Annotated in this window: 41 protein-coding genes (2 of these 41 only partly in view); 17 read left to right on the forward strand and 24 right to left on the reverse strand. The window is 70.2% G+C overall.

The window, feature by feature from the left end; all coding sequences use genetic code 11:
* Both CMC5_RS30465 and CMC5_RS30470 read right to left on the reverse strand, forming a co-directional pair.
* A protein-coding gene (locus tag CMC5_RS30465; RefSeq protein ID WP_063796375.1) for a sigma-54-dependent transcriptional regulator crosses the window boundary here: on the reverse strand, positions 1–468 show its start. It extends 1152 nt beyond the left edge of the window; 468 of the gene's 1620 nt are visible here — the first part of the coding sequence; its start codon is at positions 466–468; its stop codon lies beyond the left edge, outside the window.
* Positions 469–535: 67 nt separating this feature from the next.
* The gene (locus tag CMC5_RS30470; protein WP_245677844.1) at positions 536–1642 is read right to left on the reverse strand and encodes a GGDEF domain-containing protein; all 1107 of its coding nucleotides are present in this window, start codon (positions 1640–1642) and stop codon (positions 536–538) included.
* A 278-nt stretch (positions 1643–1920) separates the two neighbouring features.
* Here CMC5_RS30470 and CMC5_RS30475 point away from each other — a divergent pair, with 278 nt between their 5' ends.
* Positions 1921–2889 carry a COX15/CtaA family protein gene (locus CMC5_RS30475; RefSeq protein ID WP_050433688.1) on the forward strand — a complete coding sequence of 323 codons (969 nt, stop codon included), beginning with the start codon at positions 1921–1923 and terminating at the stop codon, positions 2887–2889.
* Between the two features lie 27 nt (positions 2890–2916).
* On the opposite strand, the gene CMC5_RS30480 is transcribed toward CMC5_RS30475, so the two are convergent.
* Entirely contained in the window at positions 2917–3624 is a 708-nt protein-coding gene (locus tag CMC5_RS30480) for a hypothetical protein (RefSeq protein WP_156338971.1), read from the reverse strand.
* 66 nt (positions 3625–3690) lie between these two features.
* Between CMC5_RS30480 and CMC5_RS30485 the strand changes: the two genes are divergently transcribed.
* On the forward strand, positions 3691–4257 hold the full coding sequence (locus CMC5_RS30485; RefSeq protein ID WP_050433690.1) for an endonuclease dU: 567 nt from the start codon (positions 3691–3693) through the stop codon (positions 4255–4257).
* A 38-nt stretch (positions 4258–4295) separates the two neighbouring features.
* On the opposite strand, the gene thpR is transcribed toward CMC5_RS30485, so the two are convergent.
* Positions 4296–4871, reverse strand: a complete 576-nt coding sequence (gene thpR / locus CMC5_RS30490; protein WP_050433691.1) for an RNA 2',3'-cyclic phosphodiesterase — start codon at positions 4869–4871, stop codon at positions 4296–4298.
* Positions 4872–4889: 18 nt separating this feature from the next.
* Positions 4890–6776 (reverse strand): M2 family metallopeptidase, encoded by a 1887-nt coding sequence (locus CMC5_RS30495; protein WP_050436221.1) that lies wholly within the window; start codon positions 6774–6776, stop codon positions 4890–4892.
* A gap of 188 nt (positions 6777–6964) precedes the next feature.
* On the opposite strand from CMC5_RS30495, the gene CMC5_RS30500 reads away from it, so the two are divergent.
* The gene (locus CMC5_RS30500; protein ID WP_156338972.1) at positions 6965–8002 is read left to right on the forward strand and encodes an EB domain-containing protein; all 1038 of its coding nucleotides are present in this window, start codon (positions 6965–6967) and stop codon (positions 8000–8002) included.
* A complete protein-coding gene (locus tag CMC5_RS30505; protein WP_050433693.1) occupies positions 7995–8957 on the forward strand; it encodes a phosphatase domain-containing protein in 963 nt (320 codons plus the stop codon). Before CMC5_RS30500 ends, CMC5_RS30505 begins: the two co-directional genes overlap by 8 nt.
* Positions 8958–8995: 38 nt before the next feature.
* Here the strand turns inward: CMC5_RS30505 and CMC5_RS30510 are convergent, their stop codons facing one another.
* The 9 genes from CMC5_RS30510 to CMC5_RS30550 all read right to left on the reverse strand — a co-directional run bounded on the left by CMC5_RS30510 (position 8996) and on the right by CMC5_RS30550 (position 25102).
* Positions 8996–10591: a carotenoid oxygenase family protein gene (locus tag CMC5_RS30510; protein ID WP_050433694.1), complete on the reverse strand. Its 1596-nt coding sequence runs from the start codon at positions 10589–10591 to the stop codon at positions 8996–8998.
* 14 nt (positions 10592–10605) lie between these two features.
* Positions 10606–11556, reverse strand: a complete 951-nt coding sequence (locus tag CMC5_RS30515; RefSeq protein ID WP_245677846.1) for an MDR/zinc-dependent alcohol dehydrogenase-like family protein — start codon at positions 11554–11556, stop codon at positions 10606–10608.
* Complete coding sequence (locus CMC5_RS30520; protein ID WP_050433695.1) at positions 11553–13013, reverse strand: alpha-amylase family glycosyl hydrolase; 1461 nt, start codon at positions 13011–13013, stop codon at positions 11553–11555. Before CMC5_RS30520 ends, CMC5_RS30515 begins: the two co-directional genes overlap by 4 nt.
* A gap of 80 nt (positions 13014–13093) precedes the next feature.
* A complete protein-coding gene (locus tag CMC5_RS30525; protein ID WP_050433696.1) occupies positions 13094–13912 on the reverse strand; it encodes an MYXO-CTERM sorting domain-containing protein in 819 nt (272 codons plus the stop codon).
* A 154-nt stretch (positions 13913–14066) separates the two neighbouring features.
* On the reverse strand, positions 14067–14684 hold the full coding sequence (locus CMC5_RS30530) for a hypothetical protein (RefSeq protein ID WP_050433697.1): 618 nt from the start codon (positions 14682–14684) through the stop codon (positions 14067–14069).
* Between the two features lie 136 nt (positions 14685–14820).
* Positions 14821–15237 (reverse strand): hypothetical protein, encoded by a 417-nt coding sequence (locus CMC5_RS30535; RefSeq protein ID WP_050433698.1) that lies wholly within the window; start codon positions 15235–15237, stop codon positions 14821–14823.
* A 255-nt stretch (positions 15238–15492) separates the two neighbouring features.
* Positions 15493–18507, reverse strand: coding sequence for a hypothetical protein (locus CMC5_RS30540; protein WP_156338973.1), 3015 nt, complete (start codon positions 18505–18507; stop codon positions 15493–15495).
* 191 nt (positions 18508–18698) lie between these two features.
* On the reverse strand, positions 18699–21599 hold the full coding sequence (locus CMC5_RS30545; RefSeq protein ID WP_156338974.1) for a hypothetical protein: 2901 nt from the start codon (positions 21597–21599) through the stop codon (positions 18699–18701).
* Between the two features lie 209 nt (positions 21600–21808).
* A complete protein-coding gene (locus tag CMC5_RS30550; RefSeq protein WP_156338975.1) occupies positions 21809–25102 on the reverse strand; it encodes a hypothetical protein in 3294 nt (1097 codons plus the stop codon).
* 117 nt (positions 25103–25219) lie between these two features.
* Between CMC5_RS30550 and CMC5_RS30555 the strand changes: the two genes are divergently transcribed.
* A complete protein-coding gene (locus CMC5_RS30555) occupies positions 25220–26176 on the forward strand; it encodes a nitrilase-related carbon-nitrogen hydrolase (protein WP_050433702.1) in 957 nt (318 codons plus the stop codon).
* 122 nt (positions 26177–26298) lie between these two features.
* Here the strand turns inward: CMC5_RS30555 and CMC5_RS30560 are convergent, their stop codons facing one another.
* Positions 26299–26715, reverse strand: coding sequence for a hypothetical protein (locus CMC5_RS30560; RefSeq protein ID WP_156338976.1), 417 nt, complete (start codon positions 26713–26715; stop codon positions 26299–26301).
* A gap of 955 nt (positions 26716–27670) precedes the next feature.
* On the opposite strand from CMC5_RS30560, the gene CMC5_RS30565 reads away from it, so the two are divergent.
* The gene (locus tag CMC5_RS30565) at positions 27671–28774 is read left to right on the forward strand and encodes a M20/M25/M40 family metallo-hydrolase (protein ID WP_050433704.1); all 1104 of its coding nucleotides are present in this window, start codon (positions 27671–27673) and stop codon (positions 28772–28774) included.
* 464 nt (positions 28775–29238) lie between these two features.
* Here the strand turns inward: CMC5_RS30565 and CMC5_RS30570 are convergent, their stop codons facing one another.
* Both CMC5_RS30570 and CMC5_RS30575 read right to left on the reverse strand, forming a co-directional pair.
* Complete coding sequence (locus CMC5_RS30570; RefSeq protein WP_342673903.1) at positions 29239–29772, reverse strand: Uma2 family endonuclease; 534 nt, start codon at positions 29770–29772, stop codon at positions 29239–29241.
* 444 nt (positions 29773–30216) lie between these two features.
* Positions 30217–31896 (reverse strand): hypothetical protein, encoded by a 1680-nt coding sequence (locus tag CMC5_RS30575; RefSeq protein WP_050433706.1) that lies wholly within the window; start codon positions 31894–31896, stop codon positions 30217–30219.
* A gap of 259 nt (positions 31897–32155) precedes the next feature.
* Between CMC5_RS30575 and CMC5_RS45160 the strand changes: the two genes are divergently transcribed.
* From CMC5_RS45160 to CMC5_RS30605, 7 genes are all read left to right on the forward strand, one after another.
* A complete protein-coding gene (locus CMC5_RS45160; protein ID WP_050433707.1) occupies positions 32156–32668 on the forward strand; it encodes a hypothetical protein in 513 nt (170 codons plus the stop codon).
* Positions 32593–35037 (forward strand): OPT family oligopeptide transporter, encoded by a 2445-nt coding sequence (locus CMC5_RS30585; protein ID WP_082362942.1) that lies wholly within the window; start codon positions 32593–32595, stop codon positions 35035–35037. Before CMC5_RS45160 ends, CMC5_RS30585 begins: the two co-directional genes overlap by 76 nt.
* A gap of 84 nt (positions 35038–35121) precedes the next feature.
* Positions 35122–36420, forward strand: coding sequence for a hypothetical protein (locus CMC5_RS30590; protein ID WP_050433709.1), 1299 nt, complete (start codon positions 35122–35124; stop codon positions 36418–36420).
* A gap of 180 nt (positions 36421–36600) precedes the next feature.
* On the forward strand, positions 36601–37848 hold the full coding sequence (locus CMC5_RS30595) for a hypothetical protein (protein ID WP_050433710.1): 1248 nt from the start codon (positions 36601–36603) through the stop codon (positions 37846–37848).
* 406 nt (positions 37849–38254) lie between these two features.
* On the forward strand, positions 38255–40426 hold the full coding sequence (locus tag CMC5_RS30600; RefSeq protein WP_245677848.1) for a TonB-dependent receptor plug domain-containing protein: 2172 nt from the start codon (positions 38255–38257) through the stop codon (positions 40424–40426).
* Between the two features lie 16 nt (positions 40427–40442).
* The gene (locus tag CMC5_RS45165; RefSeq protein WP_156338977.1) at positions 40443–40601 is read left to right on the forward strand and encodes a hypothetical protein; all 159 of its coding nucleotides are present in this window, start codon (positions 40443–40445) and stop codon (positions 40599–40601) included.
* A gap of 39 nt (positions 40602–40640) precedes the next feature.
* Positions 40641–41018, forward strand: a complete 378-nt coding sequence (locus CMC5_RS30605; protein WP_050433711.1) for a hypothetical protein — start codon at positions 40641–40643, stop codon at positions 41016–41018.
* 27 nt (positions 41019–41045) lie between these two features.
* On the opposite strand, the gene CMC5_RS46675 is transcribed toward CMC5_RS30605, so the two are convergent.
* The 7 genes from CMC5_RS46675 to CMC5_RS30640 all read right to left on the reverse strand — a co-directional run bounded on the left by CMC5_RS46675 (position 41046) and on the right by CMC5_RS30640 (position 52497).
* On the reverse strand, positions 41046–42221 hold the full coding sequence (locus CMC5_RS46675) for a WD40/YVTN/BNR-like repeat-containing protein (RefSeq protein WP_179955487.1): 1176 nt from the start codon (positions 42219–42221) through the stop codon (positions 41046–41048).
* Positions 42222–42377: 156 nt separating this feature from the next.
* Entirely contained in the window at positions 42378–43208 is an 831-nt protein-coding gene (locus CMC5_RS30615; protein ID WP_050433713.1) for an endonuclease/exonuclease/phosphatase family protein, read from the reverse strand.
* Positions 43205–44431: a phospholipase D-like domain-containing protein gene (locus CMC5_RS30620; protein WP_050433714.1), complete on the reverse strand. Its 1227-nt coding sequence runs from the start codon at positions 44429–44431 to the stop codon at positions 43205–43207. Before CMC5_RS30620 ends, CMC5_RS30615 begins: the two co-directional genes overlap by 4 nt.
* Entirely contained in the window at positions 44428–46269 is a 1842-nt protein-coding gene (treZ, locus tag CMC5_RS30625) for a malto-oligosyltrehalose trehalohydrolase (RefSeq protein WP_050433715.1), read from the reverse strand. The genes CMC5_RS30620 and treZ overlap by 4 nt, the downstream gene beginning before the upstream one ends.
* A complete protein-coding gene (treY, locus tag CMC5_RS30630) occupies positions 46266–49358 on the reverse strand; it encodes a malto-oligosyltrehalose synthase (protein ID WP_050436224.1) in 3093 nt (1030 codons plus the stop codon). The genes treZ and treY overlap by 4 nt, the downstream gene beginning before the upstream one ends.
* A 91-nt stretch (positions 49359–49449) precedes the next feature.
* Positions 49450–51618, reverse strand: coding sequence for a glycogen debranching protein GlgX (glgX, locus tag CMC5_RS30635; RefSeq protein ID WP_050433716.1), 2169 nt, complete (start codon positions 51616–51618; stop codon positions 49450–49452).
* Between the two features lie 75 nt (positions 51619–51693).
* Complete coding sequence (locus tag CMC5_RS30640; protein ID WP_063796376.1) at positions 51694–52497, reverse strand: DUF5995 family protein; 804 nt, start codon at positions 52495–52497, stop codon at positions 51694–51696.
* A gap of 404 nt (positions 52498–52901) precedes the next feature.
* Here CMC5_RS30640 and pepN point away from each other — a divergent pair, with 404 nt between their 5' ends.
* From pepN to CMC5_RS30660, 4 genes are all read left to right on the forward strand, one after another.
* Positions 52902–55508 (forward strand): aminopeptidase N, encoded by a 2607-nt coding sequence (gene pepN / locus CMC5_RS30645; protein ID WP_050433717.1) that lies wholly within the window; start codon positions 52902–52904, stop codon positions 55506–55508.
* A 101-nt stretch (positions 55509–55609) separates the two neighbouring features.
* Positions 55610–56503, forward strand: a complete 894-nt coding sequence (locus CMC5_RS30650; RefSeq protein ID WP_156338978.1) for a CheR family methyltransferase — start codon at positions 55610–55612, stop codon at positions 56501–56503.
* A gap of 14 nt (positions 56504–56517) precedes the next feature.
* On the forward strand, positions 56518–57222 hold the full coding sequence (locus CMC5_RS30655) for a class I SAM-dependent methyltransferase (protein WP_050433719.1): 705 nt from the start codon (positions 56518–56520) through the stop codon (positions 57220–57222).
* Positions 57223–57416: 194 nt separating this feature from the next.
* Positions 57417–57671, forward strand: the 5' portion of a protein-coding gene (locus CMC5_RS30660) for a GNAT family N-acetyltransferase (protein ID WP_245677849.1). Its footprint extends 249 nt past the window's final position; 255 of the gene's 504 nt are visible here — the first part of the coding sequence; it begins with the start codon at positions 57417–57419; its stop codon lies beyond the right edge, outside the window.

Genomic DNA, 57671 nt, shown 5'->3' on the forward strand with positions numbered 1-57671 from the left:
GCCATCACGACGCTCCATGGCGCGCAAGCGCGCGATCAGCCGGCGACGCTCCACGGCGCGCTCCACGGCAAGCGTGACGGCGTCTTCCAGGTCGGCCAGCTTCATGACGAGCGCGAAGGCGCCGCCGGTCACGGCGCCTCGGGGAGCGCCGGATTGATCGGGGTCGGCCATCGCCACCACCTCGACCTCCGGGTGCTCGACGCGCAACCGCGCCAGGAGATCGGCGCCTCCCAGCCCGGGCGGCGGCTCGGAACGACGCGGCAGCGGAGCCGCCGGGGGAGGCAGGGCCGGGAGGCCCAGATCGAGCAGCACCACGTCGACCCGGGTGGTGGCCAGCAAGCCGAGCGCCGACGCCCCATCCTCGGCCGTGAGCACATCGAAGCCGCGGAGCAGCACGCGGGCGAGGCTGCGGCGGAGGAGAGGTTCGTCGTCGACGACGAGGACACGCGCGCGAGGAGGAGGACTCACGAGGAATGGCTCACGGGCAAGCGGAGGATTGGCTCACGGGCAAGCGATCGAACGATCGGTCGGCGCCTCAGGTCGCCTTGCGGCCTGGAAAAACGGGCCAGGGCTCCCCACGCCGGGTCGAGGGGGGTGGACCGCCGTCGTCGTCCATCACCAGCCGAGGATCATACGCGCGCCGGAGCGCCCCCGTGCTCGATGGTGGCGGCATCGTGGTGCTGGCCCAGGCGCCAGACTGCTGGAAGACACAGAGCCGGTTGCCCCCATCGCGCTTGGCCTCGTTGAGCGCCGACTCGACGGCCCGCAGCAGCGCGTCCTTGGTTCTCACCTCGCGCGAGGGATAGAGCGCCACGCCGATCGACACCGAGAAGCGGTGGAACTGACCCTCGTACTCGAGCACGCGCTCGCTCACCTCGCGCCAGATGCGCTCGGCCACGATCACCGCGCCAGCGAAGTGAGTACTCGGGAGGACCACGAGGAACTCGTCGCCCCCGTAACGCGCAACCACGTCCACCTCGCGCACCGAGCGCTTGATCCCATCGGCCACCCGCAGGATCGCCGTATCGCCGAGCCCGCGCCCACCGACCTCGTTGAGCGCGTGGAGCTGGTCGATGTCGGCCACGATGCACGCGAACGGATCGTGGTAGCGCTCCGCGCGCTTGAACTCGTCGGTGAGGCGAGTGTGGAGGTAACGGTAGTTGTAGAGCCCGGTCCGCTCATCGTGAGAGCTGAGCCGCTCGAGGTGCGCGCGCTGCGCCGCGACCTGATCGTGGAGCGACTTGATGCGCAGCATCGCGTTGACCCGGGCGAGCAGCTCGTGTTCCTCGAAGGGCTTGCACACGTACTCGTCGGCGCCGACCTTCAGCCCCTCGATGCGGCTGTGGGTGTCGGTCTTGACCGTGATCAACACGACCGGGATGAAGTTCTCCGGGCCCAGGTTCTTGAGCAATCTGCACGCCTCCAGCCCCGAGAGCCGGGGCATGGCGACGTCGAGCATGACCAGGTCCACCCCGCCCCGCGCGACCCGCTCCACCGCCTCCTGCCCATCCTCGACCGCTTCGACGAGGTAACCGGCGCGCCGAAGGAACTCGGAGAGCATGTCGCGAGCGACCCGATCATCGTCGGCCACCACGATCCGCGGCGGGCGGGGGGCCTCCTGCTGCACCGTCCAGCCAGACACGGGCGACCCCTTGCTGGAATCGGTGCCCCCGAACGGTCCGCGGGTGCTGTCGCTGGGCGTCACAGACAGCATCCTCCCTTCTGCCGCCACGTGGCGCAACGGCCTTGAGGGGGCGCTCGGCCTCGTTTTCTCCGTGGTCGCTCGACGTCCCGCGGTGAGCGTCCCGGGGCAGAATGCCCTGCCCCGCGGCCCCCCTCCTCGGCTCCTCCCACCATGGGCCTGGCTGCACGTGGCAACCCCTGGATTCACGGCGCGCGGGGCAGTGGTAAAGGGCTTCCATGACGCAAGAGCGGTTCCGGAAACTGGCGGCTGCGACGCTCGTGATCACGCTGGGCGTCATCCTCTGGGGCGCCTTCGTGCGCGCCACCGGCTCGGGGGCCGGCTGCGGGGCTCACTGGCCCATGTGCAACGGCGAGGTGCTCCCACGCGCGCCCGGCACCGCCACCCTCATCGAGTTCACTCACCGTCTCACGTCCGGGATCGCTTTCCTCCTGGTCCTCCTGCAGTTCGTGTGGGCACGCCGCGCCTTCCCCTCACGTCACCCGGCCCGCGCCGGCGCCGCGGCTTCACTGTTCTTCATGATCACCGAGGCCGCCGTCGGCGCCTTGCTGGTGGTGTTCGAGTATGTCGCCGACAACGCCTCCGCGGGCCGGGCGGTGTGGATGGCGGTGCATCTCATCAACACCTTCCTCCTGCTCGGGGCGATGACCTGCACCTTCTGGTGGGCTCGCGGCGGCGCGCCGGTGCGCTTCCGGGGCCAGGGCAGCACCGCGGTGATGCTGGTGGCCGCGCTCGTCGCCACCCTGCTCGTCGGGGTGACGGGCGCGATCGCCGCGCTCGGCGATACGCTTTTCACGGCGAACAGCCTGGCGGAGGGCATCGCTCAGGACTTCTCCCCCACCGCGCATTTCCTCGTACAGCTTCGCACGCTGCACCCCGTGAACGCGGCGCTCACGGCGGCGTACCTGCTCATGCTGCGCTCGGTGATCCCCGCGCGACGTCCCTCCCCCGCCGTGCGACGGCTCGCCAACGCGACCGGCGCGATCGTGGTGCTCCAGATCGGCGTCGGCATCGTGAACCTCGTTCTGCTCGCGCCGGTGTCGCTCCAGCTCGTGCATCTCCTGCTCGCCGACGCGCTCTGGATGAGCCTCGTCCTCCTGACCGCCGCCGCGCTCGCGTCCCCCGAGACCGCTCAGACGCCGCCCGCTGGCGAGCCCATGGCGGCCTTCGGGCGTGAAGCCGGCTGAGCGCCCCGCGACCGGAAGTCGCCTGCCTCAGTACGACTCGTCCTCCACCCCCTTCGAAGCCTTTTTCCCGGCGCGCTGAAGGGTGGGTGGCGCCGGCGTCACCGGCGGTGCGGGCAGCTTGCCGGGATCGACGGCGGGAAAGTCGACTTGCAACACCATCCCTTGATCGGTCTCCAGCACACGGTGCTGTGCCTCGCTCGGAACACGCAGCTCGACGACCAGATCCAGATCGGTCCCCTGCGGTGTGAGCAAAACGCGGCCGACCGGCGTCGGGAAGAACGAGGTCACCAGCGGATACTGGTTCGTCTGGATCGTATGCGTCCCTTTGAGACGGTAGGTGATCCGCCCCGCCGCCTTGGACTCGACCACATCGACCTTGCGGTTCACCTGCAAGAAGACCCGTGAACTCCCTCCCGACAGCATGCGAAAGCCGGGGTAGGTCGCCACCGGCCCGAGCAGGTTGGGGATCACCTTCGTCGTCTTCTTGCGCTTGCCCGTCGCCCGCATCGGGGAAGGCGGTTGCGTGGAGGCGACGGGCCGGAGCGGGGGCGTGGTGGTCGCGGGCTCCGGCTGGGAAGGCGCTTGCGCAGGCGACGGCGTGGCCGCCGGAGCGGGCGTGTCACCCGCTGGTTGCGTCGGTTGCGCCGGAGGCGCAGGAGCCGGTGGCGTCTGCGCGAGGGCAGGCGGAGCGAGCAGGAGCGCCAGGACGACGGGGACCGGCCGAGAACACCACATGACGGAAGTACAGCACGCCGGGACGGGATGGGAAAACCCAAGGCATGGCGTACGCTCCGTTCCGCCATGGGTACACGGCTCTCTCACGTGATCGGGGTCGATGACGCGCCGTTCTCACGTGACCATCGGGGAGACGTCGCCATCGTCGGTACGGTCTTCGCTGGATCCAGGCTGGAGGGTGTGCTGAGCGCCCGTGTCCGCCGCGATGGACGCAATGCGACCCAGGCCATCGCCGCCATGATCTCGAGCTCGCGGTTCGCGACCCACGCCCAGCTGGTGATGCTCCAAGGGATCGCGCTGGCGGGGTTCAACGTCGTGGATCTCCAGGGCCTGCATGCAGCGCTCGCGCTCCCCGTACTGGTGGTGGCGCGCCGCGCGCCGGACCTCGAAGCCATCCGCGAGGCGCTGCTCACCCGCGTCCCGGGAGGCGCGCGCAAGTGGACGCTCATCGAGCAAGCCGGCCCGATGGAACCGACCGCTGGCGTGTTCGTTCAGCGGGCGGGGCTGAGCCTCACGGACGCGGAGCACGTGGTGAAGCGACTCGCCGTCCACGGCAAGCTCCCCGAGCCGCTGCGCATGGCGCACCTCATCGCAGGCGGCGTCACGCTGGGCGAGAGCACACGGAGAGCGTGAAGAACCGACAGGCTACCGCCGAGCGTCAGAGCGCCAGACTACACCTGCAAGAGCGCCGTCAACGGAGCCCGCGCCATCACCGTGTACCGCGCGCCCTTCGGCGTCAGCTCGCTCTGGTAGACCACCAGCTCCGCGACACGCACCTCGCCGAAGTCCTCGTCGGCGAGCATCTGCGCACACGTCTCCAGCGCGGTATCTCCCCGTGGATCCCGAGATCGTGCCAGGGTCAGGTGTGGCTCGAAGCGCTCCATCTCCGGCACGTAGCCCGTCGACATCGCCAGTGCCTGCTCGAGATCCCTCCGCACGGCCCCCAGCTCGTCCACATCACCCGTCACCTCGAGCCAGAGCACCCGCGGCCTGCGGCCTGCCCCGAACACGCCCCCCTTACCGAGGCGCAAGGTCAGCGGTCGATGCAGCGCCGACGCGCTTTCCGCGGCCGCGATCACCAGCGGCAGGCGCTCCTCGGCGATGTCACCGAGGAAGGCCAGCGACACGTGCAGCCCCGCAGGATCGACCCACTTCGCCGAAGGCGCCTTCGGCGTCAGCTTCTCCACGAACGAGTTGATCTTCCGGAGCTGGTCGGCACCTGGCTCTACAGCGACGAATACCCGCACGACCTCACCTAAGCCTGGCTACCAGCCACACGTCTCGTTCTTGTTCTGCTCTCGCAGCCACCGCTGGAGCGGCTCGAAGTACTCGAGCAGCGCCCCGGGATCGGCAGCAGACTGCCCGGTGAGCGCCTGCATGGCCTCCTGCCAGGGACGGCTCGCGCCCATCGCCAGCATGGCCTTCATCTTGTCACCAGCCGCCTTGCTCCCGTGGATGGAGCACGTATGCAGCGGCCCCTTGTGCCCCGACGCGGCGCAGAGCGCTCGGTGGAACTGGAACTGGTAGATGTGCGCCAGGAAGTAGCGCGTGTACGGCACACCAGCCGGCACGTGGTACTTCGCACCGGGATCGAAGTCGGCCTCGCTCCGCGCCACCGGCGACGCGACGCCCTGGTACTTCTGACGGAGCGCCCACCAGGCCGCGTTGTAGTCGGCGGGCTTCGTCTTCCCCGAGAACACATCCCAGCGCCACTGATCGATGAGCTTCCCGAAGGGCAGGAAGGCGACCTTGCTCAGCGCCTGCTTGAACAGGAAGTTCACCTGGCCCTTCTCGTCGCCGGGGACCTTGTCGATCAGGCCCAGAGACTTCAGGTATTCCGGCGTCACCGACAGCGCCAGCGTGTCGCCGATGCCCTCGTGGAAGCCGTCGTTGGCCCCCGACTGGAACAGGATCGGGAGCTTGTAATAGTAGTGGTAGTAGTAGTTGTGCCCCAGCTCGTGGTGGATCGTGATCAGATCCTCCTCCGTCGGCTGGATGCACATCTTGATGCGGAGATCGTCGCGGTAGCCCACGTCCCACGCGCTCGCGTGGCACACGACCTCACGGTCTTCCGGCTTGGCGAAGAGCGAGCGCTCCCAGAAGGTGGCAGGCAAAGGATCGATGCCGAGCGAGGTGAAGAACCGCTCACCGATCCGCACCATCTCCTTCTCGTCGATCTTCTTGTCCTTGAGCTTCTTCGTCACGTCGAGCGACGGCTGCCCGGGGAACGGCACCATCGCGTCGTAGACGCCTTGCCAGTCCTGCGCCCACATGTTCCCCAGCGCGTGCGCGGGGAGCGGCGCCTTCTCACCGACCTTGTCCTTGCCGTAGCGCTTGCGGAGCTGCGCGCGCACGTAGCAGTGCAGCTCGTCGTACAGCGGCTTCACCTGACCCCAGAGCCGATCCGTCTCCGCCTCGAACTCTGCGGGGGTCATGTCGTAGCCAGCACGCCACAGCGCTCCGAGATCGGAGAACCCGATCTCGCGCGCCCCCTCGTTGCCCAGCTCGACGTAGCGCTCGTACTTCTTCTTCAGCGGAGGAGCGATTGCGTGCCAGCCCGTCCACGCCTCGAGTTGCTCGTTCCAGTCACGGCTCTCGCGCAGGATGTCGCTCAGGTCCGGCAGCGTCAGGCACTTCTTCTTCTCCGTGCCCTTCTTGCCCTTGACGACCAGGTACTTCCCGAGCGCCGTCTTCCCCTCGGCCGGACAGTACTTCCCCTTGCCGTAGTCGCTGCCCATCGTCACCAGCAGCTCGGCCAGCTCGGCGCGCTTGGTCGCGTCGCTCGGTGCCGGCAGCGTGGTGGCGACCTTGAGCAGCGTCCGCTGGCGCGCGAGTTCGGCAGGCAGCTTCATCCCATCGAAGCGCGTGGCTGCCTTGGTCACCCGGTTGAGAAACTCCATCGAGGCGCTCTCTGCCGCGGCCGACAGGGCGTCGGTGTCCTCGATGATGTACGTCTGGTTGATCCAGGCTGCGCGGCTCGAGTCGGTCCAGAGGCGACGGAGCTCCTGGTCGACCTCGGCGAAGAACGCCCGCGCTTCCTCCACGGTCGGCGCGGCCGGCGTCGCCGACGCCGCGGCCACGGCCTGCGGCGAGGCGGCCCCGGACGGAGCCTCGGCGGCGCCTTGAGCCCCACCTCCACACCCGCTCGTCATGCCGATGGCCGTCAACCCCAGGGCAGCGAGGCAGGCGCGCACGGCGCCACGCAGGACGCGGCTCCCGGCATGGGCAGAAGGCGTTGGATTCTTCACGTTTCGGGACACAGAGGACCTCTCGAAGCGGTGGTGCGCCCTTCATACACGCCGGACCCGGCCAAGGGAACCGGGTACAATCCGCGCACAGCATGAACAGAGCCCCCGCTTTGCCCAAACCATCTTTCTTCGGCAGCGCCGCCACGACGATCACGCTCGCGCTCGGGATCGCGCTCCCCTCCTGTGGCGGAGACGATCCAGCGCCCGCAGGCCCCGGACCGATTCCGCTGGAAGCGTTCGCAGAGGAGTACACCGCCGCGGCCTGCACGCTCGCGGTGCGCTGCGGCGCGATGCCCGACCAGGACACGTGCTTGAGCCTCGACCGAGCGAGCTACGAACTCTTGCAGCTCATGACGACGGCGGTCTTTGGTGACGTCACGTACAGCCCCGACGCGGCGCGCTCCTGCATCAACGCGCTCCGCGCGCAGTCGTGCGACGTCTTGCTCTCGGCGCAGAGAAACCTGGAGACCACGTGCAAAGGCGTGTTCCAGGGCGCAGCCCAGGAGGGAGATTCGTGCCTCGTGGCCGGCGAGTGCGCGGGAGACAGCATCTGCAACCGCGGCGCGTGCGAGGGCACCGGAGATCCATGCTGCCTGGGGCAGTGTGCCCCGGCCGTCAAGCCCGTCCCGATGGGGGGCGTCTGTGGTGAGAACCGCTGCGAAGACCCTGCCTACTGCGATCTCAGCAACGCCGACCCCGAAGCCGAGATCCCTGAAGGCGTGTGCCGCGAACGACAGGACAACGGTCAGGCCTGCACCGCGTCGAACGCCTGCAAGGACGGGCAGCGCTGCGATCTGAGCACGAACCCTGGCAAGTGCTACATCCTCTCCAAGGAGGGAGGCCAGTGCAACGCCACCCTCGACGTCGCCTGTCTCGCCGTCGACAACTGGTGCGATCCTGCCGAGGGCAAGTGCGTCAAGCTTCCTGGACCTGGCCAGCCTTGTACACCGAACAACCGATGTCTCGGTCACGCCTACTGCAACGAAGGAACCTGCCGGATGCGGCCCGTGGAGAGCGAAGCATGCGGCGGCGATGGCCCCCAGTGCCTCGGAGCCCTGCGCTGCGAGGGAGAGATCTGCACGGCACCCCCGACCTCCCGGGTGTGCGTGCCTGACATCAACGATGGATGAACTAGAACGATTCTCCTACCTGATCCCTGACGAACTCGCGGGGATGGGCTACCCGGAAGGGCCAGAAGCCCTCGCTCATCTCCGCGCCATCGGTGTCCGGAGCCTCGTCTCGCTGTCGCGCCGTGCGCCGGACGTGGGCGGGCTCGGGCACCTCGTCCACCTGCGCTGCCCCATGACCGACTACGACCGCATCCCGGTGCAGGACCTGCACCGCGCCGTCGTGTTCATCGATCGCGCGCCACGCCCCGTGGCCGTGCATGGGGAGACAGGGCTCGGACGCACCGGCGTCGTCCTCGCTTGCCGCCTGGTGTCTCTGGGCCACACCGCCGAAGCAGCCATCGACGCCGTGCGCCGCGCTCGCCCTGGCTCGATCGACGACCCCGAGCTCTCCGCCTCCGTCGTCGCCTACCAGGACTTCCTCACCCGCGCCCCGTGGCGAACGCCGTACAACTTCGCGTCCGCCTCACCCCTCGACGCCATCGTGCATGGCGCGGAGCGACCTGGCCACGGCGACACCACGCTGTCCAGGAGCGAGGTCGACGCATGGCTCGGCTTCATGAGCCGCCAGGGCATGCGCGAGGTGCTGTGCCTTCTGGACCAGGCGTACCTCGGCTCGCACCACGAGGTGCTCGGCCTCTACCGGCGCGAGTTCTTGCGCGCGACCGAGATCCCGCTCGAAGACGGTGCCTCGCCGACACCACGCGAACTCGATGCGGCCCTCGAGGTCCTGCGCAGGGCCGAGGCCTCCGGCTCCCCCATCGTCGTCCACTGCGGCGACGGCGCGGGTCGGACGGGCCTCGTGCTCGCCGCGTGGCTGCGCTACCGCCACGGCTTGCGACCCGATCAGGCCATCGACGCGGTACAGCGGCATGCACGGCACCTTGGCGCTTTCCGCAATCCGCTCGAATTCGGCCCCCAGGCGCTCACGCTGCTCGCCGGGCTCAGAACGAGCTGATCCAACCGCGCGGAGCGATGGCAGCTCCACCTCGACGACTACAGCGCCGTCGCCTCGACGAAGCTGCCGTGGAAGCCGTAAGGGATGCGGTGGGGGCAGCGCAGCACGGCCACGGGTGCGCCCTCCACATCGAGCGCATCGAGGACGACCAGCTCGCTCCGGTCCTCGTCCGCGTGGTAGACGACCGTGAGCAGCCACCCCTCTCCCTCGGCCGACGTGGCGCTCCGAGGGACGACGATCGGCTCCGAGGGAAAGCTCGCGCGGCCGAACAACCGACGCTGCACCCGCCGCTCCTGCAGATCGTAGCGCGTGATCGCGTTGAACATGCCCCGCTCATCCGCGCACGCACCACGCCGGCTCACCGCCCAGCCGTACCGGTAAGGCCGCATCGCATGGCGCGGATCGACCACCGGGAACTCCATGGCGTCCTCGTCCAGCGCCTCTTCGGTCACCGTCCCGCGCTGGACGTCCACCCGCAGCCGCGTGAGCCTCGCCTCCGGGTTGTCCTGGATGCGTGGGTTCGGCGCCTCGCCGCCGAGATCGAACAGCGGGAGCCGCGGATAGCGCGCGATGTCGAGCACCAGCGTCTCGCCGTCGTCGTAGGCGTTCATCGGATGGAAGACGTAGCAAGGAGGGATGTCGATCCAGCGCACCGGCGCGTCGGCGTCGTCCCGCGCCGTCACCCCGATCCGCGCTCCTCGCGACGGCTCCCAGCGCACGGGCTCGCCGGACTTCATGTTGTCCATCCAGAGGGTCGCCGGCAGGTGATAGAAGACGGCCCGCGTCTCGGTCACGCTGAAGTCGTGCATCATCGACGGGTACGTCGTGTCGATCGGGCGCCGCAGCCGCAGCGCCCCATCCGGACCGAACACGTAATAGACGACGTACGGGGGCACGCTGCCGTAGCCGAACGTGTAGATGACGCCCGTCTTCGGGTCGACCTTCGGGTGGGCGACCATGGGCGCGACGTCCAGGACCCCACCGAACGTGAAGCGACCGCGCGTCTCCAGCGTCCGGGGATCCAGCTCGTACGCCGCCGAGCTCTCTTCCAGGGAGAGGAGCCGCCCCGCCATCTGCAGCACGTTGGTATTGCTGCGGTCCTGCGAGCGCATCACCCGGTGAATCTGGTCATCCCGCAGCGGCACCCCGAACGTCGACCGCGCGTGCAGCTCCAGCAGCTCCATCGGTGAGAACCCCAAAGCGATCCACCCCCCAGGCGGCGTCGAGGTCGCCAGATCGCGCATCCCCCCGAACAGCGCTCGCCCCGCCTCTTCCTCGTGGCGGAACTTGTCCGTGCGCACCCAGCGGCGCCGGTGCGACACCCGCCCTCCATCGAAATGGAAAGCGTCGACCATGCCGTCACCATCGAACCAGTGGTAGCGGAGGGCATCGATCGGCTCGAAGCGTGGAGCGGGACCGATCCGGAACAGCGCCCCCGCGAGACCGCGAGGCACCTCACCCGCGACGACCTCCAGCGCCTCGGTGTGGGTCTCTTCGCGGAGCGGAGCGAAGTTGCCGCGCAGGTAGGCGTTGGAGGACGAGGCCGGCTGCGCTGGCTCCCCCTCCTTCGAGGGGCGACCGAGGACGGCGCGGAGACCTGTGGGAGCGACGGTGAGCAGGCGATCGAGCAGCATGCTTTGTTTCCTTTCTACCGCGTGACCAGCACCTTCAGCACACCAGGCTGCTGCGCGACCCGCAGCGCCTCGTCCGCTCGATCCAGCGGCACCCGCGCCGAGACGAGCGGAAGGACCTCCACGCTCCCGGACGAGAGCGCCCGAAGCGCCGGCTCGAACGAGCCGCAGCGAGACCCCACCACCGTGATCTCGTTGACCACGAGCGGCGCCAGATCCACCTCGGGCCGCGAGGCGACGGTGCTCTTCAGGATCAAGGTCCCTCGCGGCAGGGTCGCGCGCACCGCCGCCGCGAACCCCTCCGCAGAGCCCGTCGCCTCCACCACCAGCTCCGCAGGATCCCCGGCCCAGTCCGACGCGAGCACCGTCTCGATCCCCCGCGCGCGCAAGAGCGCGAGCTTGTCCTCGTGGCGTCCCACGGCGAGCACCGACGCGCCGGCCTGGTGCAGCACCTGCGCGCAGAGCAGGCCCAGCTTGCCGTCCCCCAGCACCAGCGCCCGCGTCCGAGGCCGCACGTGCACCTGCTCCAGGATCTCGAACGCAGCGGCCAGCGGCTCGGCGAACACCGCCGCCTCGTCCGGCACCCCGTCGGGCACGGCGTGCAGGTTCGCCACGGGCACCGCCACCTGCTCCGCCATGGCCCCATCGGCGCCGAGGATCCCCATCACCGTGCGCGTCGCGCAGTGGCGCCCCAGCCCGCGCGCGCACACCGCGCAACGACCGCAGGCGAAGTTGATCTCCGCCACCACCCGCTTCCCCCGCCACGCCGAGGGCCCCTCGCGCACCGTGCCCACCAGCTCGTGACCGATCACCCCGCGGAAGTTCATGTACCCGCGCACGATCTCCACGTCGGTGTTGCACACCCCCGCGACGCCCACCTCGACCACGGCCATCCCCTCCGAGCAGACCGGATCCGGCCGCTCGGCCACCTGCAATCGAACGCCGTCCCACGTCAACGCGCGCATCATCGCCTCACTTCGAACAGGTGCATGCCATAGGCCGGGAGCACGACCCCGAGCCCACGCGCGCCATCCAGCAGCGCGTCCCCGTCACGGGTGTACGCCTCGCCGCTCATGCGATCGACGAGGCGCACCTCCCTCCCCCCGATGCCAGCGAGATCCAGCGGGATCCGACAACCACCACGCGCCGGCGCGAAGTTGACCACCGCCACGACCGGCGCCACCTCCCCCTGGGGCCCCACCACGTCCCACCGGTAGGCCACGAACGACTCCGCCTCGTTCCCTTGCGGCGAGAGCATGGCGAAGCTCCCCGTGCGCAGCGCCGGGTTCTTCAGCGCCTCCAGCAGCGCCGTGTGGAACGCGAGGCTCCGCGGGTCGACCGCCTCGGTCGTCACCCGCGCGAGGTGCAACGCCGCCCGGATCTTCCTCCCTTCGAGCTGACCATGATGGAAGAACCGCATCCCCGGCACCGTCGCCGCGAGGAAGATCGCCGCCTTCCGCCGATCGGGGGGCAGCACCCCGGCCGCCCGCGGCTCGTCGTGGTTCTCCATGAAGCGCACGCTGCGCCGCTGGTAGTCCAGCCCCGCCGAGAGGTGCCCCCGGATCGCGTGCGCCGAAGCGTGGGACAGCCGGTCGTAGAAGCTCTTGTCGTACGTGTAGTCGAACCCCAGCATCTGGAGCCTCCACTCCAGATCCCAGTACGCCTCCGCGATGAACAGGAAGCCCGGGTGCGCGCGCCGCACGGTGTCGATCGCCTCGGCCCACAGCTCCCCCTGCGCCAGCGGCTCTCCTGCCACCGGAGGCCGCGACGCCCACGTCTTCTCGAACACCTCGCGGAGGAGGAGCATGGCCATGTCGCACCGCACCCCGTCGCAGCGCCCCGCGACCCCGAGCAGCGCCTCGATCAGCGCCGCCCGCGTCACCTGGAGCCGCGCGTCGAGTTGCGCCGTGTCACGCCAGGGCGGGAAATAAGGGTCCTTCCCGGCGAGCACCGCGCCTCGCGCGTCCCGCAGGAAACACGCCGGCTGCTCCTCGATCCAGTGATGGTCCCGCGCCACGTGGTTGGGCACGAAATCCAGGATCAGCCCGAGCCCTCGCGCCCGCAGCCGCTCCCGCAGCGCCGCGAGCGCGGGATCCCCCCCGAAACTCGGGCTCACCGCGTAACGCGCCACCGCGAAGGGGGAGCCCACCACATCGGCCGCAGTCCACCCTGGCAGCGCCCGATCATGCTCCTCGCGCAGCCCCTCCATCTCGCGCGAGATCCGGGGCCCCTCGCTCCCCAGCGTCCAGATCCCCATCAGGTACAGGAAATCGAAGCCCAGACCGGCGAGCCGATCCAGCTCCGCATCCGGCACCGAGGCCAGATCGACGCGCACGCCCGCACCGCGGGACAGCTCGTCCAGCCAGACGCGGGTGAAGATCTGGTAGGTGGTCGGGTGCTGGTGGGTCGAGGCGACGGCGCGCATGGATCCTTCTGGAGAGATCCACGGCGAACCGCCGCTCCCCCTCGCGGCGTCAGGATACGCGCGGAGAGGGCACCGTGGAACTAGCGGCCGCGCGCGACGAGCGCGTTGGTCCGACGACGCAGCAAGAGGCCAGCGAAGGCGAGCGCCGCGAGCGCTGCGCCCCCCTCGGGTGCTCCGCCCGCCGTGCGGCACCCACAGCCACCCTGCTTCGGCTCCACGGGCGGCGGCGCCTCGATCGGCGTCTCGCCCGCTGCGTCCGCGTCCGCACCGGCGCCCGGATCCTCGGCTCCCTCCGCGGCGTCACCGGTCTTCTCCAGCTCGGGTTCGGCCTTCTTCTCTTCCTTCTTGTCCTTCTTCTTCTCGCCCGCGAACACGATCGCGCGCCGATCGATCACGGGGTTCTCCCCCTTCAACGTGATCTTCTGCATCGGCCCCATCTGCACGCCATCGCTCACCCGGGTGATCTTCAGCTCGTACTCACCCGACTCGAAGCCGCGATCCCGGCGGAGCACGAAGTCGAACTTCGTCGTCGTGTAGACCTTCCCCGAACCATCGGAGAAGCCGACATCCATGCTCTCGTTGATCGACTGCTGTCCCTTCAGCGGGATCTTGTTGAGGATCGGCTTCTCCGGCGACTGATCCGTCAGCGCCCGCTCGTAGTGAGCGACCGGCGTGAAGGCGAAGATCATCGGGATGTGCGCCATGTGCGGCGTGGACCCGTAGTTGATCGTCATCTTGAGCTTCCACCGGCCGTCGTCCTCCTCGGGGGCACGATCGGCGATGTTCACCGTGCCAGCGGCCACCGCGGGACGCGCGATCAGCAGGATGGCGCTCACCAGGAGGAGCGCGGCGGCCAGGAGCCGCGCAGTGAAATGAGGCAAGGAGCGGACGCTACGCATGCCGCGACCCTACCAGGGTTCCCAGGCTTCCGGGAGGTGGCCGCCACGCCCGGTCTTCCAGCCAGCACGGCGAATTTTCGAGAGCCTCGCCTCCGTGTGCGCTGGAGACGGGCGAGGACCGGGACCACGGTCCGAGCAGACCGCGGGCTCGGTGTCAGTAAGGGAACCAGAGAAGTTTGTCGGTGACCGGCTTGTAACAAGCGTCCCGACCGGCGATCTCGTTGTCGGTGCAGCTCGCCGTGTCGAGGCAGTCGGCGATCTCGTACCGCCCGGCCCCGTTGTACACCGTGGTCAGCAGCACGCGCTGCGAGCCGTCGAGCTTGGTGAACCCCGCCTTGCACTCCGCGGCGGGGACGTTCTCGCAGCGGAACATGCGCGCGCAGCGGGCCTCGATCAGATCCTGCGCTGCGGCCTCGGGCTCGTTGATGCTCCCGATCACCTCATCGTTGCACTCGCTGATGAGCTGAGCGCGATCCGTCTTGTCGTCGCCAGCGGCCTCCAGGCGGCGCGGGAAGCACTTGGCCATCTGGCGCAGGTAGCCCGGCGATGCCGTCGGATAGGCGGCCTTGCAAGCGGCGAGGTGCTCCCACTTGGGGCCGCCCCCCAGCACCTTGGCGAGCGCGTCACACCACACGGCCTGGGCCGCGGTCACGGCGTCGCGATCGGGAAAGTTGCTCGGCCCGCCCCCGCAGGCACCGACCGCGCCCACGGTGGTGGAGAACGCGAGGAGCGCTGCGGCGACCCGAGCTGGAAAGGGACGCGGAGCGTGCATGGGGGGCGACCCTAGCATGTCCGGCGCGGAAGGAAGAACTCTCGGATCGTCTGACGACCTACGGGTTACGCCACCCCAGACCCCCGAGGGCCTCCCAGCACCGGGCGACGCACCGCATGGCGGATCATGCGCATGCTCAGCGCTTCACCCCTGCCCCCCCCCGACGCGACGAGCGAGGCCCCGCCCACGCCTCGTCTCCGCGACACGCGGTCGACTCCACCATCTCGGAGGGCTCACGCGTGGACAGGATCCTGGCGATGCTCACCGGGCTGTGGGGTCGGGGCGGTGGCTCTTGCCTCACCACCTCGATCAAACGTCGCACCTGGGGACGGAGCGCTCGCACAGCCTCGAGGGCCCGCTCGAGCGGAAACTGATCCCAGTTGACCCCCATCGGCTCGTAGAGCGCCTCTCCAGCGGCGCTCGTCACCAGGACCCAGGCGGGCGTCTCCTGACGGAGCCAGCGGAACAGCGCCGCGAGCCAGAGATCACCTTCCAGGGCAGGCGTCCCGGGGCCCAGAAAGACGCTGACGGAATCCCATCGCGGTCGAGCCATTGGAAGGATGAGTCCAAGCAAGCCGCGTGCCCCCGTGGAGTGAGCAACACCGAGGGGACCCCAGACGGAGAGTCGCGCTCTGCCAGCCCAGGCTGAGACCGCTGCCTCCGCCTCGATCGTTTGTGCTCGTAGGGTGCAGCCACCACCCCGAAACGGGCAGCGAAGTCACGTCCCCCGCCTCCGACCGTGCAGGGATGGAGCGCTCTCCAGCCCCCTTCCACCCTCCGCTCACGTCGCTGCGGCCTCCCCTCTCGCTCACGGCTGCGCGGACACGCGGCCTGGATCCAGCGTGCATCGCGCGTACGCCGAGCCCCGCCCGGAGCGCACCTCGCCCGCTGCTCTCGGGCCGAAACGCGCGCGGATGAGGAGATCCTCATCGGCACCCGGCACCCGCGCCTCCACCCCCTCCGCGCAGAGACGCCCTCCGCTGCTCGTCACCAGCATCACGGCGTCGCGCTCCGCTTCGCGCAGCACCGCGCCGTCGGCCGTCGAGATCCGCAGCACCACGGGTGACTCCACGACGAAGCGAAGCGACCCCGGGGTCACCTGGCAAGGCTCGCTCTCCTCGAGAGACCCGAGCTGCCCGATCACCGCCAGGGGCCCCACCTCGGCCCGCCCCACATCGAGCCCTCCGGCGAGGAGCTCGCCCGACGAGGTCGCGTGGCTCACGAGCGCGAGCCCCTGTCCGTCGCGGCGCGCAGCGAGGGTCAGCCGCGCCCCGAGCCGCGCCCCGAGCCACGTGAGACCGAGCGCCACCCGAGCGCCGTCGGGACCGGACAGCAGCAAGCCATCCTTCAGGGTGTCGAGCACCAGCAGCCGCTCCCCCGCGAGCAGCGCAGCCGCTGCCACATGACCCACGCTGCCGAGGAGCGAGAACGACGGGGAACGCTCGCCTGCCCGCGTCGCGTGGCGCTCCACCATCAACAGCATGTCCACGGCCTCGGGGCTGCCCGGGGGCATGAGGATGGGCGCGACCGAACCCCACGAGCGGCTCATTGGAGCGCCACGCACCGTGAGACGACGCGGGCGCCCCCCGGGCGCGAAGGGCTGGAGGATCTCCGCAGACCACCGGGCTCCGGCGCTGCCCGCCTCGAGGGTCCCCATCGGCCGGCTCCCGCTCGATGCCAGCGACACCAGCGACCCCTCGGCCGACGATGGCGCTCGACCTCCGGCCTTGCCTCCCGTGGGCGGCGCGGCTGGCGTGGGCGGCACGAGCCGAGACACCCCGTCCTTCTCCAGCCGGCAGGACAGAACCCCCGGGCGGAGCTGCGCCGGCGCGGCGACCCCTGGCGCCCCCTCCACGGCGTCGTCCTCTCGCGCATCCGGCGGCGTGGGCGCTGCGGGCGCAGCACCTCCCCAGCCCACCCGCACCAGGCCGTCGCTCAGCGAGCAGCCCAGCGTGCTGCATCCGAACGCCCCGCTCGTGTCCGACGGCGCTTCGAGCCGACCCACCGGGGGCCCCTCGATCGGCTGCCACGAAGCGCCACCGTCCGTCGACTCGAAGTAAGCGGCCTTCGCCTCCTCGGTCTCCTCCGTACGCGCGAGCGCGAACCGCCCGCCATGCACGACCGAAGTCACCCCCTTCGGCAGCGACAGCACCGTGACCCGACCCGAAGCGTCGATGCGCACACCAGCCGCGCGCCCGCCACGCGTGGTCGTCTCGGGCAGCCCCTGGACCTCGGCGCTCTCCCTCTCCTCCTCGGCGACGTCGTCCCGCGCCTCGCCGTCGCGTTCCTCCGCGCTGTCCTCGGGCAGCTCGATCCAGCCCCGGATCGACCTGTCCTCGTCCTCCCAGAAGTCGCTCTCCACGAAGCGCTCCGCAAGCTCCGGCTCCCCCAGCGCGAGGAACTGCCCCCCCTTCAGCGCCGGATCTCCCGCACGCACCCGGACCACCCGCACCCCCACCGGCGCGGGCGCGGCGCCCTCGCGCTTCCCCTCCCCGCCCGCCACGAGCGCGGTCACCCCCGACGGCCCGGGAATCCAGCGATACAACCGCCGCGCGTCGTCTCCCACGAGCTGCCGCTCGCTCCATCGCCCCTCCGCATCCCGCACGCACACGCGCGCCTCGTCGGCCGGCGGGGGCACGGGCGGCTCTTCCGGCTCGGGGGTCTCGTCGACGGCGAGCTGCCTCAACGAATGCATCAGGGGCACGGGCGACGGACTCGGAGCCGACGCCGCAAAGAGATCCGCGGCGCTCGGGGACGACGGACTGCACCGCCCCGCGTAGGCGAACGCGCCCTCCTGTCCAGCGAAGAACCGACCGCGCTCGGGAAACGTCGCTTCCAGCGAAGGCTCACCCAGCGCGCGCGTGAGACGCAGGACCATGCCCCCCTTCTCGATGAAACAGGCGACCAGCGGGACCTCGCCCGCGATCACGGCCTGGCATCGACCACCACCGCTCTCGTTCTGCGGCAGCCCCACCTCTTGCAGCGGCCAGGGCCCTGCCGCCGACAGCAAGGAGACCCGCGCCTCGTCCACCGCCGTCGCCAGCGCACCTCCCCAGGGCAGCACCCCGCCCGTTGCCACGGCACGCTGCACCAGCTCGGGCGCGAGCGAGCGGCTCGACACCACGAGCGGCGCCGGGAGCAGGACGGACGCGTCGAGGCGCTGGTCCGGCCTGAAGGAGCGTGACAGCGCGACCTCCTTCCGCTCGTCCACGAGCCCCTCCGCCGTGAGCAACAGCGGGTGCCCTCCCTTCGCCGGGTGGAGCACCACGAGCCCATCGCCCGGCGTGAGCGCGCGGATCATCACCCCCTTCGTCGCCAGGAGATCGCGCCACGTCGCCCCGCCATCGAGCGTCACGGCCGCACGCCCCAGCACGTCGACGCGTGCCGCACGCTGCGTATCGAGCGCAATCCCCTGCGCCGTCCCTGGCCAGCGCAGCGGGCGGAGCGCGGGCTCGGGAGCGCGGAGATCCAGCAAGAACGAGCCGCTCGACGTGGTGAGGAGCATCCCGTCGAGCCAGGGCTGCGCTCCATGCACGGACACCGACGCGATGGGCGACAGCGGCCCCAGGAACGTGGTGGCGCGGTACACCTGCTCCCTCGACCAGAGCAGGTACCCTCCACCCAGCCGCTCCGGCACCGAGCTGAACCCCGACAGCGACACCGACGAGGGCGCCGTGGCGAGGATCATCCCCCCCTTCAACAGGAACCTTTTTCCCTCGTAGAGAGCGGGCTCGGGGCGGCGCAGCGCGGCGCTGCCTCCCCGGGTGTCGAAGATCGCGCCCACCCGCTCCGTGAGCACGTAGTGCGCGACGCCACGCCTCATCGCTGACCCGACGCCTGGCCCAACGCCCGGCCCGACGCCCGACCCGACGCCCCGCGTGCCCGGCTTCCCTCCGCCTGGCTCCTCGACCTGCGCCCGGCCCTTTCCTCCTGGCGCCGCGCCGCCGCACCCGGCCCCCACCGTGACGCCTGCCATCGCAGTGGCGACCGCGAGCGTGAACCAACCTCGCGACCTCACGGCACTGCGCTCCGGCAAGTGAGCGGCTGCCGCACCTCCTGCCCGTTGGAGATCAGCACCAGGGCAGCCGACCCTGCCTTCGGGACAGGCCGCGCCGCCCCCCCTTCCGGACGCCCACCGCGCCCACGGAGATCACTGCCACGCCATGCCGGATCCGGCCCTCCGAACCACGCCACCACCTTCCTCACGTTCCCTGGCCCGTCGTAGAACCCCATCTCCGTCTCGAAACGCTCGTCGCGCACCCCCAGTTCCACGGCGTCAAGGCACGCGGCCGCCTCGGACCAGCGGATCACCGCCACCCCGCCCCTCCCGCTCGGCCGCACCCCGGGCATCCGACCGGGGACCAGCCCGATCGCGGTGTGGAACGGCATCACCACCTGCGCCTCCCCCGCGCGCGGCTTGCATGCCGCGTCCGAACCCACCCGCAGCTCCCGGAGCGGCGCGAGCCGCTCCTCCTGCCCCACGACCCGCCCATCACCCGCGACCCGCACGAGCGCCGCGTCTCCCGTCCCGTCCACGACCACGAACACCGGCGCTCCACCGCGCCGCCCGGCCCCGTACATGAGCTTGCGTTGCCTGCGGCCAGCCACCCAGAGCTGCGGCAGCTCCTGCTGCTCCGCCGCCTTCGCGGCCGACCCTCGCGAAACGGACACCACCCGGTGCCCCGAGTACGACGGCCCCAGAAACAGGATCCGGTCCCCGAGCGCCACACCCACCGCATCCTCCGGGAGACAACCGCCCATCGACGGCACCACGCCGGCCCGCTCCAGCATGGAGGCGTGGCAGCTCGACCCTCCCGTCGCGACCGGCACCACCTTCCCGTCGACGTCGAGAAACACGCCGAGCGTCGCCCCCATCGCCACGTGGTCCACGCCGCCACCATCGTCCGAGCGCAGCGAAAGCCGCGCGCGATGGATGCTCGCGCTCGCGTCCAGCGGCATGACCCAGGACAGCGACACGTCACCTCCGACGACCCAGGACCCCCCTCCGCTGCCGTAGGGCAGCAGCATCGCCCCCAGGTGGCCCAGGCGCACGTACCCTGGCGCGCGCGGGACCGGCGTCGCGGTCACACCGAACCCGTACGAACCGCCGAGCCGTCGCCCCTCGGGTATCCCCGCAAAGTCGCACGCGAAGCTCGCCAGGGGCTCCGGGCTCGGCACCCCTCGGTTGCGCAGGCGGTTGCGCTGCGCTTCCCGCTGCGCCTCTCGCTGCGCCTCCTGCTGCACCTCCCGCTGCGCGTCCGTCATGTCCGACGCGACGGAAGGGACGCCACCGTCGCCGAGCCCGCTCCAGCCGATCCGACCCTCTCGACCGAAGCGGCACCCCACCTGCGAGCAGCCTTCGAGCCGCTGCGAGCTGCCCGGCGGCGGCTCCACCTCCACCCAGCGTCGCCCGTGGTCCACCGACTCGAACAGCCGGTAGTCCTCCGTCTGCGCGAGCGAAAGCGCACCCACCGACGCCACCACCTCGGTGCGCGGCGGCAGCTCGCGCGCCTGCACCCGACCCTCGTCCGAGATCGCCGCCGGCTGCCACTCCAGCGATCCCGACGGCACAGGAAAGAACCCCTCGACCCCACCACGCCACGCCCGCAACGAGCGCGACACCACCCCATCCGTACGGTAGCGGTACCTAGGAAAGGACAGCGGCGGCGCGAACCTGGGCACCCGCAGCACCCGCAGCGGCCCCACCGTCGACGCTCTCGGCTCGTCTCCGAGACGCGTGTCCGGACGCCCCACGACGGCCGTCGCCTCCCCACCGGGGCGCGGCACCCAGGCCAGCAGATCCCGCGCGTCTGCCGCTTCCAGCCGCATCTCTCGCCAGGCCCCCGGCGCCACCCGCGCGCACAGCACGGGCCCTGCCCGCGGCACCCCTTGCTGCACCGAGGCGCCCGCGATCGCGTCGATGTCGAGCCTCGGCTTCGACCGCCCAGTGCAGGGTCCCTGGAACGCCAGCGCCTCACCGTCCACCCCCACGAACGGCTCGCTGTCCTGCGACCACGCCTCCTCCAGATCGAACGCCTTCTCCACCCGTGGCTCCCCCGAGAGCGACACCACCCGCGCCTGCGACGACTCCAGACACAGCGCGAGCACCCCTTCCGGCGCACGGAACGGCACGCACCGCCCGCTCTCCTCGGGCAACATCGCCATGGAACTGGCGAGCCCCGTCCCGAGATCCACCCGCCCCACCTTGTCCCCGTCGACGACCACGGCGCCCCCATCCCGCAGCGCGACCCCCGACTCGAGCGCCGACGTCATCACGCCTTCCCGCGTCCCCGTACCCCACACCGGATCGAACGCCTCCTCCGGCTCCCGCCCGCGCCACATCGACGAGCTGAACCCGGCCTCGATCGTCCCTCCGGCGGAGACCCGCACCCGGGTGCCACTGAGCTGATGGACCAGCAGCGTGTCGCCTTCTCGGCTCACCCGCATCGGCTCCTTCACCTCCGCGCTCCGGTCACGAAACGTCGCCCCCCCGTCCGACGTGAACAGCGAGCGGCCGAAGGCCGTGAACAGCATCGCCTTCTCCGCGCTCATCGCCGCGGCCAGCACCGCGCCGCCCACGCCGAGAGGCCTGATCTGCGCGTCCGACGCGCGCACCACGTAGAGCCCTGCCCCCGCCACGAGCCCTACCCCGTCCAGCCAGTCGAACGCCTCGTCCACCCGCTCGGGCAGCTCCCCCAGCCGCACCAGCGCGCCATCGAACTGCGCCGACGCATAGACCTCGTTGTCCTGCCAGAACACGTACCGTGCCCGCACGCCCGCGCGCTCCGCGTCGCCCCCTCGAACCCACGGAGGCGCAGGAAACCCCGCCTGCACCGTGGGCTCGATCGTCCCCACCGCCACCAGCGCGCCATCGCGCAGCTCCGCGCGTCGCCCGGACGCGATCAGGCGGCGCACCCCGGCAGGCGCATCTTCCACCCACGCCCCGTACGACGAGGGCACGTAGCGCGCGGGACCCGCCACCCCGAGCGGGATGGCGACCTCCGGCGTCGACGTGACCTCTCCCCGAGGTCCCTCCACCGCGCTCGCCCCACAGCCCGGCGCGCCTCCCAGCCCCAGCAGCGAAAGGAACGCCGCCGTCCATCGATCCGGGCTTCCACGATGCGTCACGGCGCCACCTCGACCGGCCTGCGCCGAGCCTGCGCATCGCCCGGACCCGCCCCCTGCGCTGGCGGATGCACCGTGCACGACAGCCCCTGGATGATCCCCGAGGTCAGCAGCGCCCCACCCGCCCCGCTCCCCCAGCGCATCACCATCTGCGCCGCCCCGGCGCTCCCGCCCCGCGTCTCTTCGACCTGCACATCGAGCGCGTCCACGCACACCCGCTCGCGACCCCAGCGAACCCGCGCGATCCCGTACCTCGCGAGCTGGACGTTCGGGAGCGCGCCGTCTTCCATCGCCAGCGCGTGCTCCGGCCGGAGCGCCACGAGCGCGTGCCACCCCCCCTTCGCCTTGCAGGCCGGCTCGCTCCCGGGCGTCAGCGTCGACCAGGGCGCCAGCCGCTCCACGGGCCCGGGCCCCTTCAACGCATCGATGCGCGACACCCCCACGGTCTCCGGCGCATCGCCATCCAGGACCAGGATCCCTTGCGCCCCATCTTCGTGACGCGCCAGCGCCATCAGCCGCTCCTCGAAACCATCCCGCCCCGGCCCCATACCGAACAGCGGCCGCTGCGCCCCGACCCCGTGCACCTCCAGCGCCGAGCGGTGGTAGCGCTCGACCAGCAGCACCGCGCTGTCCGGCCCGAGCGCGAGCCCCGGCGTCATCGTGAGCCGCTCCTCCGCGAACCTGCGCCCCTCGGTCCCTGGCAGCCTCGTCAGCCCCCCGGGCCGCACGATCGCCTCGCCCTCCTCGCCCAGCAGCAGCACCGAGAGCGCCCCGCTCGCTTCCAGCAGCGGCACGGCCGTGAACCGCCGGTAGCTCTTCGACCCGAGCGTCTGCCCTATCTCCGTCGCGTTCAGCCGCAACACCGACCCACCCAGATCGAACGGCACGCGGTAGACCAGCGAGTGCGTGCGGAGCACCGGCCCCGACTTCGGCCGCACCGCCGCCCCCGCACGCCTCTCCTCCTCCGACGTCGCAGCCCCCTCGTTCTCGTCGGGTGGCGGCGCCTTCGCATCGCGCAGCAACACGAGCTCGTCGCCCCACGCCGCACGCATGTTCATCCGCTCGTTGCGAAGCTCCTCGGTCGTCAGAGCCGCCGGCGGCCTGGGCGCCGGCGCCCCCACGGGCGTACACGAGAGCCTGGGTCTGGGCGCCGCGCCCTCCTGCCCTGCCAGCAGCGGCCCCGTCCTCCGGCACGGCTCGACCTTCTGATCGAGATCGATGTCCACCGTCGACCTGCAAGCCGCCCCGGGATCGGGCGACACCGAGAACCTGCCGTCCGCGGACGCCACCTTTCCCGACGCCACCGTCTCACCGGACGCCGCAGCCCGCACCGCCGACGCCGCACCGCTCGCCCCCACCGCCGCCGCGCCGCTCGCCCCCACCGACACCACGCTGCTCCACCCCAGCCGCACCACGCCATCGAACGTGCACCCCAGCGAAGAGCACGCCCCGGTGAACGCCGAAGGCGGCACCGGCGAGCGCCCCGCCGCGTGGAAGCTCCGCCCGTGATCCACCGTCTCGTGCAGCGCTCCAGACGAGTCGATCAGGAGGCCGTGGTCCCCCGTCACCACCATCCCTGCGACATTCGCGGGCAGCGGATGCACCACCACGGACCCATCCGTACCGAAGGTGACGCCCCGACTCACGCCACTGCTCCCGGTGTCCCCCGATCCTGCCGCGCTGAGCCAGCCGACCACCCGGCCGTCGTCGAGCACCCGGAAGCGACGATCCACGAGCAGCGACACCGCCCCGCGCGGCGCCTGCGACCCGTACGTCGGCGGCCCGATCCGCCACTCCGGCGCCACGCGGTCCACGCGCACCACCCGCACGCCACCTTGCGCCGTCACCCGCCGCATCCCCACGGGAGGTGGCAGCGGGTGCCCTGCCTCCCCCGTCACGAACGCCACCGCCCCCCCGTCGCGCTGCGGCACCCACGCCACCATGGTCTGCCGCTCCTCGAGCTCCACCGCGCGCTCCACCCAGTCGCCCGGCCTGCGCCGCACGCAGAGCACCGGGGCCGGCACCACCTCCCCCCACTCCATCCGGCTCGTGTCGTTCGGGTCCACCCAGCGCGCCTTCTCGCTGCACGACCCGACGAACCCCACCGCCCCGCGATCGTCGGCTGCAAAGAACCCATCATCGCTGAGGAGCTTCTCCACCACCGGCGGCTGCCCTCCCTCGCTGCGCAGCACCACGCTCCCGTAGAACGTCTGCTGCTCATCCCAGGAGCACAGGAACAGCACCGCGTCTCCCGCGGCCTGCGGCACACAGTTCAGCTCGTCGGAGAGCCAGCCCGACGACAGGAGCGACGCCTCCCCCGTCCGCAAGCTCACCCGCGCGCCCCCCTTCGACACCACCGCCAGCGCAAGCGCGTCACCCAGCCGCACGCCACCGAGCACCGCCGCCCCCACCGGCGTCGACTGCCGCCACATCCAGGGCAAGAGCTCGAAGTCCCGCTCCCGCTGCCCTGGCTCGGACTGGAAGTACTTCCCGCTTCCCAGGAATCTGGGCCGATACGCCGTGTCCAGCCGCCCCAGCGTGCCCTCTGGACCGAACACGATGCCCCCCATCCACGTCTCCAGCGACACCGCGTCCTTGCCGGGCACGAGCCCGCGCACGAACATCCCCGTCTCGCTCGACACATCGCTCCAGGACCGCCCGCCATCGCGCGTGACGCGCGCGCGCCCGAACATGTCCATCCGCGCAGCCCGCGACGCATCGAGCGCGACCGCATCGAACACCCCCGCCTCCGGGTACGGCTGCGTCTCGCTCGCCCCCGCCGGCAAGAGCCGCGGCCCCCGGTCGGTGAACACCACCACCCCGGCCAGATCGTTGCGCGCGCCGCGCACCTCGCCGCGGGTCATCCCGAGGTGCACCCGCTGGAGCGGACCGGTGAACGTGCTCGACCGGAACACCTCCTCCCGCGTCCAGTGCACGAACCCTCCCCCGAGCTGCGGCGCGACCGCGATCGCGCCGATGATGGGCTTCCCCGTCGCCCACAGCTCCCCCTCCCACGCCGCCTCCAGCAGCTCTCCGCCCGGCGAGAGCACCATCCTGCTCCCGGCGAAGATCGCCTCGTCCTGCGCGTCCCCCGAGCGCACCCACGTCATCATGTCCGTGCCGTTCTGGAACCACCGCCCGCCCCCCGCGAGCGGCTGCCCTGGCAGCACCGGAGCCCCCCTCGTCCCAGGCGCCACGGGAGACCGCCCCGACGCCCCGACCTCCGGCGCCACGGCGGAACCACAGGCCAGAAGCCCAGCGAAACCAAGCAAGCCGAGCGCGCGCGCCAGCATCGACGGGACGCAACGTACCACCGGGTCACCCCGCCCGGTCCAGCCGCGTCACACCCGCGCTCGTCCTCCCGTCCCCCGTTGACCCACCGAGGCGCCCCCCTCACCGTGCCCGCTGCCATGCCCCCCTTCACTGCCGCCGTCGTCCAGGCCGCCAGCGTCGCCTTCGACACCGAGGCCACGCTCGCCAAGCTGCACCGCCTCGCCGCCGAGGCCGCCGCGAGAGGCGCCCGCCTCGCCGTCTTCCCCGAAGCCTTCGTCGCTGGCTACCCCCGCGGCCTCGACTTCGGCGCCCGCATCGGCCAGCGCACCGCGGAAGGCCGCGAGGACTTCCGGCGCTACTTCGAGAGCGCCATCCCCGTCCCCGGCCCCGAGACCGAGCGCATCGGCGAGGCCGCGCGCGCCCATCGCCTGCACCTCGTCGTCGGCGTCATCGAGCGCGACGGCGGCACCCTCTACTGCACCGTGATCTTCGTCGGCCCCGACGGCACCTTGCTCGGCAAGCACCGCAAGCTCATGCCCACCGCGATGGAGCGCCTCATCTGGGGCTTCGGCGACGGCTCCACCCTCACCGCCGTCGACACCGCGCTGGGCCGCCTGGGTGCCGTGATCTGCTGGGAGAACTACATGCCGCTCCTGCGCATGGCCATGTACGCGAAGGGCGTGGAACTCTACTGCGCCCCCACTGCCGACGGCCGCAAGACCTGGCTCCCCACGATGCAGCACATCGCCATGGAAGGCCGCTGCTTCGTGCTCTCCTGCAACCAGTTCGCCCGCCGCCGCGACTACCCCGACGACCACGCCGCCATCCAGGGCGACGACCCCGAGACCGTGATGTCCGACGGCGGAAGCTGCATCGTGAGCCCCCTCGGCGAAGTGCTCGCCGGCCCCTGCTGGGGCGAAGAAGCGATCCTCACCGCCGAGATCGACCTCGCCGAGATCGCGCGCGGGAAGTTCGATCTCGACGTCGCCGGCCACTACGCCCGCCCCGACGTGTTCCAGCTCCAGGTGAACGAGCGCCCGCAGACCCCGGTGGTGACCCACCGCGGGACGCCGGACGATCCGTTCGGCACCTGAGGGAGCAGCGCCTGCTCCAGCAGGCCCCCCACGCCAACCTCACGGCGTCACGACCTGCCGCGCATGCGTCACCTGCCGCGCATGCGTCACCTGCCGCGCATGCGTCACCCGCTGCACGCGCATCACCTCCGGCTCATCCCGGCGCCACCTCCCCCTGGCGGAGGCCCTCCGGGACGACCGCTGGGCAAGCACGCCAGGCGCGTGTCGTTCTCGGGCACCTTGCACGTCCCCTGATGCGCGCGATCCCCGTGGGAGACCGAGCACGGTGCGCTCGCCGCCTGGTTCTGGCACGCCTGGAAAGCCTCGTCCGGCAGCGCTCGCTGACCGTGCGGCCCACCCCCTTGGCGATGCGCGCCACCGCTCTCCTGTCCGGGGCCACCATCCGCCGCGCGCACCGGCGGATCCACGTCGCCAGCACGCGGTTGCATGACCGGGCGACCGCTGCACCCGGCCACGAGCGACAGGAGACCGAGCACCACGACACCATCACAGAGCGCGGCGGGAGAGAGAGCACGAACGGGGTGGAGACGAGCTGGCACGGAGAGGCTCCTCGCAAAGGGGTGACGCTCACCCGTCGATCACCGTGCCCTGCCTCCGTGAACCGCGTGCAGCGCTCCTGTGAGCACGTGTTAAGGGCGCTGGTAGGTCAGGCAGAGAAGCGCTGGGCCACACGGCGCCCCCGATGAGCCACCTCTGGTCTGCCAGCGATCCCACCCATCGCGCCTCCCACCGGCATGCGCCTACGGAATCGGCACGGGGGGTTTGAGGTTCGGATCTGGTGACGGTCCCGGCACATGACGCCCGCAACTGCGCCCTGGAAACTCTTTGGGTCTTCCAAAAAAATCGCAGGTGGGAGCGCCCATCGCTTCCCTGCACTCCGCATCCGAAACGCAGGATCGGCAACGGCCCTCCAGGCAGAGGTAGGCCCCGCACGGGTGAAGCGTGGGCACGGCTTCACAGGCCCGCCCGTATGCTGCCCTCGTCGTGTTGAGCGGAGCACAGCGCCCGCGATCACAGAAGCCATCTCCGCACTCCCCGTCGCTCTTGCAAGCGCGATCGGGAACGTTTCGCGATGGTTCCAGCGGAGGCTCCGGGAGTACCGTCCCGAGTGTGGGTTCCGGCGAGCCCGGTGGCGGCGGGCCTGGATCCGTGTCCAGAGGGGCGTCCGAGGAGGCTGTGCCTGGATGGCCCATCACTCCCCGAGGCGCCTCTTGCGTCGGCATGCACGACGCAAGGGAGGCCAGGAGCAGACCTCTCCAGGCGTGCCGTGAACGCCCACGAGCAGGTCGATGTCCGACCTCGACTCCGGCTCGCGGCGTCACCGCCAGCCCCCGAAGCAGCCGTCTCAAGACCATCGTGTTTCATTGACGCTGCTGTGGCATTCGACGCCATTGAGCATGCATTGCCAGGCAACGACACACGGACCTGACCCGCCGCAGCTATCGGACGCGGCATCATGCGATATCATCCGACTCCCGTGAAAGCTGCGCGCCCGTGAATCTTCCGGCCTCCCTCCCCCTCGCGCTCCCGCTCCTCACCGCGCTGCTCGCCGCCGCCTGTGGCGGAGGCTCTGCTCCTCTCCCCGAGCATCCAGGTCACTCCACCGTCCGCGAGCGCCCCCCGGTCGCTTCGTCGTCTCCCGACCCATCGCCTTCGCTCCAGCCCACGACCGTCCGCTGCGGCGAGCACGTCGGTCACCTCGCGCTCACCCCGCCCACGATCACGCGCGATGCGCCGGGCCCGTCGTTCGAGAACGTGCGCGCCTGGATAACGCACCTCACGCAGCCCAGCTTGAAAGGCCGGGCCGCGGGCACGCCCGAGAGCGGACGGGTCGCGCACCTCCTGGCCGACGCCCTCGTCTCGCTCCAGCTCGTGGCCGCAGCGGGCGACGGCGATGCTTGCCAGTCGTTCCCGCTGACCGGCGGACGCGATCGGAAGGGCCATCGCGACCAGAACGTCGTCGTCAGCACGCCCGTCGACGACGCCGCCGCCACCAGGACGGTGATCGTCGGGGCGCATTACGATGCGCTCGGGGTCGACGCGGCCGGCGTGATCCATCCAGGCGCCGACGACAACGCTTCGGGCGTCGCCGCGCTGCTGGAGATCGCGCGCCTCGCACGTCCGGCGGGCGTCCGGCTGGTCTTCGTGGCGTTCGGTGCGGAGGAGCTGGGGACGGTGGGCTCCAGGCACTTCGTCGCGAACCCGCCCGTGCCGCTGGAGCAGGTCGAGCTGATGATCAACCTCGACATGGTCGGGCGCCCCTTCCTGGACGGGCAGAGCCTCCGCTGGCTGATCGGCGCGCCTGCGAACGCCATGGGGTACGTCGTCTCGGCGCGTGGGCAGGCCCGCGTCACGGCGCTGATCGAGGGCGCCGCCCGAGAGACGAAGACCTCCTTGTTCGGCCTCCCCGAGGCGATCCTGCGCGGCTCGGGGTTCACGTCGGACAGCGTGCCGTTCAGTGACAGCGTACCCACCCTCTTTCTGTCGACGTCGATGCACGACGACTACCACCTGCCCTCGGACACGGCCGACAAGATCGATGTGCACCAGGTCACCCGGGCCATCGCCCTGGTGGTGGCGATCTTGAATACACTCTGAGGGACGACGAGCCTCCGCCCGATGGGCGTCACGGCGCTCCCAGCGCTGCCGTTCCGACTGGATGAGGCGCTGCGACCCCGGGAAATCGGCCGCTCCACGTGCGAAATCCCGCTTCCTGGGCCCGGCGGAGGTCTGTGCTCCTGCGAGGTCGCCGATCCTGAGGGGAACGGCCGGCTTCGCACCTGCGAAGTCGGCCAGGGAGCGGAGGATCCGCGACTCACCCCCTGTGTAATCGCAAATCCCGCACTGCTTCCCGACCCTCCCACCTGTGCGATCGCCCATCCTGCACGCGCCGGACCGCTCACCCCCTGCGAAGTCGACCTCTCCGCAGAGGGAGGGCGCCCGCACAGGTGCGAAGGTCGAGGTTGCGACCTCCGGAGCAGGTTGGTGCCTTCCCGCGCAGGCTGGAGAGGTCGGCAGCGAGGCCCGGCAGACGTGGGCCGATGGAGCCCCGGGCAGCCGCCTCAGCCTTCGCTGGGCTGCGGCGCCTGGGGCATCCCGTCCCACAGGATCGTGAGCGGCAGGTCGATGGCGTCGAAGGGCGCCGCGCGAACGACGTCGTCGCCCTTGACCAGCAGCTCGGTCTCCCAGCGCTTTCGAGGGCCCAGGTGCTGGACCTCGAAGGTGCGCTTGATGGGGTCGATGAGCCAGACCCAGGTCACGCCTTCGCGGGCGTAGACCGGGAGCTTGTCGAAGCGGTCATCGGTCGCCGTGCTCGGGGAGAGGACCTCGCAGACCCAGTCCGGGGGGAGAGAGACCGCCGCCGTGCTGGGTCGGGTGGGCATCCGCTCGCGACGCCAGCCGGCGAGGTCGGGCACGAGCACGTCGCCATCCAGGTGAAGCTCGGGCTCGTCGAAGACCCACCAGCCACCAGGGCCATCCAGACCGAACTGGAAGGGCCGGACGAGAAGACCCCCCAGCGCGGAGGACGCTACCGTATGCGGCATGGCGGGGCGCGGCGACATGAAGAGGGTGCCCGCGATGATCTCCCCGACCATGTGCGGAGGTACAGCCTCGAGATCGGCGTACGTGGCTGCTACCGGTCGTTTTTTTGCCGGCTCGGCCATTCCAGTCTCCGGGGTAGTTCTCTCATCCCTTCTTCACACTCTACACAAAGTGGTCGACTGCACCCGTGAAACGCGCGCGCTTCGGCCAATCCCTCGTGCATTGCGGAGATGGGCTCGTCATTTCCATCGGTCGAGGGTCGTCCTCACGACAAATGCATGCCGCGCTCATGGGTCGGATCTCGAACGACCCCAGCGGCACGTCCCGGGGTCGATGCACACCGCCCGCTGCGCTCCGCGCGTCGTGCCGACGATGCGCTGGCACCGCTCGGGCGCCGCCGACGCGATCGGCGACGCCAGCAAGACGAACCTGGACAGGCACCGAGACGAGCTTCGACAGGAGACGGTGAGCGCGTGGCCGGGCGCCGCGCGGCGGGCTCAGTCTTCGAAGACACCGACGCTGGCCAGGTCGCGGTGGAGCAGGTGGACCTTCAGGATGGCCGCGAAGGGGCGGAAGCCGAGGGCTTCGTAAGCGTGCAGGAGCAGCGACCCGGCCTCGTCGCGCAGGGCGTCGTCGTCGCACCAGTGCAGGTAGAGGCCGAGGGCGTGGGCGTAGGCGGGGCGGCCTTCGGCGAGCTCGCGGCGGGCTTCGGCGATGTAGGTCTTCAGGGTGTCGGTGTCCGGGTCCTCGCTGTGGAGGAAGCTGAAGCCGGGGACCTTGTCCGGGACCGGGCCGGTGTCGGGCCGGAGGGCGAGGCGGGGGCTGCCGACGGGGTTGCGCTCGGTGCGAGGCCAGGGGCACAAGGGCTCGTCTTCGGGAGGCTGCTCGGCGTCGAAGGTGTCGAGGGCGTCGAGGTGGGCCTGGATGACGCGCAGCGCACGCAGCTGGTTGCGGTAGAAGCGCAGGTTCTCCTCGCTCTCGCCGTCGTCGTCGAGGTGCTCCAGGCTCTCGCGGAGGGCGTCGTCGAACGTGGCGCGGAGGAAGTCGGCGATCTCGGGCTCCTCCGCGAGCCAGGTCTCCGCGGAGTCGCGGGCGTAGTTGCTGGCGATGACCGGGAAGTGGTCGGGGCTGTCGTACCAGAAGCCCCAGTGCTTGCCGTCGGAGTTGCCGCTCAGGAAGGTGACGAACTGCGGCGCGTCGCGGCGGTAGCGCATGTCGAGGCGCGGATCGAGGGGGCCTTCGGCGCCCGGGGGGACCTGGTCCTCGTCGTGAAGGCGCGCGGCGTCCTTGGTCTTGCGCTGGAGGGCGTCTGGCAAGAACCACTCGGAGAGGCCTGACAGGCGCATGCCGAGGGCGCTGTCGGTCCACGCGTGGGAGCGGCTCCGGCCCGGCTGGCACGCGATGTAGTGCTCCGGCGGGTCCTCGGGCAGCTCGCCGAGCGCAGCGAAGAGCGCGGAGAGGTAGGCGAGGCCTCGGGGGAGCTTCAGGCCGTAAGTCGCCTCATAGTGGTCTCGGACGCTCGGGAACCGGGCGTAGGCCGCCTCGGCGTGGCGAGCGACGCGCGCGGCGAGGGCCTCCGGATCGTCGATGCCGAGCGAGGCGGCGTAGTCGTCCCAGCCTTCGTCCGGGGGGAGCGTCGCTTCCACGGTCGGCGCCACGGGGACGGGCCGGACGAGGGCGGCGTGCTCGGGGAAGACGCACTCCAGCGCGCCGGCCCACTCGGCGGTCCGCTCGTCGAAGGCGTCGAGGAGGGCGCGCCAGTCGTCCCTGGCGAGCGTCGCGCGGTCGATGAGGAGCAGGTCCTTGGCCTCGCTGCCGGCGAAGGTCTGTTCCCCCTTCGAGGACTGCTGCCGGACGGTGGCGCGAAGGCCTTCGTCGCTCCAGAGGGGCTTGTCGGTGGGGGCGTGGAGCGTGAACACGGCCACGATGCCGCTGTCCTCGACGCGGATCGGGAAGCGGGCGAGGAAGTCGTGGATGCGGCGCAAGGCGGGGCCGAGGTCGACGACCCCAGGGGCGTCCTCGGGCTCGGCGTCGTCGAACATGACGGTCGAGGGTTCGAGGATGACGGTGCCGCCGGTCGAGAGCTGGAACGCGGGGTGGCCGTCGTCCGAACGGGTGAGGGTCGCCTTGCAGTCCGGGACGAGCAGCGACTGGAGGAGCGTTTCGAAGAGGAGCATGGACCTCGTGCGAGCGTGCTCTTGGTGTGGGTCGAACCTGACGAACGCGAGGCGGACGCGAGGCGAGCGCGAGGAGGGCGGACCTTACAGGGGAACGACGAAGCCAGGAACGGGAACCGAACGGGGAGGCCAGGGAAGGGAGGAGAGGGTGCGATGGTGGGCCTCGAAAAATTCTGGTCACAACCGGACCCTTCGCTGCCTCCAACGCTCCATGCGCGGAGGAACGACCGCTCCACGCCATGAACGACCGCTCCGCGCCATGGACGACATGCTCCGCGCCATGGCCATGGACGACATGCTCCGCGCCATGGACGACATGCTCCGCGCCATGGACGACATGCTCCGCGCCATGGACGACGCGCTCCACGCCATGGACGACGATGCGCTCCACGCGCTCGCCGAACAGGCGCTGGCCGGGGACGAGGCCGCCCAGGAGGCGCTCTGCCGGAGGGTCCCCAGGCTGCTGTACCGAGGAAAGAGCGCAGCGCACGAGCGCGAGCCGCGGGACACTGGCATCAGGCTGGGGGTCGCCCAGCGCGACGACGGCGAGATCGGAGCAGGACTCGGGATGCCGTACGTGCGAAAGGAGCCCCGGCGAGGGGCTGCTGGAGGGTGCGTGCTGCGCTCTTGCCGCACTGCTCCATGGGCCACGGGAGGTTGCGGCCGCACGGGGGATAGGGCACGCGCGGTGTCCACATGGCAGCGACGCCCTCCCCCACCTCGCCCGACGATCAGCGCCCCGAGGATCGCGACAATGCGCGCGATGACGTGACCCGCCCCCCCGACGCGGGGGAGGAGCACCACGAGGGAGAAGACCTGGCCAAGCCGCTCGACGTGCACCCCGATGGCACGCCGATGACGCAGGAGGAGATCGACGAGCACTGGCTCAAGCACGTGTACCGCCCGAACGAGCCTCAGCTCACGCCGCGCGCGGTGATCACGGGCATGGTGCTCGGCGGGGTGATGTCGCTGTCGAACCTCTACGTCGGCCTGAAGGTGGGCTGGGCGCTGGGGGTGACGGTGACGGCGGCGGTGCTGGCGTTCGGGATCTTCTCGGGGCTGCGGCGGATGGCGCCGGTGGGGCCGTTCAAGAAGAACTTCTCGTCGCTGGAGAACAACGTGATGGCCAGCGCTGCGTCGGCGGCGGGGTACTTCACGGGCGCAGGCATGACGTCGGCGATTCCGGCGCTGTTCATGACCACGGGGCGGGTGCTGGCGCCGTGGGAGCTGGCGACCTGGATGCTGGCGATCTCGTTCCTGGGCGTGCTGCTGGCGGTGCCGATGCGGCGGCAGATGATCGACATCGATCGGCTGCCGTTCCCCGAGGGGATGGCGTACGCGGAGACGATCCGGTCGCTGCACGCGGCGCCCGGCGAGGCGCGGAAGAAGGCGCTGGCGCTGGGGTACGGGGCGCTGGTGGGCGCGGTGGTGAAGCTCGCGAGCGGGGTGACGGGGCTGCTCAAGCCGGTGGCGGTGGCGATGAAGTCGCCGCTGTTGCCGGAGCATCTGCCGTTGCTCGCGAAGTGGGCGCCGCTGACGCTGGGGTTCCAGACGGATCTGCTGATGGTCGGCGCGGGCGCGATCATGGGGGTGCGGATCGCGGCGGGTCTGGCGCTCGGTGCGGTGCTGGGCTGGGGGGTGCTGGGGACGTGGCTGCACACGCACGGGCTCGCAGGGGCGTCGGCGTCGTACGCGACGGTGCGGACCTTCATCGTGTGGCCGGGCGTGACGCTGGTCGTGGTGAGCGGGCTGCTCGCGTTCGGGCTGAAGTGGCGCACGGTGGTGTCGGCGCTGAAGGGGCTGGGGCGGATGACGGCGGGGTCGAAGGCGGGCGGGATGGCCGCGCTGGAGGTACCGACGACGTGGTTCGTGCGGGGGCTCATCGTCTGCACGGTGCTGACGGTGGTGCTGGGCTACTTCATCTTCGAGATCCCGATGTGGATGGGCTTCCTGGGGGTGCTGCTGTCGACGCTGCTGTCGATCGTGGCGTGCCGGGCGACGGGGGAGACGAGCATCACGCCGACGGGGGCGCTCGGGAAGATCAGCCAGCTCCTGTTCGGTGGGCTGGCGGTGGGGAACACGCAGATCAACCTGATGGCGTCGTCGATCACGGCGGGGTCGGCGATCCACGCGGCCGATCTGCTGACGGATCTGAAGGGCGGCTACATGCTCGGCGGGAAGCCGAGGAACCAGTTCATCTCGCAGTTCTTCGGAATCCTCGCGGGGGCGGTGTTCTGCGTCCCGGCGTACATGATCCTGGCGACGCCGGAGCGCCTCGGGACGGCGGAGTTCCCGGCGCCCGCGGCGAAGACGTGGCAGGCGGTGGCGGAGCTGCTCGCAGGGGGCGTCGACACGAAGGTGCGCGGGCCGGCGACGGCGACGCCGGAGACGGTGCAAGGGGTGCCGCTGACGATCCTGCCGGTGGGGACGCGGGTCGGGGACGCGGTGCAGATCGATGTGGGCCCGAACCAGGGCGAGTACCGGATCGTGGCGGTGGTCGACAAGTCCGTGGTGCTGGAGCGGCCGCTGGCCGCGCCCGCCGAGGCCAAGGGGCTGAAGGTGACGGTGGTGAACCGGGGGAGGAGCGAGGTGGCCGCGCCCGCGAAGTCGTTGCCGGTGATGACGCTCGCGGCGACGCCGGAAGGGACGGCGGCCGGAGACTGGGTGAAGTGGGAGACGGGGGGCCACGATCTGTGGTGGGGGGTGAAGGCGCGGGTCGGCGATCGGCTGGTGCTCGACAGGCCGCTCGTGGATCCGCGGGATGAAGCCGCGAAGCCGCTGGAGGGGGCGCTGTCCGTGGAGGTCCGGAAGGAGAGCTTGCCGCCGTACGGGGTGATGGCGGTGGTGATCGCGGCGGTGGCGGCGGTGGTGCTGACGCTGCTGGAGGTGTACATGCCGGCACGGCTGCGCAAGTGGGTGCCCTCGCCGACGGGGATCGGGCTGGGGATGGTGGTGTCGGGGTACGACTCGATCTCGATGCTGATCGGAGCGGGGCTGGCAGTGGTGTTCGAGAAGGTGAAGCCGGAACTCTCGGAGAAGTACCGGCTGGCCGGGGCGTCGGGGATCATGGCGGGGGCTTCGCTGGCAGGGATCCTGATCATCGTGCTGAGCCAGGTGTTCCCGTTGCTGGCGACACCCTAGCGGAACGCATCGGGGGGGCGGCTGGCTCGGTACGGACGTTCATTTCGCGGCGAGTTCTGTGCTCGTCCCATTCGAGGAGTACGCATGAAGGGTCGGCATCTCTCGTTGATCGCGCTCGTGACGGCTGCGCTCGGGGCTGGGTTCGGCGTGGCCTGCTCGGGGGAAGAGGATGGGGCGGGGCCGATCGAGGGCTCTGAAACGAAGCCGGATGGCGGCGATGCCGACGCCGGGACGGATGGGGGCGAGATTCCGGGGGATGCGGCGGCGGATGGGCCAGAGGTGCCGACTGATGGATCGGCCGGCGATCTGTGCACGGTGTTCGATCGGATCGTGCCGAGCTCGACGGACTTCTACGAGCGGGTGCAGCTCGCGGTCGGCGCGACGGGGGTGGGATCGGTGCTGTACGCGGCCAACGGGGTGTCCACGGGGGCCCTCGTCAGCGGCGTGTACGACGCCGCGCTCGGCACCGGGGCGGTGCCTCAAGGGGCAGGGGTGCGGCGGTCGTCGCATTCGCTGCGGCACGACGTCTTCCGGCTGGACGATGGCTCGCTGCGCCTGGCGACGGCGACCTCTCATGAGTCCGGCGTGGAGCTGCACTGGCTCTCGCCGACGGGCACCCTGGAGCGAACGGAGAACCCACCGACGTCACGCAGCAGCGCCATCCCCGCCGTTCTCCAGCACGGCGACGTGACGTACCTCGCGTGGAATCAGGACCGGGTCCTCTCGGGAGATGACGAGGAGTCGCTCTGGATCGCCGGCTACACGCCCCAGGGCGAGGCGTTTCCTCCCACCAAGCTGCTCGGGGATCTCACGAACTTGACGGTGCACTGGGTGAGCACGCCGTCGAGCGCCCACCTCGTGTGGAGCGGCAGGGGTGGAGGCGAGGGATACCTGCGCTGGGCTTCCGTTTCCCCGCAAGGTGTCGTCGGCGCGACGGTGACGGCCAGCGACTACGCGCCAGGATTCACCGTGGTCCGGAGGGGCGACGAGCTCGCCGTCGGCTACACGAAGCTGACCCGGATCTCGCCGTCGATCCGAAGCCAGGTCGTGCTCCAGAGCTTCGACTTCGCCACCGGCGCCGGCCGCGCGAGCTTCACCAGCGCCACCGAAGACGAGCGGGGCCCCGCCCTCAGCATCCGCGACGATGGGTACGCCGTCGCGTTCATCGGCGACGCCGAGTCGGTGGGCAGCGTGCATTACCTCCACCTCTCGCCGACGTTCGACATCGAGCGGCGCGTCATCATCCGGCCTTCTGCCACCGGCACCAGCGCCTACATCCCCAACCATCCCGTCGATCTCGCCGTTCACGGGACCTCGGCGTATCTCGCCTACGGGGACGACAACCGGCGCGTCCACGTCGTCCACGTCACCTGCCCCGACTGATCCCCTGCCCTCCAGCACCTCGCCGCTTCACGGTGCGCTGGGTGCGAGGGCTTCGTGCTTCGTGACATTGGTGGAGAGAAGACGTGCTATCGCGTGAGGCGGAGCTGCGATGAGGGCGCCAAGGGGAAAACGCGGCGTGGTCGTTGCGTCCGGGGATGATGTCCTGCTCGAGGAGTACGCATGAAGCACCGGGTTCTGTCTTTGATCGCGCTCGTGACGGCTGCGCTGGGGGCCGGGCTCGGTGTGGCCTGCTCGGGGGGAGATGAAGGGACGGGGTCGGGCGAGACCCCTGACCCGAGCTCGGGCGGCGGTGGGACGGGGGGGAGCGGAGGAGAGGGGCCCGTCGCCAAGGAATGCACGGTGAGCGATGCGCTCATCCCGGAGACGACGGACTTCTGGGAGCGGGTGCAGATCGCGGTCGGCGCGACAGGGGAGGGCTCGGTGCTGTACTCGACCAACGGGACGAGCACGGGGGCTCACGTCTACGGCGTGCACTACGTCCCCCTCGGGGCCGGAGCGAGACCGCAAGGAGAAACCGCAGCGCAGAAGTCGGGGTCGCTGATGCACGACGTCTTCCGGCTCGACGATGGCTCGCTGCGCCTGGCGACGGCCAGCTCCAGCAACCCGGGCGTGCAGCTTCACTGGCTCTCACCGATGGGCGCGTGGCAGCGAACGGAGACGCTCCAGACGTCGAACAGCGACTACATGCCCACCGTGCTTCACCACGGCGACGTGACCTACCTGGCGTGGATCCGCAGGAGCCACAGCCCCCAGGACGAAGAAGCATCCCTCTGGATCGCCGGGTACACGTCGCAAGGGGAGGCCTTCCCCCCCACCAAGCTCCTCGGTGATCTCACGGAGATGTCCGTGAACTGGGTGAGCACGCCGACGAGCGCCCACCTCGTGTGGAGCGGCGTGGGTGGAGAAGGCGAGGTGCTGCGCTGGGCCTCCGTCTCCCCCGACGGCGCGCTCGGTCCGACGGTGACCGCCAGCGAGCACGCGCCAGGCCACACCGTCGTCCTCCAGGGCGACGAGCTTGCCGTGGGCTACACGACCATGACCGAGGCGCCCCCCTCGATCGCGAGCCGGATCGTGCTCGTGAGCTTCGACTTCGCCACCGGTGCCACCCGCGCGCGGTACACCAGCGCCACCGATGACCAGCGGGCCCCCGCCCTCGCCACCCGTGACGGCAAGTACGCCCTCGCCTTCATCAGCGCCGCAAGCTCGCTGGGCGGCGTGCATTACCTCCAGCTCTCCCGGAGCTTCGAGGTCGAGCGGCAGGTCGTCGTTCGCCCCACGGGCATCGGCGCCAGCGCGATCTTCTACAATCACGCCGTCGATCTCGCCGTGCACGGCACCTCGACCTACCTCGCCTACGGGGATGACAACCGACAGATCCACGTCGCCCACGTCGACTGCTCCGATTGATCCCCTCCCCTGCGCACGCACGCTCCGCCGCGACCTCTCTCACCATCCCTGCACCATCCCCACGCAAACCCAACCCCCACCCTGGACGCCCTCGACCCCCACCCACCCAGCGCCAGCGAGGGCATGTCGACGCGAGGCGCCGGCGGGCGCGCCAGAGCACCGAACCGCGCGCCATCCTGCCCACCGCCGGCGCCCCGCCCCCGGCGCCGCCAAAGGGCGGCCTTGCGTGACCTTCCAGCGCCAGTCCGACCGCAGGTGAGACGCGCTTCTGAGACGTCTCCTCCGCAAGCCCTCTCGCCCCCCGTGTCTCGACGCTCCCCGAGCGCCCGCCGGCGCCTCGCGTCGACACGCCCTCGCTGGCGCCCCCTGGAACCAGACCCCCCTTTGCCATTAGCCTGCCGCCCGGATGGCGAGGCTCCCCGCGCGACTGCACCAGGCGATGGCCGGCGCCCTCACGCTCGCGCTGACCACGCCCCTCGCGTTCGCCCAGCCCTCGTCCCCCAGGACCACAGCGCCATCGCCTCCTCCGAAAAGCCCCCCCGCACGGCCTGCGGACGCCTCCGCACGGCCTGCGGACGCCTCGCCAGCGTCAGACACCTCGCCAGCGCCAGGCGATGCCCCTGAGGGAGCCCCCAGCGAGGCCCACTCGAAGGGTCGACAGCCAGCGGCGCCCGAGCCCTTCGAGGTCGTCGTCACGGGCACCCGGACGCCGGAGAGCAGCCAGCGCGCCACGGTCTACACGCAGGTCATCACCCGCACGGAAGCGGAGCGACGCGGCGCCACCAACGTGGGGGAGGCCCTCTCCCAGCAGCTCGGGGTCCAGGTGAACCCGAGCGCGTACGGCAGCCTCGGGAGTCCCAGCGCGATCCAGATCCAGGGGTTCGATCGCGATCGCGTGCTCGTCCTCGAAGATGGCGAGCGCGTCATCGGGGATACCGGGGGCGCAATCGACCTCTCCCAGCTTCCCCTCACCGACGTGTCGCGCATCGAGCTGGTCACGGGGCCGACCAGCTCGCTCTACGGGACGGCCGCGATCGGGGGGGTCATCAACGTCATCAGCGGGCCGCCGGCGCAGTTCGGGCCGAGCGGGCGCGTGAGGCTCGAAGGGCGCAACCGCTGGGGGCTGCTCGCGCAGGGGACGGGGGCGTACCGGAGGGACGACCATTGGGTCAGCGCGGATGCGTCGGTGCAGCGGGAGGATGGGCTCGCGCTCGATCCGAACAAGCCGGACATGTGGCTGCCGAACCGCATGCAGACGCTGATGGGCTTGCGGGCTGGCGCGCCGCTCGGGTCGCGGTCGCAGCTCCGGATGCGGCTGCGGTGGCTGCGGGATGGGCAGGACACGCTGGAGTCGCAGATCGTGCCGGGTCTGTCGCCGTTCCTGATCGACGTGTTCGAGACGACGCAGCGGGTGGTGGTGAACGCTTCGGAGCTGATCGATCTGGGGGGCGGGTCGAACTTGCGGCTGGCGGTGAACCGGCAGTGGGCGGGGCGCACGCGCAACCGGGATCGGCGGGACTCGCCGGTGGACGAGCTGCGGGAGCTCAGCGGGACGATGCAGAGCTTCGAGGCGACGGCGACGATCGCGGAGGGGCCGCGGACCTGGGTGGTGGGCGTGCGCGGGGAGGTGGAGCAGCTCGAGCAGGAGATCACGCGGGCGGAGGCGACGCCGGATGGGGTGACGACGCGGAAGCTCGAAGAGGTGCCGCCGACGAAGCTGGGGAACGGGGCGGCATACGCGCAGCTCGGGTGGAAGATCGGGGACACGCTGACGATCCTGCCAGGGGTGCGCGGGGAGGCGCACCTGCGCTACGGCGGGGTGGTGGCGCCGCGGCTGGCGATCGCGTACCGGCCGACGTCACGGCTGGGGCTGCGGCTGTCGGGGGGGCGTGGGTTCCGGGCGCCGAGCGGGAAGGAGATCGGGTTCTCGTTCGACCACTCGTACCTGGGGTATCGGGTGATGGGGAATCCGGACCTGTTGCCGGAAGCGTCGTGGGGGGTGAACGGGGACGCGACAGTGGACGTGACGCGGGAGATCCAGATGCGGGTCGGGGGGTTCGCGAACTGGGTGGACAACCTGATCGACATCGATGTGCAGGTGCCGCTGTCGTCGTCGGGTGGGGTGGATACGTACGCGTACCGGAACATCTCGAAGGCGCGGACGGCAGGGCTGGACGTGCGGGCGACGGCGAAGGTGGGGACGCTCAACGCGGAGGTGGGGTACGCCTACCTGTGGACGCGGGACGATACGCACGAGCGTCCGCTGGAGTCGCGGCCGCCACACACGGTGATGGCGGCGCTGCGGGCCGAGCTGCCGTGGAAGCTGGAGGTGGTGCTGCGCTACCGGATGGTGTCGGATGCGTTCCTGGATCAGGGGCTGCGGACGGTGCCGTTCCAGACGCTGGATGCGCGGCTGGCGCGGCCGCTGTGGTCGGGGGCGCAGGCGTATGTGGGGACGAGGAACGCTCTGGGGGCGCAGCGGGATGTGCTGCGGATCGGGGATCAGCGGCCGATGGAGGGGCGGATCGTGTACGGGGGGCTGATTGCGGAGCTGCCATGGGAGAGCGAGGGGCCGTGAGCAGGCTTCGTTGACCATGCCCCGGCCGAAGGTGCCCCCGACTGCGCTCGGGAGCGCTCTGGAGGCGCTCTACACCACGTTCAACCGCCACGACGGCACCCACCTCGAAGGGTGCCCCCACTGCGTGTCGTTCCAGGACAGCGCGGCGCTGCGGCGCGCGCCGGTCGTGGCCTGAAGCCGAGCAACGCGCGGTGGAGAATTACCTCCAGGCGCTGTGGCGCGCCCGGCTGGCGGAGGGCCCGCCTCCCCTCCCGGCGAGGCGTTGCTCGACACGATGCTGACCCTCGATCTCGACATCGCCCCTTACGATCCGCGAACGATGCTGGAGGCGTGGCGGTCGGAGGGTTCCCGGACGTCGGTGCAGGCGCTTGCGCGCTTCGTGCTCGATCACGGGGTCGCGCTGTTCTGGCCGAGTCCATCCTCGGGGCGGCCGACACTGTGGTGCGCGAGGCCGGCGCTCGCCGAGGCGGTGTGTGCGTGGCTGCTCGATCCGCAGACGCGCGCGTTGCTGGAAGCGAGCTTCGTGGCGCACGGCGACGCCGAGGTCGCGCGAGCCTTCGACCGGCTCGACGCCGCCGCAAAGGGGCCGTGAGTTCGGGCGACGGCCCGTTCACAGGTCTCAGTGGTAGTGAAGGATGGTGCCCCCGTCGCCGACGGCCCAGACGTCATTGGCGGAGCTGCCCCAGATCGCGCGGAGATGGGCAATCGTCGGCGAGGACATCGCGGACCAGCTCACGCCGTCGAAATGGAAGATCCTGCCATTGTTGCCGACCGCGAAGACGTTCGACGCCGAGCTGCCCCAGATGGCGACGACCGCGGCCCCCTGGGTGTCATGGGCCTCCGCCCATACGCTTCCGTTGAAATGGCGGATGGTGCCCGCGCCGGCGGCCCAGACGTTGGTCGCCGAGGCGCCCCAGATCGTCCAGAGGTGCGCGCTCGTCCCGGAGGGGACCGTGGACCAGGACTGGCCGTCGTGATGGAGCATGAAGCCACTGAGACCCACGGCCCAGACGTCGTTGGCCGCGCTCCCCCAGATGCTCTGGAGCGAGTTCGGATAGGTGGTGACCGTCGACCAGGTGCTGCCGTTGAAATGCGACATCCTGCCATTGACGTCCCAGCCGCCCACGACCCACACGTTGCTCGCCGAGGTTCCCCAGAGGCCGAACAGGGCGACGGGCGGTGAGGTCGAGAGGCTCCACGTGGTGCCGTCGAAGTGGGTGAGCGTGCTCGAATAACCGCCTGCCCAGACGTCACTCGCCGAGCTGCCCCAGATCGTGTTGATGTGGCGACCTTGATTGGTCGGGACGCTGGAGGGGACGACCGCCCAGATCGCGCCGTCGTAGCGAAGGATCTTCCCGTCGAAGCCGGCTGCCCAGACGTTCTGCGCGGAGGTGCCCCAGAGGGCGGTCAGCGGGTTGTTGCCGAACAGCACGGGCGGCGTCACCACCGTCCAGCTGGCGCTCGAACCACCACCAGCGCCGCCATCGCCACCAGCACCACCCGCGCCAGCATCGCCGCCCGCGCCGCCCGTGCCCCCGGCACCGCCTGCGCCGCCTGTGCCCCCGGCACCGCCTGCGCCACCTGCGCCTCCTTCACCGCCCGTGCCCCCAGCACCACCCGCAGCGCTCACGCCGCCAGCACCGCCAGCACCGCCATCGCCGCCTGCACCGCTCCCACCTCCGCCGCTCGACGAGGAGGAGCTGGTCGTGGTGCTGGATTGCGAAGCTGCGTCGTCATTGCAGCCCCAAAGGAGGGCGCTGCAGGCCAGTACGGTGAAGCGAAGTCGACGTGACATACCATTCCCCTTCGTCTTGTTAAGGATGCGCATGCAAGGTCATTCGCAAGGCACTGTCAAGGATGGCGGGACAAGGCCCTGTCGCGGGAGGAGGCACCGTCAAGGATGGTGGGATTAGGGCCGTGCCTCCAATCCGGTGGAGGATCGAATTCGCATTCAATGGCTTCGCGTCGTGACGGGGCTCAATGAATCTTCGGCGAAGCGGAGGCGGGTGAGGACGCCGAGGTGGTCGGAGCCGGCGAAGGGGAGGCGGTGGCAGGCGGCGACGGTCCAGGCGGTGGCGGGCTGACAGAAGACGTAGTCGATGCGGCGGAAGGGGAGGATGGCGGGCCAGGTGCCGCCGCGGGCGAGGGGGCCGTGGGTGGCCTTCCAGGTGTCGATCCAGGCGCCGTGGGTTTCGCGTTCGAGGGCACAGATGGTCTCTTCGTGGGGCGGGGCGTTGAAGTCGCCGAGGAGGATGGCGCCGGTGCTGCGGGAACGGGTGCGCTCGGCGCGGACGAAGGCGCCGAGCTCCTGGAGGGTGCGGGCGCGGGCGCGGGCGGAGAGGGAGAGGTGGGTGACGAAGACGTCGACGCGGTGGCCCTGGTGCTCGACGCGGCTGCAGAGGACGACGCGACGGTTGCCGGCTTCGAGGTGGTCGTGGGGGTCGAGGCTGAGGGCTTCGACGGCGTGCTCGTCGACGTCACGGGCGCAGAGGAGGGCGATGCCTTCGCAGGAGGCTGGGCCGAGGGGGCGGGCGTGGGCGAAGTGGGCGGTGTAGCCGCCGACGAGGGCGGCGAGTTCGTGGGCCTGGCTGGTTTCGTGGTGGCCTTCGGCGGGGGCGCGGACTTCCTGGAGGCCGATGACGTCGGGGCGGAGGTGGTCGAGGGCGCGGGCGAGGAGATTGCGGCGCTCGGGCCAGGCAGCGGCGCCGCCCCAGAGGTTCTGGGTGAGGACGAGGAGGTCGTCGGGGTGCGGGTCCGGGGGCGCGCTGAAATCGCGGGTCATCCCGGGAGCTTGGTTTGCCGGGCGGGTGGGCCGCAGAGGATGTCGACGAGGCGGAGGGCGTCGCAGGCGAGGTGGTCGAGGAAGCGCTGGCGGATGGGGCGAGAGCGGGCGCGGGCCTGGGTGACTTCGTCGCAGCGGGTGCGGTCGCGCTCGAAGAGGGCGGCGACTTCGCGGATGAAGGCGGGGTCGCGGATGAAGACGTTGACCTCGTTGGCGAGGCGCATGCTGGTGGGGTTGGCGTTGAGGGTCCCGATGGTGCAGAGGTCGTCGTCGAAGAGGGCGTACTTGGCGTGGAGGGTGCCGCTTGCGTACTCGAAGATGCGGAGGCCGTGGTTGAGCCAGTAGGCGTAGTCGGCCCAGGCGGCGCGGCGGATGATGGGGAGGTCGGTGGTGCCGGTGGAGATCACCTGGACGTCGACGCCGCGAGCGGCAGCGTCGAAGAGGGCGTGGCGCATGTCGGCAGGCGGGTAGAAGTAGGCGTTGCACATCCAGACGCGGTGGCGGGCGCGGTGGATGGCGTCGAGGTAGCGCTCGTAGACGAGATCGTCCTGGCCCGGAGCGTCGGCGAGGAGTTCCAGGTCGCGGTACTTTCCGCCGCAGGAGTAGTCCTGGGGTTCTTCGTTGTCGCCGTTGGCCTCGCGCCAGCGCATCTCGAACAGGTGGACGAAGTCGTTCACGCAAGGGCCTTCGAGCTGCATACAGACGTCGTGCCAGCCTTCGCCGCCGAGGTGGCGGGGGAGCCATTCGTCGCCCCAGGCGGCACCGCCAGTATAAGCGTGGTCGTCGGCGACGATGACGCGGCTGTGGTCTCGAGGAAACAAGGTGCCGCGGCCGAGGAGGAGGGGGGTGGGGCGGTAGGCGCGGGCGTCGATGCCGCGGTGGCGGAGTTCGTCGAAGAAGCTGGCGTCGGTCTCCTGGGAGCCGAGGGGGTCATAGAGCAAGCGGACATCGACGCCGCGCTGGGCGGCCTGGGCCATGAGGTCGGCAAAGGCGCGTCCGAGCTTGTCGTCGCGGTAGATGTAGGTCTCGACCAGCAAGCGTCGACGAGCGCGGCGGGCGTCGGCCTGGATGGCGCCGAGGGTGCACTCCATGCCAGCGAGGAGGCGGAGGCGGTGCTCGGCGGTGCGGATGGGCACCGGGAGGGGGGTGTCGTCGAGCACCTCCAGGGGGACCGGGGTGGTTCGAGGCACCTCCGGGGTCACCGAGGAGGGGTCGAGGATCATACAGGGATCTCCAGGATGAGGGCGGCAGGTCCAGGGAGCTGGGCCCGTCCAGCGACGAGCGGCGATGCTGGATGGGTGCCGCCGAAGCGCAGGTCCTCGCTGTAGGCGAGGATGCGCGGGTTTTGCCCGTTGAGGTCGATGTCGATGGGGCCGCGCAAGCTCACCAGCAAGAGCAAGGCCACGCCGCCCGGGACACGGCGCTCCAGGCGGACGGCGTCGACGCCCACGGGGTCGGCGAGGAAGCTGCCCCGGGCGCGGTGGGCGAGGGCCGGGTGGGTGGCGCGCAGGGCGAGCAGGGCCTGATACCAGGCGAGGGTGCCGGCGTGCGGGGGGTGTGCGCGCTCGTTCCAGGCGAGCTTGGAGCGCTGGAAGGTCTTGGGATCCTGGGGGTCGGGGATCTCGTCGGCGGCGAAGGAGGTGAAGCGCGCGAACTCTTTGCGGCGGCCTTCGGTGACCTTGCGGCCCAGCTCGGGTTCGTGGTCGGTGAAGTACTGGAAGGGGGTGGAGGCGTTCCACTCCTGGCCCATGAAGAGCATGGGGGTGTAAGGGCTGAGCAGGAGGAGCGCGCTCATGGCCCGGTGCACGGCAGAGGTGACGCGCGCGCCGAGGCGGTCGCCGGTGGCGCGGTTGCCGATCTGGTCGTGGTTCTGGATGCAGTGGATGAAGTGCGGGGGGGCGACGCCGTCGGCAGGGGTGCCGCGGGGGGCGTTGTGGTAGCGGGAGAGCTGGCCTTCGTAGAGCCAGCCGTGGCGGAGGGCGGCGGCGATCTCTTCGGCGGTGCCGGCGTAGTCGGTGTAGTAGCCGTCGCGATCACCAGCGAAGGCGGCGCGAAGGGTGTGGTGGAAGTCGTCGGCCCAGACGGCGTCGAGGCCGTAGCCGCCCTGGGAGGCAGGGGTGATGAGGCGGGCGTCGTTGCGGTCGTCCTCGGCGATGACGACGACGGCGCGATCGCCGGCGGCTTCGCGGGCGTGGACGGCAATCTCCTGGAGGAGGTGGACGGGGGAGTCGTCGAGGAGGGCGTGGGTGGCGTCGAGGCGGAGGCCATCGGCGTGGTAGTCGCGGATCCACATCGCGACGTTGGCGAGGAAGAAGGCGCGCACGGCGGGGGCGCCTTCGTCGTCGAGGTTGACGGCGTCGCCCCAGGGGGTCTGGTGCTTGTGGGTGAAGTAGTGAGTGGAGAAGGCGCGGAGGTAGTTCCCGTCCGGGCCGAGGTGGTTGTAAACGCAGTCGATGAGCACGGCGAGGCCTTCGCGGTGCGCGGCGTCGATCAGGCGGCGGAGGCCGTCGGGGCCGCCATAGATCTCGGCCGGGGCGAAGAGATCGACGCCGTCGTAGCCCCAGCCGAAGCGGCCAGGAAAGCTGGCGACGGGCATGAGTTCGAGGGCGGTGACGCCGAGGGCGCGGAGGTCGGGGAGGCGCTCGATGAGGGCATCGAAGGTGCCGTCGGGGGTCGCGGCGCCGACGTGGACTTCGTGGATGACGAGGTCCTCGATGGGCTTGCCCTTCCAGGCGTGATCGGTCCACGGGAAGGTGGGGTTCCAGAGGGCGGAGGGGCCGTGCACGCCTTTCGGCTGGGCGCGCGAGCAGGGATCGGGGAAGGGGCCTTCACCGTCGACGCGGAGCTTGTAGAGGGCGCCAGGAGCTAGGTCTGGGATGCGGGCTTCGAAGTAGCCCTGTCCGCCGGTGGAGTCGACCGGGGTCATGGCGACCTCGCGGGTGATGGTCTCGGCGTCATCGGCGAAGAGGACGACGTCGATACGGGAGTGCTCGGGCGCCCAGATGCAGAAGTGGGCGCCGTCGGCCTCCAGCCAGGCTCCTGTGCGCAGGGCGGTGGTCATCGGTCTCCTCGGGGCAAGCCCCGTGCAAGCAGCGCGACGGGGAGGTGACGAAAGACGTAGTCGAGCGGCAAGGAGGCGCCGGGGTGCGCGTCCTTCCTGGTGTCGTTCGAGGTGGGGGTCGGGTCGTCCACGGCGCGGACTTCGGTGCCGGTGAACAGGTCGGTGTAGATGGTCCCCGAGGAGGCTGGGATGGCGGTGCCGCGCCAGACGTCTCCGAGGGGAGGTTCACAGCGGCCGTCCATGAGCTTGGCGGTGAGACGAGCGGCGACGACGATGATCTCGGCGTCGCCTGCGCGGCGGGCGAAGGCCACCGCGTGGTCGTGATGGTCACCAGTGGCCATGAGGGGGTGGTACTCGCCCTCGGCGCCGAAGAGCTGCGGTGCTCGGCGGCGGGCGTCGAGAGCACGGTGCGTGACGAGGAGCTTGATCGTGCCGTCGGCGGCGCGCTCGAACAGATCCAGGGCGAGTGCTGCGCCTTCTGCAGCGCGTGACCGGATCTCGGCGAGCGCGGTGGCGCGGACCTGGAAGTCCACGGGGCGACGGTTGTCGGGATCGACGAGGCTGTCGTCCCAGAGTTCGGTGCCCTGGTAGAGGTCGGGGACGCCTGGGGAGGTGAGCTTGAGGAGGGCCTGGGACAGGGCGCCCCACATGCCGTGGTAAGCGGTGACGCGGGCGATGGGCAGGAGCGCTTCGAGGGCAGGTGTGGGGGTGAGGAGCTGGCGGATGAACGCTTCGACGGCAGCGTCGTAGTCGGCGTTGGGCTGGATCCAGGAGGTGTTCACCTTGGCCTCCTTGGTGGCCTTGCGCATGTAGGCGACGATGCGCTCGACGTAGGTCGCGAGAGCTTCTCCCGTAGGCAGGCAGGAGCCTGCCGGGTCGAGCAGCTCGCGGAGCGGGAGGCTGCCGATCAGGGTCTGGTAGAGGAGGTACTCGTCGTTGGGGTCGGGGGCAGGACGGCCGTCGATGTCGGCGCGCGGGCCCGGAAGTGCGGCGGCGATGCGGCCGAGGGTGTCAGACCAGGCGCCAGGGAGCTCGCTGAGGACGCTGATGCGGGCGCGGACGTCCTCGCTCCGCTTGGTGTCGTGGGTGGAGGTGCCGAGCAGGCCGTTCGGCCAGGCGTGGTGGCGGGTAGCGTTCTCGCGGTGGAAAGCGGAGATGCTCAGGCCGTAGCGCTCGGGTTCGCCGCCGACCTCGTTGAGGGAGACGAGGCGGTTGTAGATGTAGAAGGCGGTGTCCTCGAGGCCCTTGGCCATGACCGGGCCGCTGAGCTGCTGGAACTTCATGACGAACTCGCGCCAGAGCGGGAGGTCTTCGCTGGGGGTGCCTTCAGGGAGGCTCAGCGTGAGAACGGCGCGGATGAAGGAGAAGACGGAGCCTTCCATCGTCGGGTTTCTCCGACGGGCGACGCCGATGGCGCGGTGGATGGCCACGCGGTCGTGGTCGGAGAGGGTGACGGTGCGCTCGTTGATGTACGTGCGGTAGATGGGGAAGCTGGCGATGACCTCGCGCAGGGCGTCGGTGAGGGAGCCCAGTGTGAAATCGCGGAAATGTCGGTCGCGCTCGGTGATGCGGTTCAGCGCGTGCGCGAGAACGTTCAGCTCGCTGGCGAGGGAGGAGTTGAGGATGAGCTGCTTCTTCTCGTAGACGAGGTCGTCGAAGTCGTGCTGCTCGTCGATGAACTTCTCGTAGGTGGTGGTCATCGCCGCTTCACTAGACGCGTCGACGAAGAGGGCGCCGACGGCGCGCCCGAACTCGTAGCCGCTTGTGCCATGCACGGCCCAGTCGTCGGGCAGGGTCTCGCCGCGGGAGAGGATCTTCTCGACCACGAGGTAGAGGGAGCGGCTCAAGCGGGCGCGAGGCTCCGCCGCGACGCGGCCGCCATAGCTGCCGGCGATGCGCTCCATGAGGGAGGCTGCTGAGCGCTCCGGGCTGGCGGCGCCCTGGCAGCGTGAGAGGAAGTAGCTGCGCTGGAGAGCGCTGAAGTAGCCGCTCGGGTCCCAGAGGCCGTCGGGGTGATCGATTCGAAGGCCGGAGAGCTGGCCCGAGACGAACAACTCCTGGATGAGGCGGTGCGCCGCAGAGAACACGGCGGGGTTCTCCATGCGGATGGCGGCGAGGTCGTTGATGTCGAAGAAGCGGCGGTAGTTGATCTCCTCGGCCGCCGTCCGCCAGTAGCTCAGGCGGTAAGCTTGCTCCTCCAGCATCCGGTCGAGGGCATCGAACGAGCGCGCGTCGGAAGGGGTGCCGTTCAGCCGGGTGATGGCCTCATCGAGGGCACGCGCCACGACGGGGGCGTCCGCGACGAGGGCTGCGAGCCGTCGCTTCAAGATCTCCTTCTCGCGGCGGCGCTCGATCACCCGGGAGCGTTGGGTCTCGGTGCGAAGGGGGAGGTTGCGAAGGCCGGTGAGGATGCTCTGGAGTTCCAGGACCGCGTCGTGCTCCTCACCGAGAGCGCTGGAGAGCTCGGGGACCAGCGGCTCCAGGATCATGGTGTATGTGCGGGGGTTGATCGGGAAGGAGTGCTCGAAGTAGCGGAGGGAGAAGGCGCCGCCGTCGAGCACGATGCGCAGCTCACCCCGCTCGAGGAGGTGGCCGTAGTGGTCGCCGAGGACGGGTAGGAGCACCTTGTTCCGCAGTTCGGCCTTCACGGGGTACCAGTCGATGTCGAAGTAGGGCGCGTAGAGAGAGCTTGGGCCGTTCTCCAGCACGTCGGCCCACCAGGCGTTCTCCGTGGCCCCGACGCCCATGTGATTGGGCACGAAGTCGAGCACGAGGCCCATGCCCTTCTCCCGGAGGGCGGCCGAGAGGGCATCGAACTCTTCGCGGGTGCCGATCTCCGGGTTGAGCGCGTTGTGATCGGTCAGGTCGTAGCCGTGGCTGCTGCCTGGCTTCGCCTTGAAGAACGGCGAGGAGTAGAGGTGGCTCACACCGAGATCGGCGAGGTACGTCGTCCACAGCCGAGCGTCTGCGAAGGTGAAGCCGGCGTTCAGCTGCACCCGGTACGTGGCGCGCGGGACGTCGGCCCGAAGCTCGGCCGCGACCTTCTCGAGGAGGTCTTCGGCCTCGGTCGCCTCCGCGAAATCGAACACGCCTGCGTCCTGAGGCCCTGCATTTCCATCCCCGAACTCTCCTCCCCACGGCTCTTGCATAGGCCTTCCATCCTCGTTCGTCTGAGTGCGCTCAGCGCGGTGGTCGTTCTCGTCCTCCGGGTTGCTCGAGGAGCCTCAAGATGGCCATCGAGCGTCCGATCAGCCGGTGAATCTTGGTCGCCAGCTCGGGAGGGCGGCCGGCCTCCGGCGGCTGCGCGCTGGCGGTGTCGACCACGAGCGCCCAGCGCTCCCCCCATTCGATGTCCGGCAGCACGAAATCGAGCGGCCGATCGTCGGCGTTGACGAGGAGGAGCAGCGTGTCTCCGAGGATGCGCTCGCCCTGAGGACCGCAGTCCGGGATGGCGTCACCCCCGAGCAGGATGCCGAGCGCGTGCGCGTCGGGTTTCTGCCAGTCGTCCGAGGACATCTCCTGGCCATCGGGCCTGAACCAGACAATGTCGCGCAGGCCGCTCCCGTGGATGTAGCCGCCGGAGAAGAAGCGGCGTCGGCGGAGGACGGGCTGGTCTCTCCGGAAGGCGATGAGGCGGGTGGTGAAGTCCAGCAGCGCCTGGCGCCTCGCATCGAGGTCCCAGTCGAGCCAGGTGAGCTCGTTGTCCTGGCAATAGGCGTTGTTGTTGCCGCGCTGGGTGTGGCCCAGCTCGTCTCCGGAGAGGAGCATGGGGACGCCCTGGGAGACGAGCAGCGTAGTGAAGAGGTTGCGCTTCTGCCGCTCGCGCAGCTCCACGATGGCGGGGTCGTCGGTCTCGCCCTCGACGCCATGGTTCTCGCTCTCGTTGTGGTCGCTGCCGTCGCGGTTCTCTTCGCCGTTCGCCTCGTTGTGCTTGCGGGCGTACGAGACGAGATCGTGGAGGCTGAAGCCGTCGTGCGCGGTAACGAAGTTGATGCTGGCCTGGGGTCTCCGGCCGCTCAGCTCGAAGAGGTCACTGGAGCCGGTGAGCCGGTAACCGATCTCGGCGGCGACGTGCTCGTCCCCCTTCCAGAAGCGGCGAATGGCGTTGCGGTAACGGTCGTTCCACTCAGCCCAGCGCACCGGGAAGTTGCCGACTTGATAGCCCCCGTCGCCGAGATCCCAGGGCTCGGCGATGAGCTTGGTCCGGGAAAGCACCGGATCCTGATGGATGATGTTGAGGAAGGAGCCCAGCCGCTTCACCCAGTACCAGCCCCGGGCGAGGGTCGACGCGAGGTCGAAGCGGAAGCCGTCGACGTGCATCTCCGTCACCCAGTACCGCAGGCTGTCCAGCACGAGCTGGAGGACCTGGGGGTGCCGGGTGTTGAGGCTGTTGCCGCAGCCGGTGAAGTCTCGGTAGAGGCGCGGAGAGCGGGGATCGAGGCGGTAGTAGGTGCGGTTGTCGATGCCACGCAGGGAAAGGGTGGGGCCGAGGTGGGAGCCCTCGGCGGTGTGGTTGTAGACGACGTCGAGGATCACCTCGATGCCCGCCGCGTGGAGGGCGCGCACCATGTTCTTGAACTCGGTGATCTGTTCGCCGCGGCGACCGCTCGAGGCGTAGCGCCCGGCGGGCGCGAAGAACGAGAGGGTGTTGTAGCCCCAGTGGTTCTCGAGCCCGCGCGCCCACAGGTCGCGCTCGGTGACCATCTCGTGGATCGGCAAGAGCTCGACGGCGGTCACGCCGAGGCGGCGCAGGTGGTCGATCGCGGCCTCGGAGGCGAGCCCCGCGTAGGTGCCGCGCAAGGGCTCGGGGACGCCAGGGTGGCGCATGGTGAAGCTCTTGACGTGCATCTCGTAGATGACGGTGTCTTCCCATGGCGTCCTCGGGGGGCGATCCCCTCGCCAGTCGAACGCGTGGTCGACGACCACGCACTTCGGTGCGCCCAGAGCGCTGTCGAGGCCGCACGGGAGGGAGTCGTCCTCTGGACCCGCCTCGCGGTCGTAACCGAAGAGCGGTGCCCGCCAGTCAGGCTCGTTCGCGACGGCGTAGGCGTACGGGTCGACGAGGAGCTTGTTCGGGTTGAAGCGCAAACCGGCGGCAGGCTCGTAAGGGCCGTGGACGCGGTAGCCGTAGAGCTGTCCCGGCCGGAGCCCTGGCACGTAGCCGTGAGCAACGTGGGCGGTACGCTCCGGGAGCACGATTCTCTCGCGCTCCCTTTCGGCGTCTGGAGCATCGAAGAGGCAGAGTTCAACCCTGTTCGCGCTCTCCGTGTAGAGGGCGAAGTTCACCCCTGCGCCGTCATAGGTAGCGCCGAGGGAATGATGTGTACCAGGCCAGACACGCGCGCGCATAAGGGGGGGAGGCGGACTCTCCGATGCCCGTTCTTGCGGGAACGTCGCTGCGTGTCGAGAGAAAACGACGGGCGTTCAGGCCGCCAGCGCGTTGATTCGCGCGCGGGCGCCCTCGAAGAGCGGCTTGCCCGCGAGGTAGGCGGCGCTCGGCAAGACCATGGCGCGGGCGATCCACGCGGCACGCTGGCCCATGGAGTCGATGATCTTCTGCTTCTCGGAGACATCGTCGGCGCTCAGCATCGCGAGCACGGTGCTCCAGACCTGCGCGCGCCACTGACGGAGCACCGCCATGGCGAACCACCTGGCCGCAGTCTTCGCCCTCTGGTAAACGACCTCGGTAACCGCGCAGCGGTGGCGCTCGATGAGCAGCTCCAGCGTCTCGTATACGGCCTCGCGGAGCAGCTCGTTGACCTGGTCGTGATCGTGCTTGTAACGGGACAGCATGCGCGCGTCGCGGGCATGCCCGAACTCCACGATGGTGTCGTGGATGCCGATGGCGAGGTCATAGTTGATGTGCGCGCTCAGACCGAGCATCGCTTCCTGCACCGGCAGGCTTGCGCCGCGAGGACCGAAGTGGTGGGCGAGCCGCCATGCCTCGCACGTCTGCGCTTCCTCCACGAAGCTGCGGCGCACCGTGTCCACATAGACCTCGCAGAAGCGACCAGCGAGGCGAGAGATCCACTCGGGCTCCAGGAACACCCCACCGTCGGGGCGGCTCACCTCCTGGGCGACACGCCGGGTGATGATCGCGTACACGTCCGGGAACGCTGCGCGAGGATCCCCTTCGTTTCGCAGCAGGTCCGCGACAGCATCCAGTGCGCGGAGAGCCTCTTCGGCGTTCCTGGGCTGCCCATCGATCCTGCTCCCTTCGAGCTTCATGACTGCTACCTCCGAGTCCTTCGAACAGCGACGAATCGCCTGGATATCCTGCCTCGCCCGACTGATGACCCAGCTTGGATTTTGGAGTCCGGTTTCCTCTAGCTGGCCACGTCGGGGCGTCGGCTGAGACTTCGTAAGGAGGTCCCCGAGTGCGCTGTAGCGACGTCTAGGCCGCGTTCACGCCAGAGTGCTTCCTCACCAAGTGCGCGGGCGCGGCGACTTGCCCGCGGTCCACGATGGCAGCCTCTTGCAGCCGCCGTTCCTCCGCAGATCTCTCCAGAAGCGGCAATTCCGTGACGCCCCGACTGCGCGCACCCTGCCCTGGGCGCCCGTCGCCGCCCCGATGGATCACATCGCCGGAACTGGCTGGCCGCCTTGTGCAAGGTCGGCCTAGGCTGCGCTCCATGACGGAGGAGCAAACGACGCCGGTGCCTCACAAGGACACGCTGGGCCGGGAGCACGCGGAGGAACGCGCGGCGCGGATCGACGACGTCCGCTACACGCTGACGTTCGACATCGAGCGCGGAGCCTCGACCTATCGAGGCGAGGCCACCGTGCAATTTCGCGTCACAGGAATAAACGACACGTTCCTCGACTTCCGAGGCCACCGTATCCACCGATTGGAGATCAACGGCATCGAGGTAGAACCAGTCTGGGCGGACTGCAGGCTGCTCTTGCCTGGCCATAGGCTCGCGCCTGAATCGACGGTGCGGGTGATCTATGAAAACGAGTTCGATCACACAGGCGATGGCTTCCATCGGTTCGTCGATCCGGAAGATGGCGAGACGTACCTCTTCACCGACTTCGAGCCGTTCAGCGCACACCGCCTGTTTCCTTGCTTCGACCAGCCCGACCTCAAGGCGACGTACCGCCTCTCGGTGACGGCTCCGGACGGCTGGGAGGTGATCAGCAATGCATCCATCGCCCGGTCCGAGCCAGTAGGGTCCGGACGGGTGACCGTCCACTTCCACGAGACGCTCCGCTTCAGCACCTACCTCTTCGCGCTGGTCGCGGGGCCGTACCATGCAGTCCGCGACGAGCACCGCGGCATCCCGCTCGGGGTCTTCTGCCGACGGTCGCTCGCGCGCCACCTCGACGCGGACGAGATCTTCACGATCACGAAGCAGGGATTCGATTTCTATCCCGCGTTCTTCGATTACCCCTACCCCTTCAAGAAATACGACCAGATGTTCGTGCCCGAATACAACGCGGGCGCGATGGAGAATGTCGGGGCGGTGACCTTCAGCGAGCGGATGATCTTCCGCGACCCGCCCACCGAGCATCAGCGTCTCTCCCGGGCCGAGGTGATCCTTCATGAGATGGCCCACATGTGGTTCGGCGATCTGGTCACGATGCGGTGGTGGAACGATCTCTGGCTCAACGAGAGCTTCGCGACGTACATGTCGTATCTGGCGATGGAGCACGCCACCCGCTTCGGGCCTGGTGCGTGGACGTCCTTCAATGGGATCAAGGGGTGGGCGTATCGTCAGGATCAGCTCTGCACGACCCACCCCGTGGCCGGCGAGGTGCCCGACACCGATCACACGTTCCTGAACTTCGACGGTATCACTTACGGCAAGGGCGCGGCAGCCATGCAGCAGCTCGTGGCTGCCATTGGCCTCGATGCATTCCGCGACGGAATGCGGCGCTACTTCCGTCGGCACGAATATGGGAATGCGACGCTGCGTGATTTCCTGGACGCGATTGCCGTCCCCGTCGGCGGTCGCTCGCTGACGGAATGGGCGCATCTATGGCTGGAGCGTCCCGCGCTGAACACGCTGCGCGCGGAGGTGACGGCGGAAGTGACGCAGGAAGGGGAGCGGATCGCCGCACTTCGTCTACGGCAAGAGGCGCCTGCGGAGCACCCGACGCTCAGGCCGCATCGCATCGACGTCGTGCTCGGCTGGGACGATGGCGACGCGCTCACGCTCGAGGCGCTCCCCGCGTTCATCGACGGCGCAGAGGCGGAGGTCCCCGCCGCCGTGGGTCGACCCGCTCCGGCGCTGGTCTTCCCGAACCACAAAGACCTCACGTTCGCTCAGGTGGCGCTGGATCCGCGGTCGCTCGCGTACGTGCGGGCGCACCTGGAGCGGGTGCGCGATCCGCTGCTCCGGCAGCTCCTCGGGGCGTCGCTCTGGAGCATGGTGCGCGATCGGCAGCTCTCGTCCCTCGATTACCTCGCGCTGCTGGGCGAGAAGCTACCGCTCGAGTCCGACCTGGAGCTGACGGAGGCCGCTCTCGGCCATGCGGCGCTCTGCCTGACCCGCTACGTCCCCGAGCCGGAGCGCGCAGGAGCCTCGTCGGCACTCTGCGAGGTGGCGCTCCGCAGCGTGGGGACGGCGCCGCCAGGGGACGCGCGGCTGACGTGGGCACGCGCGCTGGTGAACGCCGCCTACGGGCCGAAGGATCTTTTGCTCGCCGCTGGCCTGTGTGACGGGGCGCTCGGGATCGAAGGCGTGGCCATCGATCAGGACATGCGGTGGACCGTGGCGATCAAGTGGATCGCTCGCGGGATGCCGGGGGCCGAGGAGCGGCTCGCCGAGGAGCGCCGCCGCGACCCGTCGGATCGAGGTCAACGCGCCGCGCTACGTGCCGAGACGGCGCGGCCCGATGCCGCGACCAAGGCGGCGGCCTGGGAGAAGTTCCACGCCGAAGGGTACGGCTCACTGCACCTCACCACGGCGGCCATGGCCGGCTTCGCCTGGTCTTTCCAGCAGGAGGTGCTCGACCCATACCAGGGGGCCTTCTTCGAACGGGTGGTGGGCACCTTCACGTCACGCCCGCCCGAGCTCGCACGCGCGTACTTCAACCATCTGTTCCCGGCCTGGGAGACGAGCCCCGCGGTCCTCGAGCGGTCACAAGCGCTCCTCGACTCGCTCGGCGGGTCTCAGCCGATGCTGGAGCGGATGCTCCGCGAAGCCAACGACGATCTCGCTCGCTCCATCGCCTGCCGCGCCCACGCCGCGGGACGGCTGTCGTCCGCCTCACGGTCGCGCGAAGGGCACGCCTGATCGTGGTTGGAAGGCGCCCGCCTTTCGATGCACAGTAGGTCAGCCGGGGGCCGGCCGTGCTGGCCCCGCGGACGTCACGCGACGAGACGACCGACCCCCTGATGATCGAGCTGGACCGAACGCGCGCCCGAACCAGCGCAGAGAGAGGGAGCCGCGAGCCCCAGTTCTCCTCGCTCCCTCCCTCGTTGTTTCGTGCGTTCCGCGATCTGGCCGCGGCTCGCTCCGGCATCCAGATCCGCGACGGCAAGGAGACCCTGGTCGCCACGCGCATCGCTGGACGCATGGGTGAGCTGGGGCTCGACGAGCCTGCCGCCTACCTCGCCCGGCTCCGCGAGGACCCGTCGGGCGTGGAGATGATCCGCTTCCTCGACGCGCTCTGCACGACGTTCACGGGGTTCTACCGGGACGCGGAGCACTTCACACTCCTCGCCAGCGAGGCAGCGCGGCGCCTGTCGCGCGGGCAGCAGCGCATGCGGGTGTGGTGCGCGGCGACGGCGAGCGGAGAGGAGGCGTACAGCACCGCCATGGTCCTGAGCGAGGCCGTCGCGAACACCGAGGTGGACTACCGGGTGCTGGCGACCGACCTGTCGACGAGCGCGCTTCGCACCGCGATCCAGGGGCGGTACTCGCAGCAGCAGCTCACGCCCGTGTCCGAGCGGCTCCGCGCGAAGTACTTCATCCCGGTGCCGACCGACGACGGGACCTCCTCGACGCGGTTCGAGGTCTCCCAGCGGCTCCGTGAGCGGGTCTCGTTCGCGCGCCTGAACCTCGCGGCACCGCCCTTCCCCATCATGGCGCCCTTCGATGTCATCCTCTGCCGGAACGTGATGATCTACTTCGACCCGCAGGTGCGGCAGCGGCTGCTCGACGAGCTGACACGCCTCCTCCGCCCTGGAGGCCTGCTGCTCGTGGGGCACGCCGAGACGCTCAGCGGCCTCCAGCATCAGCTCACCCCGGTGCAGCCCTCCGCGCTGCGCAAGCCGCGCGTCGCCTGAGGCCGATCACGAGCATGCGGACGCAGATCGGAAAGAACCAGCTCGACATCGCCCGGGACGAGCTGCTCGCCCGGCTGGAGGGGCACAGCCGCGTCCTCGTCGACGTGGGCACGGGGGATGGCCGCTTCGTGTACCGCTGGGCGAGCGCCCACCCGGAGACGCTGTGCATCGGCCTCGACGCGGTCGGCGAGCGCATGCGTGAGGTGTCCCACCGAGCATCGCGCAAACCAGCGCGTGGGGGTCGCCCGAATGCGCTGTTCGTCGTGGCGTCCGCTCAGGCGCTGCCCGAGGAGCTCACGGGTCTCGCTGACCTCATCTCCATCAATTACCCCTGGTCCTCGCTCTTCTCCGCCCTGGTGCTGCCGGATCCCGTGGTGCTCGCTGGCCTCCGGCGCGTCGCGCGTCCCGGGGCCGAGCTGCTCCTGTTGCTGAACCAGAGTGTCCTCGACGACCGCCCTTATGCAGAACGCCTCGGCCTCCCTCCTCTCTCCGAGGAGAGGATCGAGTCCGAGCTGCGTCCTGCCTACCTCGCAGCCGGTTTCACGCTGCTGGAGCACCGGCTGCTGGAAGGCGACGCGCCTCACCAGACCTCGTGGGGTCAGCACCTGACGCTCGGCTCGGGGCGTCGCACGCGCCTCGTGACGGCCCAGGCGGTCAACCCTGCGTCCATGTCGGCGAGCGAACCCCGTGCATCGTCAGGGGCGGCTGAGGGCGACTGAGCGGGGCACAGGATCGCACGATCGGCGCAGGCGGCGGGTGCTGCCTGCCTCATCGCCCGTCATACTGACCGCAGCCGAGGGGGCTCAGAAGGCGCAGCGGGGATGGTGTCCTGCAGGCGCTCCTGGGGATGGGATCTGAGCCGAGCCTCGCACCAGCGGTCATCATGCCCCCCAACCAGATCAGCCGAATCACGATGCGTCGAGCCAGCCAGCGGGATGCCGTCGCCATCGCGCGCGCGCATGTCGATAGCTGGCAGGCGTCCTACCTGGGGTTGATACCCGCCGCCGTGCTGAACCGGCTCTCCGTGTCCACCCAGGCGGCAAGCTGGCGCCGCATCCTGAGCGCAGACGAGAGCGGCACCCACACCTGGGTGATCGCCAACGACAGCATGATCATCGGCTTCTCCAGCGCAGGGCCGAGCCGCGACGACGACGATGGAGCGCAGGTC

Source organism: Chondromyces crocatus, from assembly GCF_001189295.1.
GTDB classification, from domain to species: Bacteria; Myxococcota_A; Polyangia; order Polyangiales; family Polyangiaceae; genus Chondromyces; species Chondromyces crocatus.

Bases quoted from the DNA above. Each gene is read 5' to 3' on its own strand.
- CMC5_RS30475 (WP_050433688.1), top strand. From the start codon at position 1,921: ATGACGCAAGAGCGGTTCCGGAAACTGGCGGCTGCGACGCTCGTGATC.
- CMC5_RS30480 (WP_156338971.1), bottom strand. From the start codon at position 3,624: ATGTGGTGTTCTCGGCCGGTCCCCGTCGTCCTGGCGCTCCTGCTCGCT.
- CMC5_RS30485 (WP_050433690.1), top strand. From the start codon at position 3,691: ATGGGTACACGGCTCTCTCACGTGATCGGGGTCGATGACGCGCCGTTC.
- CMC5_RS30495 (WP_050436221.1), bottom strand. From the start codon at position 6,776: ATGACGAGCGGGTGTGGAGGTGGGGCTCAAGGCGCCGCCGAGGCTCCG.
- CMC5_RS30500 (WP_156338972.1), top strand. From the start codon at position 6,965: ATGAACAGAGCCCCCGCTTTGCCCAAACCATCTTTCTTCGGCAGCGCC.
- CMC5_RS30505 (WP_050433693.1), top strand. From the start codon at position 7,995: ATGGATGAACTAGAACGATTCTCCTACCTGATCCCTGACGAACTCGCG.
- CMC5_RS30510 (WP_050433694.1), bottom strand. From the start codon at position 10,591: ATGCTGCTCGATCGCCTGCTCACCGTCGCTCCCACAGGTCTCCGCGCC.
- CMC5_RS30515 (WP_245677846.1), bottom strand. From the start codon at position 11,556: ATGATGCGCGCGTTGACGTGGGACGGCGTTCGATTGCAGGTGGCCGAG.
- CMC5_RS30520 (WP_050433695.1), bottom strand. From the start codon at position 13,013: ATGCGCGCCGTCGCCTCGACCCACCAGCACCCGACCACCTACCAGATC.
- CMC5_RS30525 (WP_050433696.1), bottom strand. From the start codon at position 13,912: ATGCGTAGCGTCCGCTCCTTGCCTCATTTCACTGCGCGGCTCCTGGCC.
- CMC5_RS30530 (WP_050433697.1), bottom strand. From the start codon at position 14,684: ATGCACGCTCCGCGTCCCTTTCCAGCTCGGGTCGCCGCAGCGCTCCTC.
- CMC5_RS30535 (WP_050433698.1), bottom strand. From the start codon at position 15,237: ATGGCTCGACCGCGATGGGATTCCGTCAGCGTCTTTCTGGGCCCCGGG.
- CMC5_RS30540 (WP_156338973.1), bottom strand. From the start codon at position 18,507: ATGAGGCGTGGCGTCGCGCACTACGTGCTCACGGAGCGGGTGGGCGCG.
- CMC5_RS30550 (WP_156338975.1), bottom strand. From the start codon at position 25,102: ATGCTGGCGCGCGCGCTCGGCTTGCTTGGTTTCGCTGGGCTTCTGGCC.
- CMC5_RS30555 (WP_050433702.1), top strand. From the start codon at position 25,220: ATGCCCCCCTTCACTGCCGCCGTCGTCCAGGCCGCCAGCGTCGCCTTC.
- CMC5_RS30570 (WP_342673903.1), bottom strand. From the start codon at position 29,772: ATGGTCGGGGAGATCATCGCGGGCACCCTCTTCATGTCGCCGCGCCCC.
- CMC5_RS30575 (WP_050433706.1), bottom strand. From the start codon at position 31,896: ATGCTCCTCTTCGAAACGCTCCTCCAGTCGCTGCTCGTCCCGGACTGC.
- CMC5_RS45160 (WP_050433707.1), top strand. From the start codon at position 32,156: ATGGACGACATGCTCCGCGCCATGGCCATGGACGACATGCTCCGCGCC.
- CMC5_RS30585 (WP_082362942.1), top strand. From the start codon at position 32,593: ATGGCAGCGACGCCCTCCCCCACCTCGCCCGACGATCAGCGCCCCGAG.
- CMC5_RS30590 (WP_050433709.1), top strand. From the start codon at position 35,122: ATGAAGGGTCGGCATCTCTCGTTGATCGCGCTCGTGACGGCTGCGCTC.
- CMC5_RS30595 (WP_050433710.1), top strand. From the start codon at position 36,601: ATGAAGCACCGGGTTCTGTCTTTGATCGCGCTCGTGACGGCTGCGCTG.
- CMC5_RS30600 (WP_245677848.1), top strand. From the start codon at position 38,255: ATGGCGAGGCTCCCCGCGCGACTGCACCAGGCGATGGCCGGCGCCCTC.
- CMC5_RS45165 (WP_156338977.1), top strand. From the start codon at position 40,443: ATGCCCCGGCCGAAGGTGCCCCCGACTGCGCTCGGGAGCGCTCTGGAG.
- CMC5_RS46675 (WP_179955487.1), bottom strand. From the start codon at position 42,221: ATGTCACGTCGACTTCGCTTCACCGTACTGGCCTGCAGCGCCCTCCTT.
- CMC5_RS30615 (WP_050433713.1), bottom strand. From the start codon at position 43,208: ATGACCCGCGATTTCAGCGCGCCCCCGGACCCGCACCCCGACGACCTC.
- CMC5_RS30620 (WP_050433714.1), bottom strand. From the start codon at position 44,431: ATGATCCTCGACCCCTCCTCGGTGACCCCGGAGGTGCCTCGAACCACC.
- treZ (WP_050433715.1), bottom strand. From the start codon at position 46,269: ATGACCACCGCCCTGCGCACAGGAGCCTGGCTGGAGGCCGACGGCGCC.
- glgX (WP_050433716.1), bottom strand. From the start codon at position 51,618: ATGCGCGCGCGTGTCTGGCCTGGTACACATCATTCCCTCGGCGCTACC.
- CMC5_RS30640 (WP_063796376.1), bottom strand. From the start codon at position 52,497: ATGAAGCTCGAAGGGAGCAGGATCGATGGGCAGCCCAGGAACGCCGAA.
- pepN (WP_050433717.1), top strand. From the start codon at position 52,902: ATGACGGAGGAGCAAACGACGCCGGTGCCTCACAAGGACACGCTGGGC.
- CMC5_RS30650 (WP_156338978.1), top strand. From the start codon at position 55,610: ATGATCGAGCTGGACCGAACGCGCGCCCGAACCAGCGCAGAGAGAGGG.
- CMC5_RS30655 (WP_050433719.1), top strand. From the start codon at position 56,518: ATGCGGACGCAGATCGGAAAGAACCAGCTCGACATCGCCCGGGACGAG.